Source organism: Arthrobacter sp. ISL-5 (genome assembly GCF_018613835.1).
Lineage (GTDB): Bacteria > Actinomycetota > Actinomycetes > Actinomycetales > Micrococcaceae > Arthrobacter.
The window spans coordinates 230,687-277,737 of record NZ_JAGGPM010000035.1; the positions used below are offsets into that span (position 1 = coordinate 230,687).

The 47,051-nt window shown below is 67.9% G+C and carries 37 protein-coding genes, 1 pseudogene and 1 riboswitch (1 of these 39 cut by a window edge); of the genes and pseudogenes, 31 read left to right on the forward strand and 7 right to left on the reverse strand.

The window, feature by feature from the left end; genetic code table 11:
- From J7I89_RS19820 to J7I89_RS19875, 12 genes are all read left to right on the forward strand, one after another.
- Positions 1–673 carry the 3' portion of a MoxR family ATPase gene (locus J7I89_RS19820; protein ID WP_214973744.1) on the forward strand. 299 nt of this gene lie to the left of the window's left edge, so the window shows 673 of its 972 coding nt (coding positions 300–972); its start codon lies off the left edge, out of view; the stop codon is at positions 671–673.
- 67 nt (positions 674–740) lie between these two features.
- Positions 741–2,084 (forward strand): DUF58 domain-containing protein, encoded by a 1,344-nt coding sequence (locus tag J7I89_RS19825; RefSeq protein ID WP_214973746.1) that lies wholly within the window; start codon positions 741–743, stop codon positions 2,082–2,084.
- A complete protein-coding gene (locus J7I89_RS19830) occupies positions 2,081–4,570 on the forward strand; it encodes a transglutaminase domain-containing protein (RefSeq protein ID WP_214973748.1) in 2,490 nt (829 codons plus the stop codon). The genes J7I89_RS19825 and J7I89_RS19830 overlap by 4 nt, the downstream gene beginning before the upstream one ends.
- Positions 4,563–5,924 (forward strand): RDD family protein, encoded by a 1,362-nt coding sequence (locus J7I89_RS19835; protein WP_214973750.1) that lies wholly within the window; start codon positions 4,563–4,565, stop codon positions 5,922–5,924. The genes J7I89_RS19830 and J7I89_RS19835 overlap by 8 nt, the downstream gene beginning before the upstream one ends.
- Positions 5,921–6,796, forward strand: coding sequence for a PP2C family serine/threonine-protein phosphatase (locus tag J7I89_RS19840; protein ID WP_214973752.1), 876 nt, complete (start codon positions 5,921–5,923; stop codon positions 6,794–6,796). The genes J7I89_RS19835 and J7I89_RS19840 overlap by 4 nt, the downstream gene beginning before the upstream one ends.
- Positions 6,789–8,453: a hypothetical protein gene (locus J7I89_RS19845; protein WP_214973754.1), complete on the forward strand. Its 1,665-nt coding sequence runs from the start codon at positions 6,789–6,791 to the stop codon at positions 8,451–8,453. The genes J7I89_RS19840 and J7I89_RS19845 overlap by 8 nt, the downstream gene beginning before the upstream one ends.
- Positions 8,450–10,141, forward strand: a complete 1,692-nt coding sequence (locus J7I89_RS19850; RefSeq protein ID WP_214973756.1) for a serine/threonine-protein kinase — start codon at positions 8,450–8,452, stop codon at positions 10,139–10,141. The genes J7I89_RS19845 and J7I89_RS19850 overlap by 4 nt, the downstream gene beginning before the upstream one ends.
- A gap of 29 nt (positions 10,142–10,170) precedes the next feature.
- On the forward strand, positions 10,171–10,875 hold the full coding sequence (locus tag J7I89_RS19855) for a hypothetical protein (protein ID WP_056629415.1): 705 nt from the start codon (positions 10,171–10,173) through the stop codon (positions 10,873–10,875).
- Positions 10,872–15,335 (forward strand): FtsK/SpoIIIE domain-containing protein, encoded by a 4,464-nt coding sequence (locus J7I89_RS19860; protein ID WP_214973758.1) that lies wholly within the window; start codon positions 10,872–10,874, stop codon positions 15,333–15,335. The genes J7I89_RS19855 and J7I89_RS19860 overlap by 4 nt, the downstream gene beginning before the upstream one ends.
- Positions 15,336–15,423: 88 nt before the next feature.
- A complete protein-coding gene (locus tag J7I89_RS19865) occupies positions 15,424–15,984 on the forward strand; it encodes a hypothetical protein (protein ID WP_214973843.1) in 561 nt (186 codons plus the stop codon).
- A gap of 14 nt (positions 15,985–15,998) precedes the next feature.
- On the forward strand, positions 15,999–18,269 hold the full coding sequence (ligA, locus tag J7I89_RS19870) for an NAD-dependent DNA ligase LigA (RefSeq protein ID WP_214973760.1): 2,271 nt from the start codon (positions 15,999–16,001) through the stop codon (positions 18,267–18,269).
- Complete coding sequence (locus tag J7I89_RS19875; protein ID WP_214973762.1) at positions 18,266–19,087, forward strand: inositol monophosphatase family protein; 822 nt, start codon at positions 18,266–18,268, stop codon at positions 19,085–19,087. Before ligA ends, J7I89_RS19875 begins: the two co-directional genes overlap by 4 nt.
- 40 nt (positions 19,088–19,127) lie before the next feature.
- Here J7I89_RS19875 and J7I89_RS19880 read toward each other — a convergent pair whose 3' ends face one another.
- Positions 19,128–19,640, reverse strand: a complete 513-nt coding sequence (locus tag J7I89_RS19880; protein WP_214973764.1) for a cupin domain-containing protein — start codon at positions 19,638–19,640, stop codon at positions 19,128–19,130.
- A 159-nt stretch (positions 19,641–19,799) separates the two neighbouring features.
- Between J7I89_RS19880 and J7I89_RS19885 the strand changes: the two genes are divergently transcribed.
- Complete coding sequence (locus J7I89_RS19885; protein ID WP_214973766.1) at positions 19,800–20,303, forward strand: GNAT family N-acetyltransferase; 504 nt, start codon at positions 19,800–19,802, stop codon at positions 20,301–20,303.
- A gap of 92 nt (positions 20,304–20,395) precedes the next feature.
- Positions 20,396–20,779 (forward strand): RidA family protein, encoded by a 384-nt coding sequence (locus J7I89_RS19890; protein ID WP_214973768.1) that lies wholly within the window; start codon positions 20,396–20,398, stop codon positions 20,777–20,779.
- 71 nt (positions 20,780–20,850) lie between these two features.
- Here the strand turns inward: J7I89_RS19890 and J7I89_RS19895 are convergent, their stop codons facing one another.
- Both J7I89_RS19895 and J7I89_RS19900 read right to left on the reverse strand, forming a co-directional pair.
- Positions 20,851–21,513 carry a response regulator gene (locus tag J7I89_RS19895; RefSeq protein ID WP_214973770.1) on the reverse strand — a complete coding sequence of 221 codons (663 nt, stop codon included), beginning with the start codon at positions 21,511–21,513 and terminating at the stop codon, positions 20,851–20,853.
- A 24-nt stretch (positions 21,514–21,537) separates the two neighbouring features.
- Entirely contained in the window at positions 21,538–23,259 is a 1,722-nt protein-coding gene (locus J7I89_RS19900; RefSeq protein WP_214973772.1) for a sensor histidine kinase, read from the reverse strand.
- A gap of 194 nt (positions 23,260–23,453) precedes the next feature.
- On the opposite strand from J7I89_RS19900, the gene J7I89_RS19905 reads away from it, so the two are divergent.
- The 5 genes from J7I89_RS19905 (at position 23,454) to J7I89_RS19925 (ending at position 29,473) form a co-directional block, all read left to right on the forward strand.
- Positions 23,454–24,941 carry a CitMHS family transporter gene (locus J7I89_RS19905; protein WP_214973774.1) on the forward strand — a complete coding sequence of 496 codons (1,488 nt, stop codon included), beginning with the start codon at positions 23,454–23,456 and terminating at the stop codon, positions 24,939–24,941.
- Positions 24,942–25,237: 296 nt separating this feature from the next.
- Positions 25,238–25,534 (forward strand): Asp-tRNA(Asn)/Glu-tRNA(Gln) amidotransferase subunit GatC, encoded by a 297-nt coding sequence (gatC, locus tag J7I89_RS19910; protein WP_056629433.1) that lies wholly within the window; start codon positions 25,238–25,240, stop codon positions 25,532–25,534.
- A 3-nt stretch (positions 25,535–25,537) separates the two neighbouring features.
- Positions 25,538–27,127, forward strand: coding sequence for an Asp-tRNA(Asn)/Glu-tRNA(Gln) amidotransferase subunit GatA (gene gatA, locus J7I89_RS19915; RefSeq protein WP_214973776.1), 1,590 nt, complete (start codon positions 25,538–25,540; stop codon positions 27,125–27,127).
- Positions 27,127–28,635 (forward strand): Asp-tRNA(Asn)/Glu-tRNA(Gln) amidotransferase subunit GatB, encoded by a 1,509-nt coding sequence (gene gatB, locus J7I89_RS19920; protein WP_214973778.1) that lies wholly within the window; start codon positions 27,127–27,129, stop codon positions 28,633–28,635. The genes gatA and gatB overlap by 1 nt, the downstream gene beginning before the upstream one ends.
- Before the next feature lie 178 nt (positions 28,636–28,813).
- Positions 28,814–29,473 carry a DUF5666 domain-containing protein gene (locus tag J7I89_RS19925; RefSeq protein ID WP_214973780.1) on the forward strand — a complete coding sequence of 220 codons (660 nt, stop codon included), beginning with the start codon at positions 28,814–28,816 and terminating at the stop codon, positions 29,471–29,473.
- Here the strand turns inward: J7I89_RS19925 and J7I89_RS19930 are convergent.
- A complete protein-coding gene (locus J7I89_RS19930; RefSeq protein ID WP_214973781.1) occupies positions 29,470–30,378 on the reverse strand; it encodes a LysR family transcriptional regulator in 909 nt (302 codons plus the stop codon). The genes J7I89_RS19925 and J7I89_RS19930 overlap by 4 nt on opposite strands.
- Positions 30,379–30,516: 138 nt before the next feature.
- Between J7I89_RS19930 and tdh the strand changes: the two genes are divergently transcribed.
- From tdh to J7I89_RS19955, 5 genes are all read left to right on the forward strand, one after another.
- Complete coding sequence (gene tdh, locus J7I89_RS19935; protein WP_214973783.1) at positions 30,517–31,563, forward strand: L-threonine 3-dehydrogenase; 1,047 nt, start codon at positions 30,517–30,519, stop codon at positions 31,561–31,563.
- Between the two features lie 74 nt (positions 31,564–31,637).
- On the forward strand, positions 31,638–32,834 hold the full coding sequence (locus tag J7I89_RS19940; RefSeq protein ID WP_214973785.1) for a glycine C-acetyltransferase: 1,197 nt from the start codon (positions 31,638–31,640) through the stop codon (positions 32,832–32,834).
- 40 nt (positions 32,835–32,874) lie between these two features.
- Positions 32,875–33,987 carry an FAD-binding oxidoreductase gene (locus tag J7I89_RS19945; protein ID WP_214973787.1) on the forward strand — a complete coding sequence of 371 codons (1,113 nt, stop codon included), beginning with the start codon at positions 32,875–32,877 and terminating at the stop codon, positions 33,985–33,987.
- A gap of 11 nt (positions 33,988–33,998) precedes the next feature.
- Entirely contained in the window at positions 33,999–35,210 is a 1,212-nt protein-coding gene (gene hutI / locus J7I89_RS19950) for an imidazolonepropionase (protein WP_214973789.1), read from the forward strand.
- A gap of 113 nt (positions 35,211–35,323) precedes the next feature.
- The gene (locus J7I89_RS19955; RefSeq protein ID WP_104137186.1) at positions 35,324–36,133 is read left to right on the forward strand and encodes a DeoR/GlpR family DNA-binding transcription regulator; all 810 of its coding nucleotides are present in this window, start codon (positions 35,324–35,326) and stop codon (positions 36,131–36,133) included.
- 26 nt (positions 36,134–36,159) lie between these two features.
- Here J7I89_RS19955 and J7I89_RS19960 read toward each other — a convergent pair whose 3' ends face one another.
- Entirely contained in the window at positions 36,160–36,840 is a 681-nt protein-coding gene (locus tag J7I89_RS19960; RefSeq protein ID WP_251045571.1) for a histidine phosphatase family protein, read from the reverse strand.
- 89 nt (positions 36,841–36,929) lie between these two features.
- Between J7I89_RS19960 and J7I89_RS19965 the strand changes: the two genes are divergently transcribed.
- Positions 36,930–37,709: a CPBP family intramembrane glutamic endopeptidase gene (locus tag J7I89_RS19965; RefSeq protein ID WP_214973791.1), complete on the forward strand. Its 780-nt coding sequence runs from the start codon at positions 36,930–36,932 to the stop codon at positions 37,707–37,709.
- A gap of 127 nt (positions 37,710–37,836) precedes the next feature.
- Here J7I89_RS19965 and J7I89_RS19970 read toward each other — a convergent pair whose 3' ends face one another.
- Positions 37,837–38,475 carry a VOC family protein gene (locus tag J7I89_RS19970; protein WP_056629455.1) on the reverse strand — a complete coding sequence of 213 codons (639 nt, stop codon included), beginning with the start codon at positions 38,473–38,475 and terminating at the stop codon, positions 37,837–37,839.
- A 154-nt stretch (positions 38,476–38,629) separates the two neighbouring features.
- Positions 38,630–38,745, forward strand: a riboswitch (SAM riboswitch).
- A 12-nt stretch (positions 38,746–38,757) separates the two neighbouring features.
- On the opposite strand from J7I89_RS19970, the gene J7I89_RS19975 reads away from it, so the two are divergent.
- The 3 genes from J7I89_RS19975 to J7I89_RS19985 all read left to right on the forward strand — a co-directional run bounded on the left by J7I89_RS19975 (position 38,758) and on the right by J7I89_RS19985 (position 42,684).
- Positions 38,758–39,870 (forward strand): homoserine O-acetyltransferase, encoded by a 1,113-nt coding sequence (locus J7I89_RS19975; RefSeq protein ID WP_214973794.1) that lies wholly within the window; start codon positions 38,758–38,760, stop codon positions 39,868–39,870.
- 208 nt (positions 39,871–40,078) lie between these two features.
- Complete coding sequence (locus J7I89_RS19980) at positions 40,079–41,461, forward strand: MFS transporter (protein ID WP_214973796.1); 1,383 nt, start codon at positions 40,079–40,081, stop codon at positions 41,459–41,461.
- Between the two features lie 104 nt (positions 41,462–41,565).
- The gene (locus tag J7I89_RS19985; RefSeq protein ID WP_214973798.1) at positions 41,566–42,684 is read left to right on the forward strand and encodes a zinc-dependent alcohol dehydrogenase family protein; all 1,119 of its coding nucleotides are present in this window, start codon (positions 41,566–41,568) and stop codon (positions 42,682–42,684) included.
- A gap of 49 nt (positions 42,685–42,733) precedes the next feature.
- Here J7I89_RS19985 and J7I89_RS19990 read toward each other — a convergent pair whose 3' ends face one another.
- Positions 42,734–43,642, reverse strand: a complete 909-nt coding sequence (locus J7I89_RS19990) for a LysR family transcriptional regulator (protein WP_374102030.1) — start codon at positions 43,640–43,642, stop codon at positions 42,734–42,736.
- Between the two features lie 142 nt (positions 43,643–43,784).
- Here J7I89_RS19990 and mmsB point away from each other — a divergent pair, with 142 nt between their 5' ends.
- The 3 genes and pseudogenes from mmsB to J7I89_RS20005 form a co-directional block, all read left to right on the forward strand.
- A complete protein-coding gene (gene mmsB / locus J7I89_RS19995) occupies positions 43,785–44,690 on the forward strand; it encodes a 3-hydroxyisobutyrate dehydrogenase (protein WP_214973805.1) in 906 nt (301 codons plus the stop codon).
- Between the two features lie 101 nt (positions 44,691–44,791).
- On the forward strand, positions 44,792–46,276 hold the full coding sequence (locus tag J7I89_RS20000) for a CoA-acylating methylmalonate-semialdehyde dehydrogenase (RefSeq protein ID WP_214973807.1): 1,485 nt from the start codon (positions 44,792–44,794) through the stop codon (positions 46,274–46,276).
- Positions 46,277–46,460: 184 nt separating this feature from the next.
- Positions 46,461–47,051, forward strand: a pseudogene (locus J7I89_RS20005) (HNH endonuclease); the annotation flags it as partial.

Here is a 47,051-nt window from a genome sequence, read left to right on the forward strand (position 1 = left end):
CCACAAGGGCCCGATCTTCAACAACATCGTTCTCGCCGACGAAATCAACCGCGCCTCGCCCAAGACGCAGTCGGCGCTCTTGGAGGTCATGGAGGAATCCCGCGTCACAGTGGACGGCACCACCTACGAGGCGGGGCGCCCCTTCATGGTGATGGCCACCCAGAACCCGATCGAACAGGCCGGTACGTACCGGCTGCCCGAAGCGCAGCTGGACCGGTTCCTGATCAAGACGTCCATCGGTTACCCGGACCACGCCTCCACCGTCCAGTTGCTCGGCGGCACAAACCTGAAGGACCGGTCCCAGGGCCTGCAGCCTGTCATCACCACGCAGGCCGTAGCGGACATGGCCGACCTCGCGGCCACCACGCACGTGGACACCGCGGTGCTCGAGTACATCTCCCGGCTCTGCGAGGAGACGCGAAACGCCCCGGAGACGCGGCTGGGCGTGTCCGTCCGCGGCGCCCTCGCCATGGTCCGGGCGGCCAAGGTCTGGGCAGCCAGCCAGGGGCGCAATTTCGTCCTGCCGGATGACATCAAGGACCTCGCGGGGGTTGTCTGGACCCACCGCTTCGTGATGGATCCCGAAGCCGAGTTCTCCGGTGCCACGGCTGAGGCCGTGCTTTCCCGGGTGCTGGCGGACGTCGCCGCCCCGCAGCAGCGCGCGGCCGTCTGATACACGGGTTCCGGCCCGCCCCTACCGATCCCATACCCACCGAAGCATCGCTAACAAAGGTTCCAACATGTCCACCGGCACTCCGCTCACCAGGCTTGCGGGCCGCTTCCGGCCGCCCTTCCGCAGGGACGGCATGGCCTCACCCAAAAGCAGCCGTCTCCGCCGCCCGGCCGTGTGGCGCGAGGCCGGCAGGACCGCCGGCCAGGCGCTGGCACCGGCCTGGGAGTCCGTCCGCGGCGTGTGGGTCCGCCGCGTCCGGCCTGTGCTGTCCGTGGTGAGCGTCCTGGGCTGGTCCGTGCTGGGGGCGTCGGCCTTCCTCTGGATTGCGGGACAGGCCTACGGCTGGCAGGAAGCCAAAGCCGCGGCGGTCGCAGCGCTGGTGCTCTTCCTCATCGCGGTCGGGTTCATCCTCGGGCGGTCCTCGTACGGCGTCCTGCTGGACCTGGCCCGGACCAGGGTGGCGGTGGGCGACAGCGCCGTGGGAAGCATCGCCGTCTCCAACACCTCCGCACGGCCGCTGCTGCCCGCCGACCTGGAGCTGCCTGTGGGCGGAGCGACGGCCATCTTCCATCTGCCGCGCATGAAGCCGCAACAGGTGCACGAGGACCTTTTCACGATTCCCACTGCGCGCCGAGCCGTCATTACGGTGGGACCTGTGCGTTCCGTCCGGGCCGATCCGCTGCACCTCCTGCGCCGCCAGGTGCTCTGGACCGAGCCGGAGGACCTCTACGTCCACCCCCGGACGGTGGCCCTGGCAGGTTCCGCCGCCGGATTCATCCGCGATCTGGAGGGCATGCCCACCACCGATCTTTCCAGTGCGGACGTGTCCTTCCACGCCCTGCGCGACTACGTGCCGGGTGATGACCGCCGGCACATCCACTGGAAAACCACGGCCCGGACCAACAAGCTCATGGTGCGCCAGTTCGAAGAAACACGCCGGGCCCACCTGGCCATTTCGCTGTCCATCAACACCGACGAATACGCCTCGGAGCACGAGTTCGAGCTGGCCATCTCCGCCGCCGCCTCCATCGGCCGCCAGGCGATCCGCGAGCAGCGCGAACTGGACGTCCTGACCCAGGCGGGTCCGCTCCGCTGCGAAACCGGCCGCAACATGCTCGATGGCATGACCCGGATCGTGGGCGCCCCGCTGCGGAAGACCGCCGTCGACCTTGCCCGGACGCTTGCCGACACCGTCCCCAACGCCTCCGTCGTCTTTTTCGTGGTGGGCAGCCACGTGACGCCCGCCCAGCTCCGTTCGGCCGCGGCCTCGGTGCCGCCCGGCGTGCGCAGCATCGCCGTGCGGCTCGACGCCGGCGCGGCGCCGGCGCGCGCCAACATCGCCGACCTCACGGTACTGACCCTCGGCGAGCTCTCCGACCTTCCCGCCGTCCTCCGAAAGGCTGCCGCATGAGCCAGGCACCCGGCCTCCGCCCGCGGCGGCAGGCTCCGTCCGCGCCGCCGTCCGCCTTCGCCACCGGCCAGCCGCGGTGGCATTTCCTGCTCGACGGCGGCGCACTCACCGTCCTGCTGGGGCTGGGCGTCCTCGGGTTCAGCCTCAGCTTCGGCGGCGACCCGTACTACCTGGTGGCGGGGCTCGGCGGGATCATCCTCGGCCTGGCCATCGCCGCCTGCAACGCGCATTTCCGGCTTGGCCTCCTGATCACCACGGCCGTGGCCCTCGGTGCCTACCTGGTCCTGGGCACCGCCCTGGCCGTGCCCGGCGCCGCCATCGCGGGCGTCATCCCGAGCCTGGAATCCCTGCGCACACTCCTCCTCGGCGTGGTGTTCTCCTGGAAGGACATGCTCACCGTCGGGGTCCCCGTGGGAACAGCCGGCGGGGTGCTGATCGTCCCCTTCCTGAGTTCGCTCATCGCCGCGGTGGTTGCCGGCGTGCTGACCTGGCGGTTCAGGAGCCCCTACTGGCCCCTCCTTCCGGTGCTGGCCCTGTTCGTCACCGGCATCGCCTTTAGCACCAACGCGGGGTTCCTCACCGTGGAACGTGGCATCGCCCTCACGGTCGTGGGCATTGCGTGGGCCACGTTCCGCCGGGACTGCCTGCGCCGCACGGACACGCGCAAGGTTTCAGTCAACCGTCCCCAGCACGACGCCGATACGGCCAGCCGGGCGCGAATGCGGCGCCTGACGGCGGGGGCCGCCGTGATTGCCGCGACAGTGGGCATCACGGCGGTCGTGTCGCCACTGTTCGCCGCCGGCGACGAACGCAAGGTCCTGCGGAACGTCGTCGTGCCGCCGTTTGATCCCAAGGATTACGTCACGCCGCTGGCGAGCTTCCGCAACTTCGTCAAGGACAAGAAGGACGACACCCTGTTCGCCGTCAAGGGGCTCCCCAAGGACGCCCGGGTGAGGCTGGGCGCGCTGGACGCCTTCAACGGCACCAACTACACCATGGACCCCAACGGCTCCGGCAATTTCAGCAAAGTGGGCGACGCGAAGTCGATCAATACCCTCGCCGATTCCGCGGCATCAGTGCCCACAAATGACTACACGCTGGACATCACGGTCGAGGACTACCAGGGGTACTTCGTCCCGGGCGGCCGGAAAACCACCGGCCTCAGCTTCGCCCAGGGCTCGTCCAACGCGGCCTCGGGACTGTACTTCAATTCCGGCACCGACACAGCCGTCACCACCAAGGGCCTGGCGCAGGGGGATTCGTACAGCGTCCAGGTCTCGGACCCGGTGAAACTGGAGCACGGCCAGCTGACGCAGTACGACTTTGCCAAGCTCACGCTCCCGGACACGGCCGAGGTCCCGCCGGTGGTGGGCGCCCAGGCCAACGACCTCTCGGCCGACGCACCCACCGCCATTGACCGGGTCCGGCAGATCGAAGCCCATTTCCAGAAGAAGGGCGCGTTCAGCAACGGGCTCATCGCCGACGGTCAGCTCCCCAGCGTGTCCGGGCACGGCGCGGCGCGCATCCGGGACCTGCTGACCGCCAAGCAGATGCTCGGCGACGACGAACAGTATGCCGTGGCCATGTCCCTGATGCTGCGCCACCTGGGCATCCCCTCCCGCGTGGTGATGGGCTTCTACCCGGACCCGAAGAGCCCGGAGAACGGCGCAGGAGAAATCAAGATCCTGGGCAAGGACGTCCACGCGTGGGTCGAGGTGGCCTTCGACCGGGTCGGCTGGGTCACGTTCGATCCCACGCCGCCCAAGGACAACATCCCCATTCCGCCGGACCCCGAAAGCAAGTCCAAGCCCAAGCCCCAGGTCCTGCAGCCGCCGCCTCCGCCGCAGGAACCGGCCGACCTCCCGCCGGACTCCTCTCCCGACGCGCTCGATGCGGACGAGAAGAAGAACAATCCCTGGCTCTTCTGGGGTCCCATCCTCAGCGCCATCGGCATCGCCATGATTCCAATCGGAATTCTTGCCCTGCCGCTGCTGCTCATAGCCCTGCTCAAATCACGGCGGAGGAAGTCACGGTTCGCTGACGGGCATCCGGCCCAGCGGGTCGGCGGTGGATGGAATGAAGTCCTCAGCCTGGCCACCGACATGGGCGCCGCTGTTGACGGCCGCGCCACACGGCGGGAGACCGCCGCCGTGGTGGCCGAGGCGTTTCCGGCCACCGGTGCCACAACCACGCTGCTGGCACACCGGGCGGACGCCTCGATCTTCGGGGCGGGCCAGCCAAGCGAGGACGACGTCCGGGAGTACTGGGAGATCGTGGACGGGTCGCTCAAGGAAATGACCGGCACGGTCGGGTTCTGTCGGCGTCAGCAGGCACGGTTCTCGCCGCGGTCGTTGCTGGCCGATGCCCGGGCGGCGCTGACTTCCCGCGGCGCCCTGAATGCACGGAGTGCCCTGAACGCACGGGCCGCGCTACGGGAACGCTTCCAAGGCCGGAACGCTCCCAAGGACGGAACCGGCCATGAGTGACAGGGCGGAGCGGTGCGTGCACTGCCGCCAGCCCGTCCGTCCCGGGGCAACCTTCTGCGGTGCATGCGGGGCGCCCTTGGCCAACCGGGCGGCCCGGTCCAACCGCTCGGGCCGGTCCAGCCTGGCGGGCGGTGTCGCAGGGAGCAGAGGCTCGGCGAGCGGAGGCGCCGAAACGCGGGGCGCGCCGCACGCGGGCCCGATCCCCGGTAGCATCCCTGTAGGGCCGGGGGAAGGAACAGGAATGGGAGGCACTCTCGCGCTGGTGCCGGCTGCGCCGGGCAAGCGTCTCGGCGCCGCCGTCCTTGACTGGCTGGCGCCGGCAGTGGTCCTGGTGGTCCTTCTCTCCCTCGGATTTGCGAGCGTCACCAGCACCCGCAGCTCGGGCTTCATCGTGTACGACACCGGTATGCTGGTCCTCCTTGGGAGCATTGCTGTCGGACTGACCCTCATCTACGCGCTGGTCATCGCCGGAATCGAGGGCCGCTCCGGCAGCACCATCGGCAACCGCCTGATGGGCATCCGCAGTGCAGACAATGACGGCTACGCACCCGGCACCGGTGCCGTGTTCCTGCGCGGAATCGTCACCGGAGCCGGAATGCTCCTGGCAGTTCTCGCCACCGCACTCGTGGCCATCATCAAGTGGTTCGACGCTGCGCTGTGGATCCTCGCGCCCGTCGTGATCCTCGGGATTGCATGGGCCTTCGTTGTGGTTCTGTCCAGTACCTGGGACAGGAACGGCGGCCTCCGGGGATGGAATGACTTGGCCGCCAAGACCCTCGTGTTCGATGTCAGCGCCGGCCGCAATCCGGTGACCACCGGCGGCATCCAGGGTCCGTACAGCTTCGCTCCGCTGGACCTTCCGCCGGTCCAGCCGGTGGCCTCGCCGGTCGCCTCGCCTGTCGGTCCGCCGGCTGTCCCGCCGGTTGTCTCGCCGGCGACCGCGGCCAGCAGCGCCGGCAGCCACCCCGACGACGGCCTGGACCGCACCCAGTTGCGCGGCGACGCCGGCCAGGACGCCCCGGTGGCGGTACTGCGGATACAGCTCGACGACGGCCGCGACTTCCGGCTGGACCGGAACGTGCTCATCGGGCGGAATCCCGCCGCCAACGCGGGCGAGTCGCAGGCCCAGCTGCTGGCGGTCCCGGACCCCGCGCGGACCATTTCCAAGACCCACCTTCACCTGCTCACGGACGGTGCGGGCGTGTGGGTGACGGACCGCAACTCCACGAACGGCAGCGCCGTCACCACACCGGACGGCGTCCGCACGGCGCTGCAGCCCGGCGTGCCATCATTTGTCAGCCCCGGAACCACGGTTCATTTCGGGGACCGCACTTTTACCGTAGGACAGGCATGAACTCACAGCAGGCGGCCCGCACTCCCAAGGCCGGCCGCAAGCCGGGCCTCAGCCTGAGCTACGGCTACGGCACAGACCGCGGCCTCCGCCGCGAGCTCAACGAGGACTCGTTCATTGCCTCCGATCCCGTCTTCGCCGTTGCGGACGGCATGGGCGGCCACGAAGCCGGCGAAGTTGCGAGCGGCATGTGCGTCCGTGCGCTGGCGGGAATGCCGCAGCTGGCCACGGGGGAGCGGACAGCCACGGCTTCCGTGGTGCAGCATTTCCTGGCCTCCGCGGATGATTCCATCCGCGCCGCCACCGGATCCCGTGCGGGCACCACGCTGAGCGGCGTGGTGGTGGTCGAGCAAATGGGTGTTCCCTACTGGCTGGTGATGAACATCGGCGACTCCCGGACGTACCGGCTCAGCCAGGGCCAGTTCGCGCAGGTCAGCGTGGACCACTCCGAAGTCCAGGAGCTTGTGGACACCGGAGAAATCACGGCCGAGCAGGCTACGGTCCACCCCCGCCGGCACGTCGTAACCCGTGCACTGGGCACGGGCGACGACACGGAAGCCGACTACTGGCTGCTCCCGATCGAGGAGGGCGACCGCGTCATGGTCTGCTCGGACGGGCTCAACGGGGAGTTGACAGACGACCGGATGCTCAGCATCCTGAGCGCGGTGGAAGACCCGCAGGAGGCTGTGGATGCGCTCATCCAGGCAGCACTGAGAAGCGGCGGCAGGGACAACATCACGGTGATCGTCGTCGACGCCAGGAACGTCCTGAATGATGCGGGCATGGCCACCACTGCACCGAGGACTGCCTCCGCCGCCGAGGATGAAGACACCCTGCCGCGTGCAGCCGCGAGCGAGGAAACCGCCCATGACTGAAGCTAGCTACGTTCCGGGCGGCTGGGTGGGGATGGTCCGGTCCGGAACAGCGGTCATCCTTGGCCCCGATACGCCGGCGCCGCTGGTCAACACCGTGTGGCGCCTGTTGGGCGACGGGCCCGAAGTCCATGACGTCCTCCACGCCGTGACGAGCGGGTTCGGTGTGCCACTGTCCCGTGCACCCTGGTTTGGCATCATTGGTTTCCGGGAGTCGCTGAGGGTGTTCCTCCGCGGAGACCTCGACCTGACCGTTCAGCTACCGGGCGGCCCGGTGGAGCTCGACGGCCGGAATGTCACCACCTGGACCGAGCGGTGGCTGGACGCGCCGGAGTGGTTCAGCCTGACGGTTCCGGGCCAGTCCTCGGCCTTGGAGCTGCCGGTGACGGAAGGCGCCGTACTCCTAAAAACCCTCCGCGTGGATGTCACGGGAGCCGGCAGTCCGGCAGTGAAAGGCCAAGACGCCGACTTCGCGATGCAGGCGTCCGCCGCGGCCGCGCCGGAAGCCGCCGTAGAACCCTCGGCGGAAGCCTCGGCCGAGACCGTGGCGGGGATGCCTGAGGAAGCTCCGGATGAAGGCGGGCTTGAAGAGACGCGCCTGCCCGAGCCGGGCCCAACCGTCACCGCAGCCGCTGACCCGGCGGACCGGCACGACAACGGGCAGCAGGTGCCCGCGCCGGCGACCGAACTCACCGGATCGTACGACCACCTCTGGGACAAGACCGTGATGCGCAGCATCGAGGACGCGGCCGTCCGTGACGACCACGACGACGACGGCGCCCCGCCCGCCGCCAGCCAGGAGCCCGGCGCAAGCCTGGCCACGGCCGGCCCTGAGGCTGGAGACCAGGAATCAGCTGGCCGCGCCACACCCGGCCCGGACGCTCACGGCCCCGCCACGCCGAGCTTTGAGGATGAGCCTGCCGAGCCCGGGTCCGGCGGACTGATTGATTCGGTGCCGTGGGCCACCGGCGGTGACCGTGCCCCGCGCCCCCAGGCCCCGCCGTCATTCATTTCCCTGCCGGACGCCTGCCCGGTCGCGGAGCAGTTGCCGGAACAGGAGCAGCTTCCGGAACAGGAGCTGCCCGAACCGGAACCGCTCGCGGACGGCGACCACGACGGGCAGACCATTCTCAAGAGCGACCTGTCGGCGGCACCGGCCCAGCCTGCCTCAGCCCCTGCCTCCGGCCCGGTGCCGGGCGCCGGTCCGCTGGTCCTGGCCCGCGTGTGCGCACGGGGCCACGCCAACCCGCCCACCAGCGCGCTGTGCCCCGCCTGCGGATCCCCGCTCCCGGACGTCGCCGTGCAGGTGCCGCGCCCCCGGCTCGGCCGGCTGCGGCTGTCCACGGGAGAGCTGATCGACCTCGATGAGTCGCTGGTCATCGGACGGCAGCCGTCGGTGTCGCGCGTCCAGGGCGGCGTCATGCCGCGGCTGGTGCAGGTGGCGAGCCCCGGAGGCGACATTTCGCGGTCCCACGTCGAGGTCCGGCTCGAGGGCTGGCATGTGATGCTGTGCGACCTAAAGGCCACCAACGGCACCGTGCTGGTTCGTGAGGGCCAGCCGCCGCGGCGGCTGGCCCAGAACGAGATGGCCATTGTCCTCGACGGCGACATCGCCGAACTTGGCGACGACGTTTCCTTGCGCTTTGAGGAGATCCTGTGAGTTCCAAGCGGCCAGTAGCTCCGCCGCCACGCATTCCCGGCTTCACGTACGTCAGCCTGCTCGGATCGGGCGGATTCTCCGACGTCTACCTCTATGAGCAGGACCGCCCGCGCCGCAAGGTGGCCGTGAAGGTGCTCCTCTCGGGGCTGAAAACGGAGGGCGCGCGGCGCCGGTTTGAGTCAGAGGCCAACCTCATGGCCCAGCTGTCGTCGCATCCGTTCATCGTCACCATCTTCGAGGCGGAGGTCACGGAGGACGGGCACTCCTACCTGGCCATGGAATACTGCTCCCGGCCCAGCCTGGACGTCCGGTACCGGCGGCAGCGCTTCAGCGTGGACGAGGTCCTGGCCGTGGGCATCCAGGTGGCCTCCGCCGTCGAAACTGCCCACCGGGCCGGCATCGCGCACCGTGACATCAAACCGGCCAACATCCTGGTCACGGACTACAACCGGCCGGCGCTGACCGACTTCGGCATCTCCGGCACGCTCGGCGGCGATGCCGATGAAGACGCCGGAATGTCCATCCCGTGGTCCCCGCCGGAACAGTTCCGGGAAGGAAAGGTCGACGGCGTCATGGTGGACGTGTGGGCACTCGGCGCCACGCTGTACACCCTGCTCGCCGGACGCTCGCCATTCGTCCTGCCGGGGGCGGACAACTCCCAGCGGGAACTGATCTCCCGCATCACCGGCGCGCCCGTCCCGCGGCTCGGCAGGGCCGACGTCCCCGAATCGCTGGAACTGGCGCTGGCAACGGCCATGGCCAAGTCCCCGTCCTCCCGCTATTCATCGGCTCACGCCTTCGCGCTGGCACTTCAGCGCATCCAGGCCGAGCTCAACCTGTCGGTCACGCCCTTCGAGGTCCTGGAGGAGCGCCACCAGGAGGACGTCAACCCGGACGACGGGTTCGAGGAAACCCGCGTACGCAACATCGCAATCGTCGACCCCGACAGAACGGGCAGCGCACCGACCTTCCCTGCGCGTACCTGGCCGCTGGACCGCGGACCGTATTCTCCTTCGCCGGCTCCTACGTCAGGGGCGCACGCTGCGCCGCAGCCGCCCGCGTCTGCAACAGCGTCTGCAACAGCGTCTGCAACAGCTCCCGCAGCAGTTCCCGCCGCCGGCCCGGCGGCGGCGCCCGGACCGCCGTCGGGAGTACCGGCCGCCGGCGGCGAAGCCGCCGCTGATGACTGGGCCCAGGCAACGGTTCTCCGGAGCAGTCAGCCCAAGGCCCCGGACCAGCCCGCATCCGACGCGCTGCCCGCGGACCACGGGAAGCGCAACCTCTGGCTGGCCATCTCCGGCGGAACGCTCCTGGCTCTCGCCGTCACCGTGGGGATCGTGGTGGCGTCATCGGCGCCGCAGCCCCGGGTGCAGGCCAGCGAACAGGTCAGCAAGCCGCCGGCAGATGCCCTGGACGACGGATCCGTGCCGGACGTCGCGAAGCTGGCGGGCACGGCGGGAGCCGCCGGGAAGGTCCGGTTCACGTGGACCAATCCGCAGCCGAAGCCGGGAGACACCTACAAGTGGCGGATCAAGACCGTCAAGGGCGGCGGGGGCTACCTCTCAACGTCCGCGGCGCGCGTGGATGTGACCGCCAACCCCACCGAATCCACCTGCGTGCAGGTGATCATCGTCCGCAGCGACGGCTCCGCGTCCCCGGCGGGCGAGGACTCCATCGCGTGCGTCTGACAAAACGGCCCAACGAGGAGACACTGAAAATGGGAGACCTGGCCATAGATTTCTGCGGCGAATGGTATGAGCCGACGGACGAGGACATCTTCAGCATCGGCCGCGAGGGCGACCTGGAGGTGGATGACAACCCGTACCTGCACCGGCGCTTCCTGCAGATTGCCAGGTACGACGGCATCTGGTGGCTCAGCAACGTGGGCAGCATGCTCTCGGCAACCGTGGCCGACGGCTCCGGCGGAATGCAGGCCTGGCTGTCCCCGGGCGCCCGCCTGCCGCTGGTCTTCAGCCACACCACCATCATCTTCACGGCCGGGCCCACCACCTACGAATTCGCCGTCCACCTGAAGACGCCGTCGTTCCGGCAGGAGGCTCCCGGCGATTCGAGTGCCGGAGACACCACCATCGGGCCCGTGGTCTTCACGGACTCCCAAAAGGCACTGATCGTGGCGCTGGCCGAGCCAATGCTCCGGCGGGAGGGAACAGGATTCAGTGCGATTCCGTCCTCCGCGGCCGCCGCCAAGACCCTCGGCTGGGCGCTCACCCGGTTCAACCGGAAGCTGGACAACGTGTGCGACAAGCTGGACCGGGTCGGCGTGGCCGGCCTCCGGGGAGGCGGGGGAAAGCTTGCCACCAACCGGCGCGCCCGGCTCGTGGAGCATGCCGTCACGTCCCACCTCGTGACCGCCGATGACCTGTACCTGATTGAAAAAATGAGAGGGACCGACGAAGGATGAGAATCCGACTGACGCTTCGCCGGGACCCCGCGGACGCCAAAGACCTCGCAGTCACCGTGGACGGGCTCGCCACCGTGGCGGACATCGCCACGGAACTCTGGACCGCAGACCCCGGCCGGCGGGATGAGCCCGCCCCGCCGAACCTCTCGCTCCGGATCGACGAGGCGTTCGTGGCCGGCGGGATGCGCGGCATCGTCCTCGACCGCGCCGACAACCTCCTGGAATCGGGCCTGCGGCCGGGATCGGTTGTTTCGCTGACCCAGGTCAGCGAGCAGTTCGGAGTTCCCGGAGCAGGCGGCGGTCCGGCCCCCGGACGCGGACCCGCAGCCGCCACCCTCCGTATACTTTCCGGGCCCGACGTCGGCCGGGAGTTTTCGCTGCCGTCCGGCACCAGCTACATCGGCCGGGACCGGGACGTCGACGTCAGGCTCACCGACCCCCTGACGTCAAAGCGGCACGCACGCATCACCGTGGGGGAGAGCGTCGAGATCGTCGACACCAACTCGGCCAACGGCCTCCAGATGGACGGGCTGCCCGTCACCCGGGCCACGCTGAATTCTTCGGACACCGTGACGTTGGGCGACACAGAGCTCACCGTGGTGCCGCTGGCCCGCAGCGGCGCGGCCGCTCCGACGTCGCCCCTTGTTGACTTCAACCGTTCCCCGCGCGTGGTTCCCCGGTTCAACCCGTCAAAGCGGGTGCCGCCCGCGGGGCCAAAACGGCAGGACCACCACCCCTTCCCGTACATCATGCTGGTAGCCCCGCTGATGATGGGGGCCGTCCTCTTCGCCGTCACGCAAAGCCTGATTTCCATGCTTTTCATGCTGATGATGCCGCTGTTCATCGTGGGGCACTACGTGGACCAGAAACTGCAGGCCAAACGGGAACGCAAGGAACAGCTCAAGCAGTTCCGGGAATCGATGGCCGCGTTCCGGCTGGACGTCACCGAGCTGCAGCGGGTGGAACGGGCCGTCCGGTTGCAGGAGGCGCCGTCGGTCAGCGACACCGTCGATTCGATCTACAAGCTTGGCCCCCTGCTCTGGACCCACCGGCCCGAGCACCAGGGGTTCCTGGGGCTCCGGTTCGGACTCGGCACGGTGCCGTCGCGGGTGCCGCTCGAGGAGCCGAACTTCAGCGAAACCGAAACGGAGTACCGGCGCGAAATCGAGGACTGCCTGGACCAGTTCCGCGAGATTGAAGGCGTACCGGTGGTCTCCCAGCTGCGGTCATCCGGCTCGTTCGGCCTCGCGGGCTCCCGCGGGCTCGTCGACGACGTGGCCAGGGGCATGGTGCTGCAGCTCGTCGGCCTGCACTCGCCGGCCGAGGTCGCGGTGGCGGCCATCACCTCCGCCCGGTCGAGGGAACGCTGGAACTGGCTGCAGTGGCTGCCGCACGTCGGGTCGAGCCACAGCCCGCTGACCGGCGACCACCTCGCGGCCGGCTCTGCCAGCGGTGCCAGCCTCCTGGCCCGGCTGGAGGACCTCCTGGAACTCCGCGAAGCCGCCCTGCAGTCGGCCGGCCCCGTCCACCGGCCCGGCATCCATGAGGAAACCGGGGATGTCCCCGCCCCGGTGCTGCCCTCGGTGCTGGTCATCATTGAGGACGACGCCCCGGTGGACCGGGGGAGGCTCACCCGCCTCGTGGAGCGCGGGCCCGACTCCGGGGTGCACGTTCTGTGGGTGGCCACCGGAGTGGAGGCCCTCCCGGCCGCGTGCCGCGACTTCATGGCGGTCGACGGCGAACACGGCACCACCACCGGGCAGGTGAGGCTGGGGCGCCACACCTACCCCGTGAGCTGCGAAAGCCTCGACGCCGGACTCGCCGGCCAGCTGGCGCGCATGCTGTCGCCGGTGGTGGACGCCGGAAAGCCCCTGGAAGACGACTCGAACCTGCCCCGCGCCGTCTCCTACGCGGCGCTCATCGGCAAGGACTTCCTGGACAATCCGCAGGCCGTCGCGGAACGGTGGCAGGAAAACAACTCGGTCCGCACCATCGCCGTAGCGAACCGCAAGGACAACGGGTCCCTGCGGGCGCTGGTGGGGTCCAAGGGCGTCGAGCCGCTGTACCTGGACCTCAAGAATGAGGGCCCCCACGCGCTCGTGGGCGGCACCACAGGCGCCGGCAAGTCCGAGTTCCTGCAGTCCTGGGTCATGGGCATGGCCACCGCCTACAGCCCGGACCGGGTCAGCTTCCTCTTCGTCGACTACAAGGGCGGCGCCGCGTTTGCCGACTGCCTGCACCTGCCGCACACCGTGGGGCTCGTCACGGACCTCTCGCCGCACCTCGTGCGCCGCGCGCTGACCTCGCTGCGCGCCGAACTCCACTACCGGGAGCGGCTGCTGAACCGGAAGAAGGCCAAGGACCTGCTGGCCCTGCAGCGTGAGGCGGACCCCGACGCGCCCCCGTACCTGGTGATCGTGGTGGACGAGTTCGCCGCCCTCGCCACCGAGGTGCCCGAATTCGTGGACGGCGTGGTTGACGTCGCCGCCCGCGGCCGGTCCCTCGGGCTCCACCTGATCCTCGCCACCCAGCGCCCCGCCGGCGTCATCAAGGAGAGCCTGCGCGCCAACACCAACCTCCGCGTGGCGCTGCGCATGGCCGACGAGGACGACGCGACCGACATCCTCGGCGTGCCGGATGCCGCCTACTTCGACCCCTCCATTCCGGGCCGGGGCGCCGCAAAAACCGGGCCGGGCCGCATTCAGGGCTTCCAGACCGGGTACGCCGGCGGCTGGACCACCGAACGGCCGCAGCGCCCGCAGATCGACATTGTGGAAATGGCGTTCGGTTCCGGCCCCGCCTGGGCGACGCCGGCTCCGGAGTCCCCGGTCAAGGAGGAGCCGTCCGGTCCGAACGACATCGCCCGGATGACGGCCAACGTCATCCGTGCGGCGGACCTGCTGGCCATCCGGCCGCCCCGCAAGCCGTGGCTGAACGAACTGGCCATGACCTACGATTTCTCCCTGCTGCCCAACCCGCGCACGGACGAGCGGCTTCTGCTCGGCGTTGCCGACGATCCCGCCCGCCAGGACCAGCCCACGGTCTTCTACGAGCCGGACAAGGACGGCAACATGGCCATCTACGGCACGGGAGGCTCGGGCAAGTCCGCCGCGCTCCGCGGGATCGCCATTGCTGCCGCTGTCACCCCGCGCGGCGGCCCGGTGCACGTCTACGGGATCGACTGCGGTTCCGCCGGGCTGAAAATGCTCGAAGAGCTGCCGCATGTCGGCGAGATCATCGACGGCGACGACGTCGAGCGGGTAGGCCGGCTCCTGCGCTGGCTTCGCGACCTGGCGGAGGACCGGTCAGCCCGCTTCGCCGAGGTCCGGGCGTCCACCATCGTGGAGTACCGGAAACTCGCCGGCATGCCCGACGAGAAACGCATCTTCGTGCTCGTGGACGGCATGTCAGCCTTCCGCGAGACGTACGAATACAGCCGCCTGTCTGCCTTGTGGGACCTCTTCCTGCAGCTGGCAACCGACGGCCGTCCCCTTGGGATCCACCTCGTCGTCACCGGTGACCGCCCCAACTCCGTGCCGCCGTCGTTGCTTGCGTCCATCCAGCGCCGGCTGGTGCTGCGCCTGTCGTCCGAGGACGACTACATGACGATGGACGTCCCGAAGGACGTCCTGGGCAAGGCCTCGCCTCCCGGGCGCGGCCTGCTGGGTAGCCATGAGGTGCAGCTCGCCGTCCTGGGCGGCAACTCCAACTTGGCGCTGCAGGCGCGGGAGGTCCACAAGCTCAGCGAGGCCATGCTGCGCCAGGGCGTCGAGAAGGCCCCGCAGATCGAGCGGCTGCCGGAGCAGGTGGACCTGGACATCCTTCCGGCCGGCCGGCCGGACCTGCCCGTGATCGGCGTCGACGACGAAACGCTCCAGCCTGCCGCGATCATGGCCAAGGGCCCGCTCCTGCTGGCCGGTCCGCCGGGCGCGGGCCGGACCGTGGCCCTGGTGACCCTCGCCTACGCGCTGCGCCGGTCCAACCCCGGGACGGAGCTCGTCTACATCGCGTCGCGGAAGTCGGCTGTGGCCTCGCTGCCGGTCTGGGACCGTTCGCTCGTGGGTCCGGACGACGTCGAGGAAGCGGTCGAGGCACTGACCGACCATTCCTCGGCCAACCCCGGGAAACTTGCCATCTTCATCGAGGGCCTCACTGAATTCACGGGGACCCTTGCGGAGTCGGGCGTGGAGCGGCTGGTGGCGGCCTCCATCAAGGCCGACCAGTGGGTGGTCGGGGAGTCCGAGACGTCCACGTGGTCCTCGGCCTGGTCGCTGGCCCAGCCCTTCAAGTCCGGCAGGCGGGGCCTGCTGATCAATCCGGGCGATATCGAGGGAGACAGCCTGCTCAATACCTCGCTTGGACGGGTCAGCACCGACTTCATTCCGGGCCGGGGCTACATCGTGGGGAGGGGCAAAGTGCGCAAACTCCAGATTGCTCTGCCTCCGGAGAGCCGGACGTAAGGGATTTGCTACCCCCGCCGCCCTGTAGGAAGATACCCGAGACAAGACTCGGTGCGTGGACTGTCCTGCGCAGCTGCAAAGGAAACCAATGATCCGACTCCATTTCCTGCGGACAACGCTGGCGCCCGGACTCGCTGCCACGGCGCTGGCCTTCGCCGCGGCGGCCGGCGCGGCGGGGCCCGCGCACGCCGATCCGTTGTGCCTGCCCACACAGGACTGCTCAACCGGTTCGCCGACACCGACGCCTGAGCCGTCGAAGGCGCAGCCTGCAAAGAAGGCGCCGGCCCCCGCGCCGGCACCGACGGTCGCTCCGGCTCCTCCCGTGGCCCCCGCACCGGCTGCACCCGCTCCGGCCACGGGGCAAACGACGGTGACACCGTCCGCGACCGCCACCCGCACGACGTCGGCCCGCGCCACTGCCAGTGCCTCGCCGAGCCGATCGGAATCCAGCCCGACGGCCGAATCCAACTGGAACAAGCCGATTGAAAAACCGGCGAAGGCGAGCCACGCAGCGGCCGTCAGCACCGGCGACGAGGGCCCCGGCGGATCCCTGGGTGTCTTCGCCATCATGGGAGGCGTCCTGCTGGTGGGCTTCGCCGGACTCGTGTTCGCCCTGTGGAGCCGGAACCGCCTCTCGGGCCACTGGTGAGGCAAGATAGGTCTGTGAGCACAGCATCAGGCCCCGCAGACAAGGCAGCTACCGGAACTGACCAGCTCGAGCCGGAAATGATTCCGCCGGAGTCGGTCCGTGAGGAATACGAGAACCTGGCGGACCTCGTCCGGAAATACCGGTTTGCGTACTACCAGGAGGATGAGCCGCTCGTCTCGGATGCCGAGTTCGACACCCTCTTCCGCCGGCTGGAGGAACTCGAGGCGCTGCACCCCGAGCTGGTGTCCAACGATTCACCCACCCAGGAGGTGGGCGGGGAAGTGTCGGCGGCGTTTGCCGCCGTCGAACATCTCCAGCGCATGTACAGCCTCGAGGACGTGTTCTCCCTCGAGGAACTCGAGGCCTGGATCGCCAAGGCCGAGGCCGGCATTGCCAAAGTCGGCGACCACCAGGTTTCTTGGCTCACCGAACTCAAGATCGACGGCCTGGCCGTCAACCTGCTCTACCGCGACGGCAAACTGGTCCGCGCAGCCACCCGCGGGGACGGCTACACCGGTGAGGACATCACCCACAACGTCCTGACCATCAAGGAAATCCCGCAGCAGCTGACGGGCGGAAATTTCCCGGCCGAGATGGAGGTCCGCGGCGAGGTCTTCATTCCGTCCCAGGCTTTCGCCGACTTCAACGAGGCACTGATTGCGGCCGGCAAGGCGCCACTGGCCAATCCCCGCAACGCGGCGGCCGGCTCGCTGCGCCAGAAGGACCCGGCGGAAACCGCCAAGCGTCCGCTGCGTATGTACGTCCACGGCATCGGCGTCCGCGAAGGGCTGGAAACGGTCAGCCAGTCGGACACGTACCGCCAGCTCGCCGAATGGGGCCTGCCCACGAGTCCCTACTTCGAGCTTCTTGGCAGCCTCAAAGAGGTCCTCGATTTCATCAAACGCTACGGCGACAAGCGGCACAGCCTCACGCACGAAATTGACGGCATTGTGGTCAAGGTGGACGATTTCGCCACCCAACGGGCCCTCGGGTACACGTCCCGTGTGCCGCGCTGGGCCGTCGCCTACAAGTATCCGCCGGAGGAAGTCCACACCAAGCTGCTGGATATCGCAGTGAATGTGGGGCGCACCGGAAGGGTCACACCCTTTGGCGTGATGGAGCCCGTCAAGGTGGCCGGCTCCACCGTGGGAATGGCCACCCTGCACAACCAAGACGTCGTCAAGGCCAAGGGCGTGAAGATCGGCGACATCGTGGTGCTCCGGAAAGCCGGGGACGTCATCCCGGAGATCGTGGGCCCGGTGCTGGCGCTCCGGGACCAGCAGGACCCGCCGGTGCGGGATTTTGTAATGCCCACGGAATGCCCGTCCTGCGGAACACCGCTTGCTCCCGGGAAGGAAGGGGACGTGGACATCCGCTGCCCCAACGCACGCTCCTGCCCGGCGCAGCTGCGCGAACGCATCTTCCATGTGGCCAGCCGCGGTGCCTTCGACATTGAGGCCCTCGGCTGGGAGGCAGCCATCGCCCTGACCCAGCCGGCCGAACCGGAAACTCCGCCGCTCACCAGCGAGGCCACACTGTTCCGGCTCACCCGCGAGGACCTCGCCGGAGTCCGCATCCGGCGTGAGAAACGGTCCAAGGGTGTGGGCACGGGCGAATTCGAACTCGTGCCGTACTTCTACAGCAAGGGCACGGCCAAGTCACCGTCGAAGCCGACCGCCACCACCGAAAAGCTCTTCAACGAACTGGAAAAGGCAAAAACCCAGCCGCTGTGGCGCGTTCTGGTGGCGTTGTCCATCCGCCACGTCGGGCCCCGGGCCTCGCGGGCCCTTGCCACGGCATTCGGATCCATGGCCGCCATCCGGCAGGCTTCCGAGGACGAACTCGCGCACGTCGACGGTGTGGGCCCGGTGATCGCCGCGGCCCTGAAGGAATGGTTTGCTGAAGACTGGCACCGCGAAATCGTGGACACCTGGGCCGCTGACGGCGTGCGGATGGCGGACGAACGGGACGAATCCACCCCGCGCACACTCGAAGGGCTGACCATCGTGGTCACCGGAACCCTGCCGGGCTTCAGCCGGGACGAGGCCAAGGAAGCGATCCTGATCCGCGGCGGCAAGGCTGCCGGTTCGGTGTCGAAGAACACCAGTTACCTGGTGGCCGGCGAAAATGCCGGCACCAAGCTGGACAAAGCGGAGCAGCTGGGCGTTCCCGTCCTCGATGAGGACGGGTTCCGGGAACTGCTGGCCAACGGACCGGCTGCCGGGGCTGCCGAGCCGGAGGGTGCTCCGCAGGATCCGGACGACGACGGGAACGGTACCGAATGAGCACGGATCCTTCTGAACTGCTCGGCGTGGCCAAGGCAGCCGCCGCGGCCGGCGCCGCCGTGCTGTCCGCCCGGAGCAGCGGTTCGCTGGCGGACGGCACCGTCAGCAACAAGGGCGAGGCGGGCGACTGGGTCACTGCATTTGACGTAGCGGCCGAGAACGCGGTCCGCAGCGCCATCCGCGGCGCCCGCCCGCAGGACACCATCACCGGCGAGGAGCACGGGACCACCCGCCCCGAGAATCCCAGCGGGCTCCGGTGGTCCATTGACCCGCTGGACGGCACCACCAACTTCATCCGCAACATCGTCTATTACGCCACCTCCGTCGCAGTTGCCGACGCCGACGGCGTGTGGCTGGCCGGCGTCGTCAACGCCCCGGCACTGGGGCGCGTGTACTACGCCTCCAGGGGCCACGGTGCCTGGCTCGAACAGGACGGCCACCGCGTCCAGCTCACCGGTCCCGTGTCCGGCCGGGCCGGCCAGATCCTGGCCACCGGGTTCAGCTACGATCCGGCGGTCCGGGCGGAGCAGGCGGGGGCGCTGGGCGGCTTCATGGAGGGGTTCGCGGACATGCGGCGGCTCGGTTCGGCGGCCCTGGACCTTTGCCTGGTGGCCGATGGCACGCACGATGCGTTCGGCGAGCGGGGACTCAACGAACATGACTTTGCCGCCGGAGCCCTGATCGCCGAGGAAGCCGGCTGCTGGGTGCGGCGCCCCCGGCTCACCAGCCCGCTGAACGGCGGGCCGTCTGATGAGGAACGCCTCACCGCGTGGACGTGCGCGGGAACGCTGGAGATGTCCGGCAAGTTTCCGCTCTGAGACACTGCTCACCCGGCCTGCCAGGCCGGGCCTGACAACGTCAGCCCGGGGGCGGGGTCAGGTTGTAGCGCGAAATGATGTCCGGCAGCCAGGGTGCTTCGGCGAAGTGCAGCCCGTAGTCGGACGCCAGTTTTTCGATGACCGCGGGGTCCGGCAGGCCTGCCTCAATTTGGTCCGCGACGCCCCAGAAGAAGTGCTCAAACCCGGCGGGGCTGATCACTTCGATCATGCGCGCAGGAACTTTGCCTGCGTTCCACATGGTGTGCAGCTCATTTCGGGGCTTGGTTATGTATCCGCCCGCACCGAGCACAGCCTCGCGGTCACCGGAGCGGAAGCCTATTTCTCCCTCGAGGACGATTGAGTACTCGTCTTCACGCGTGTGGATGTGTGGCGGTACGAGCGCCCCGACCGGAAATGGGTGCTCCACGATCGAGAGCTGCTGGTTTGTGTCTTCCCCCAAAAGTTTGAAGACGACGCCAATGCTGCCCAGCGTCCCTTCGCGTCCCTCACCAGGCTGCACGACGGTAAGCCGCGGAGCCTCCTCATGTCCCATGATCCTTCCCTTCGTTTCGCTCTGCCGGTGTTCATCGAATTATCTTGCTGCCACAAGGCGGTGTACATAGCTTTTGGCTTCCGGCCAACGAGTGATAGATCAGTCACGGAAACAGCTGTTTCGCGCTGCGCACCCGGCCGCTGGAACTAGCATTGACGGGTGCAGCCGCAGATCATTGTCCGTCCAACCGTCCCCGCCGATTACGAGGCGATAGCCCGGATCACCCGCGATTCCTATCTGGCGGCGGGATACTTCGACAGCGCCGACCACCCCTACATGAAGCAAATCCAGGACGTGGCCAGGCGGGCGGCGCAGGCCACCATCTGGGTGGCAGAACGGGATGGCCGGATTGTGGGGTCCGTGACGCTGGCCGTTGCCGGCGAGCCGTATGCGGACATCGCCCTCGACGACGAACTCGAATTCCGGATGCTGGTGGTGGACCCGGCCGTGCAGCGCAGCGGTGCCGGACAGGCACTGGTGGAGGCGATCATCGCGCACGCCAGGTCGCTGGACGGAATCCGCGCCGTGGCCCTGACCACCGGCGGGACGTGGGAGAGCGCCCACGGCCTGTACCGGAAGACCGGTTTCCGGCGGGTCCCTGAGCGTGACTGGTTCGTGCCGGACACCGACATAAAGCTGCTGGTTTTCCGGCTGGACGTCTAGCCGCCCTAGAGTGGTGCCGACTCATTTCCCCCGCCCCATTCCCCGGCTGCCAAACGCGTCGGCTGGCATGCGGCCCCAGTGAAAGGCGCACCATGCGCAAGACATTCGGCACCGGTTCCGTCTGGGAACAGACCCTTGGCTATTCCCGCGCAGTCCAGGTGGACAACACGCTGTACATTTCCGCCACCGCCGCCAGCGGTGAGGACGGCATCGTCGGCAGCGACTTCTACGAGCAGACCAAGTACATCCTCCAGAAGTTGGAAGCGGTCCTGTCCGACGCCGGCTTCGGGTTCGCCGACGTCGTGCAGTCCAAGCTGTACCTGACGGACATCACCAAGTGGGAAGACGCCGGCCGCGCCCACGGCGAGGTGTTCGGCGAGATCCGCCCCACGCTGTCCCTCGTGCACGTGCTGCCGTTCCTTGACCCGAAGATGCTCGTGGAGATCGAACTCGTCGCCCAGAAGAGCACCAGCTAGATAAGCGCGAACGTACACTTGAGGCCGCTTTCCAGTCGCGATTCAGGGGCCTCAAGTGTTCGTTCGCGCCCTTAGGAAGCCGGGAGGCCGTAGCGGTGTTCGGGGCGGCCCGTGGTGCCGTAGCGGAGCTGGATCTCGACGGCGCCGTCGTCCGCCAGCGAGGACAGGTACCGCTGGGCGGTGGCGCGGGAAACGCCCACCCGCCCGGCCACCTCGGCGGCGGAATACTGTTCGCCCGGCTCCAGGGATTCCAGCACTGCCGCCTCCGTGGCGGACCGCGGCCTGGCCGACGGCGACACGTCGCCGGGGATGAGCGCACGCTTTGCCCGCTCCACGGTGTCCTGGTCCAGCGACCCCGGCTGGGCCAGGATCCGCCGGTACCGGGCATAGGACCGCAGCTGCTGGGACAGGGACTCGGCAGTGAACGGCTTCAGCAGATAGCCGAGGGCGCCGCGCCGGAACGCCGTCCGCAGCGAGGCGGCATCAGAGGCCGCGCTCAGGATCATGGTGTCCACGTCCAGCTGATGCAGCAGGTCCAGGCCCGAGGCGTCGGGCAGGTACACGTCCAGCAGTACCAGGTCCGGCCGAAGGCTGTGGATGGACTGCAGCGCCAGCGACGCCGAACCCGCCGGCGGCAGGGCAAGGAACCCCGCCACCGAGTCCACGTAGGCCGCATGGAGTTTGGCCACGTGGAAATCGTCGTCCACAATCAGCACCCTGTAATCCTCAGACATCATCGTCCCATCCTCGCCTTTTCCTCAGTCTTTGCGCGCCGTGGTGGTGCCCGGCAGCATGGCCATGAAAACGGCGCCCGGCCCGCCCGGGCCGCCGGGCTCCAGCACCCTGACGTCGCCACCGCGGCGCCGCGCCAGCTGCCGCGCGAGAGCCAGCCCCAGGCCGTGGCCCCCGGCCGAGCGGGCGGGGCCACCCGCAGAACTGACCTGGCCACCCGCCGTCGTGAATCCTTCGGCGAACACGGCCTCCGGGTCGGCGGAGTCCGGCAGCCCGTCGCCGGAATCGGCGACGACGATGTGCAGGGTCCCGCCGTCGTCGGTCGGTTCGTCGAGCAGCTCCAGCTCCACCCAGCGCTCGCCGGCAGAGCCGGCCACCGCCGCGTTGACGGCGTTGTCGATCAGGTTTCCGAGGACCGTGGTGACATCCTGCGGATCCGTCACCTGGCCGCGCACGAGAGTCTCGGGCCCGATCCGCAGCGTGACGCCGCGTTCGTCGGCCTCCACGCCCTTGGCCCCGATGAAGGCCTGGAGGTAGGGATCCTGAAGCAGTTCGGCCTGGTCCACCGGGAACTTCAGGGGCCCGGTGGCTGCGAGCCGCTCGAGGTACTCCCGCGCCTGCTGGTGCTGGCCGATGCTCATGAAACCCGCGATCGTGTGCAGCTGGTTGGCGAACTCGTGCCGCTGCGCCCGCAGGGCCGAGGACATGGTTCCGACGGCGTCGAGCTGGCGTGTCAGCTGCTGCAGCTCGGTGCGGTCGCGCAGCATGACCACCCAGCCAAGGTCCTCCTTGCGGTGCAGGGCCTTGCGGGCACTCGCCACCAGGACCTGACCGCCGGCGATGAGCTCCACGGCCTCGCCTTCCCTGGCGTCAGCCTGCGTGAGAGCCTTGAGCTGGGGAGGGACCGGTGCCGCCTTCCAGAGGCTTCCGGACAGGTCCGGCTGGCCGAGGAACCGCTGGGCCGCGGCGTTGAAGACGCTGATGCGGCCTTCCGCGGAGATGCCGACCACGCCCTCATCCACGCCCTCCAGCACGGCCACCTGGTCGTGGACCAGGGTGCTGATTTCCTCGGGTTCGAGGCCCAGGGTGAGCCGCTGCAGCCTGCGCCGGAGCAGGAACGAGGCCAGGACGCCCGCCAGCAGTGAGCCGGCTGCCGTCAGGACGATGGGCCCGATGTCCCGGCGCAGGCTCTGCCCGATGGTCTCCGTGGAATAGCCGACGCTCACCTCGCCCACGACGCTTGGAGACGCACCGCCGGAGCCGGAACCGGGCGCAAACACCGGCACTTTCGCCCCGGCCGACGGCCCCAGCGTTCCCGTGTTGCGGGTGGTGACTTCGCGGCCGGCGAGCGCCTCGGACGGGTCCGTGCTGACCCGCTCGCCCAGCCGTTCGGCTTCGGGGTGGGCAAGCCGGAGTCCCGTCTCGTCCGTGACCACCACGAAGAGGGCGCCGGTGCGCGTGCGCGCCCCCTCGGCCGCCGCCATGAGCGGACCGGCCAGCAGTTCGGCCGGCGGGGGAGTGCCGGCCTGCCGGCTGATGGCCTGCACCTCGGCCCTGACGGACGGGTCCGAAGCCACTGTCCGGGCGAGCGTCAGCGCCTGGTTTTCCGCCTCGCGGCCCAGGCGTTCATACGTGAGCCATGCATGCACCGCGCCGCTCAGGAGCACCACGAGCAGCACCACGCCGAGCTGCAGGAGCAGCGTCTGCGTGGAAAACCTGAGTGGCAGCCTGCGGGCGGGGCTCGTCATTGGACTCCTTGGACGGGATGTGGGCGGGGCTTGTGCGCACGCCGCCGGGGTGCGTGAGCAGAATGCGCAAAATGCTCCCAATAAGCAGTATGCCAATCAATTGAGCCAAAGGCACTGCCGTGACCCGCGCCACTCTAACGTCTGTAGTGCGCATCACACCGGAGTGGTGCCATTGACTGACAAAGGAGCCGGCCGTGCTGGTATTACTTGGATTCGCCATGATCGCGGTATTCATGGTGCTGATCATGACGAAGAAGTTGACGCCAGTGCTGGCGCTGATCATCGTCCCCACCGTCTTCGGGCTGTTCGCCGGGGCGGGACTGGGCATCGGGGACATGGTCATGGACTCGATGAAGTCCATGACCTCCACCGCAGCCCTGCTGATGTTCGCCATCATCTATTTCGGCCTGATGATCGACGTCGGGCTCTTCGACCCGCTGGTGCGGTTCATTCTGCGCAAGCTCGGCAATGATCCCGCCAAGGTGGTCCTCGGCACCGCGATCCTGGCGGCCGCCGTGTCCCTCGACGGCGACGGCTCCACCACCTTCATTCTCACCACGGCCGCCATGCTGCCCATCTACCTCCGGCTGAAGATGAGCCCCGTGGTCCTCACCTGCGTTGCCGGCCTGGCCAACGGCACCATGAACATCCTGCCGTGGGGCGGGCCCACCGCCCGCGCCGCCACCGCGCTCAAGCTCGACGTCAACGACGTCTTCGTTCCCATGATCCCCTCGCTCATCGCCGGCCTGGTTGTCGTCTTCGCCTTCGCCTGGCTGCTCGGCCTGCAGGAACGCAACCGCCTCCGCGCCACGTCGCCGGAGATCTGGAGCGTACCGGATACTGCTGAAGCGTTCGACGGCGGAGCTTCCGACGGGGGCAGCCGCACCTCCCGCAGTGGTTCGGGCACCGGCGGTTCCGGCACCGGCACCGCACCTGTTCCGGCAACGGGAGGCCCTGCCGTCGGCGGCTCCTCCGTGGCAGTCCTGGAGCGCACCGAGACGCTCGCGGACGACAGCGACACCGGTCTTACGGACACCGCCCTGGACCCCAACCGCAAGACCCTCCGGCCCAAGCTGCAGTGGTTCAACCTGGGCCTCACGGTCGCCGTGATGGTCATGCTGGTGGCCGACCTCGTGCCGCTGCCGTTCGTCTTCATGGTGGGCTCCGCCATCGCCCTGCTGGTGAACTTCCCCAAGGTCAAGGACCAGGGCGCCCAGCTCGTGGCCAACGCCCCGTCCATCGTTGCCGTGGTCAGCATGGTCATGGCCGCCGCCGTCCTGACCGGCGTGCTCAAGGGCACCGGCATGGTCGAGGCCATGTCTGCCTGGCTCGTGGCCATCATCCCCTCGGACATGGGCCCGTTCATGGCTGTCATCACCGGCATCCTCAGCATCCCCATGACGTTCTTCATGAGCAACGACGCCTTCTACTTCGGAGTGCTGCCCGTCCTGAGCGAGACCGCAGCGCACTACGGCGTGAGCGCAGCGGAAATGGCCCGGGCCTCCATCACGGGCCAGCCCTTCCACCTGCAGAGCCCGCTGGTTCCGGCCATCCTGCTCCTGGTTTCCCTCGCCAAGGTTGACCTCGGCGACCACCACAAGAAGGTGCTGTGGCGGACCGCCGTGATCTCCCTCGTAATGCTCGGCGTAGGAATGCTGACCGGAGCCATCGGCATCGGGTAACTAGCCAAGGAGCACCACAGGAAATAGCAAGAGAGAGCAGAGTGCGGAAAATTTTCCGCACTCTGCTCTCTTGTGTCTGGCGGTGGAGTCACCGAGCGCCGGAGGTGAGCGGGGCACATCGGCGACGGGACGGGCATCCGGAAGCGTGCGTCTAAGCGAGGAACGAGCGAGCACGCGGAGGATCGTCCGGCCTGGCGCCGGAAGGCGAGGCACCGGAAGGCCAAGACAGTGCGGAGAGACAACACCAACCCACGTAGACTGGTTCGGAAAACAATCCGAACTTGCAGGGGAGATCCATGGCTGCGATCAACCGTGACGACGTCGCGCATCTCGCGCGTCTCGCTCACATTGAGATGAGTGCTGAAGAGCTGGACAGGATGGCGGGCGAACTTGCCGTCATCGTGGATGCGGTGAAATCGGTAAGTGAAGCCGCCGGCGACGACGTTCCGGCCACCTCGCACCCGATTCCGCTGAGCAACGTGTTCCGCGAAGACGTGGTGGGCCACACCTTCACCGCCGAGCAGGCACTGTCCGGCGCTCCGGATTCCGATGAGAACCGATTCAAGGTCCCGGCCATCCTGGATGAGGCGTAGAACATGACTGACACCAACAGCAACCAGCTCATCCGCCTCTCTGCAGCCCAGCTGGCCGAGAAGCTCGCCGCCCGCGAAATCACCTCCGTCGAGGTTGTGCAGGCCCACCTGGACCGCATCGCCGCCGTGGACGGCGGGGACCGTGGCGTGCACGCGTTCCTGCACGTCAATGCAGAAGAAGCGCTCGCCGTCGCCGCCGAGGTGGACGCCATCCGCGCCGCCGGTGGAGCTGCCGCCGCGGAGCTGCACGAGCTCGCCGGCGTTCCGATCGCCGTCAAGGACCTCATCGTCACGGTCGGCCAGCCCACCACCGCCGGGTCGAAGATCCTCGAAGGCTGGCACAGCCCGTACGACGCCACTGTGGTGCAGAGGCTGCGCGCCGCGAAGATGCCCATCCTGGGCAAGACCAACCTGGACGAATTCGCCATGGGCTCCTCCACGGAGCACTCCGCCTACGGCCCCACCCGCAACCCGTGGGACCTGGACCGCATCCCCGGCGGCTCTGGCGGCGGATCGGCTGCCGCCGTCGCTGCCTTCGAGGCGCCGCTGGCCCTTGGCACGGACACCGGCGGATCCATCCGCCAGCCGGGCGCCGTCACCGGCACCGTGGGCGTCAAGCCCACCTACGGCAGCGTGTCCCGCTACGGTGCCATTGCCATGGCCTCCTCCCTCGACCAGATCGGGCCGGTGTCCCGCACCGTCCTGGACTCGGCACTCCTGCACCAGGTGATCGGCGGCCACGATCCGTTCGATTCCACCTCCCTGCCGGACCCGCTCGGCGACCTCGTGGCCGCTGCACGGCTGGGCAACGTGGACGGCATGAAGATCGGCATCGTCAAGGAACTCCACGGCGAGGGCTACCAAGCCGGTGTGGAGAACCGCTTCAACGAGGCCCTCGAGCTGCTCAAGCAGGCAGGCGCGGAAATCGTTGAGGTGTCCTGCCCCAACTTCCAGTACGCCCTGGGCGCCTACTACCTGATCATGCCGTCCGAGGCCTCCTCCAACCTGGCCAAGTTCGACGGCGTCCGGTACGGCCTGCGCGTACTCCCCGAGGAGCCGCCGCTGACCATCGAGCGTGTCATGGGAGCCACCCGCGCCGCCGGCTTCGGCGACGAAGTCAAGCGCCGCATCATCCTCGGCACCTATGCGCTGTCCGCAGGCTATTACGACGCCTACTACGGCTCCGCGCAGAAGGTCCGCACGCTGATCCAGCGTGACTTCGAGGCCGCGTTCGCGAAGGCCGACGTTCTCATTTCCCCGACGGCACCCACCACGGCCTTCAAGCTCGGCGAGAAGCTGAACGACCCCCTGGCCATGTACCTCAACGACGTCGCCACCATCCCGGCCAACATGGCCGGCGTTCCGGGCCTGTCCCTGCCGGGCGGCCTGGCCGACGAGGACGGACTGCCCGTGGGCATCCAGCTCCTGGCGCCGGCCCGCGAGGACGCCCGCCTGTACCGGGTGGGCGCTGTCCTGGAATCGCTGCTCGAGGCGAAGTGGGGCGGACCGCTCCTGGACCGTGCCCCGGAATTGGCCGCCTCACCGGTGGTTGAGCCTGTCGAGACCCTTGTCGACGCCCAGGAGGCAAAATAATGAGCACTGACGCAACCCTGAGCTTCGAAGAAGCCATGGAGAAGTACGATCCCGTCCTGGGGTTCGAGGTCCACGTTGAGCTGAACACCCAGACCAAGATGTTCTCCTCCGCGCCGAACGTTTTCGGCGACGAGCCGAACACCAACGTCAACGAGGTGGACCTCGGCATGCCCGGTGTCCTGCCGGTGCTGAACAAGACGGCCGTGGAATCCTCCATCAAGATCGGCCTCGCGCTGAACTGCAAGATCGCCGAGTCGTGCCGCTTCGCCCGGAAGAACTACTTCTACCCGGACACCCCGAAGAACTTCCAGACGTCCCAGTACGACGAACCGATCGCCTATGACGGCTACCTGGACATCGAGCTCTCCGACGGCACCGTGTTCCGCGTCGAGATCGAACGCGCGCACATGGAAGAGGACGCCGGCAAGCTGACCCACCTCGGTGGTTCGGCCGGCCGCATCCAGGGCGCCGACTACTCCCTGGTGGACTACAACCGCGCCGGCGTCCCGCTCGTGGAGATCGTCACCAAGCCGATCGAGGGTGCGGGTTCCCGGGCTCCCGAACTCGCGAAGGCGTACGTCGCCGCAGTCCGTGAAATCGTCAAGAACCTCGGCGTGTCCGACGCCAAGATGGAACGCGGCAACGTCCGCTGCGACGCCAACGTCTCGCTGCGCCCGCACGGCCGCGAACGCTTCGGCATCCGCTCCGAGACGAAGAACGTCAACTCGCTGCGCGCCGTCGAGCATGCCGTCCGTTACGAGATCCAGCGGCACGCCGCCGTCCTGGACTCCGGCGAGCCGGTCATCCAGGAAACGCGCCACTGGCACGAGGACACGCGCACGACGACGTCGGGCCGGGCAAAGTCCGACGCCGACGACTACCGCTACTTCCCGGAGCCCGACCTCGTTCCCGTGGTCGCCTCCCGCGAATGGGTGGAGGAGCTGCGCGCCACGCTGCCCGAACCGCCGGCCGCCCGCCGGAAGCGGCTCCAGGCCGACTGGGGCTACTCGGACCTTGAATTCCGCGACGTGGTCAACGCCGGCGTCATGGACGAGATCGAGGAGACCATTGCCGCCGGTGCCACTGCCTCCGTGGCCCGCAAATGGTGGATGGGCGAGATCGTCGGCCGCGCCAAGAACGCCGACGTCGATCCCGGCCAGCTGGGCGTCGAACCGGCCACCATCGTTGAGCTCAACAAGATGGTGGAAGACGGCAAGATCAACAACAAGATGGCCTCCGAGGTGCTGGACGGCGTGCTCGCCGGCGAAGGCACCCCGGCCGAGATCGTCGAGAAGCGCGGCCTCGCCGTGGTGTCCGACGACGGCCCCCTCCTGGAAGCCATCGACGCAGCGCTGGCCGCGCAGCCCGACGTCGCGGACAAGATCCGCGCCGGCAAGCTCCAGGCCATCGGCGCCATCGTCGGCGGCGTCATGAAGGCCACCCGCGGCCAGGCCGACGCCGGCCGCGTCAAGGAGCTGATCCTGGAGAAGCTGGGCGTCAACGCCTGACGCTCTCCGCCTCCCAACTGGGTCGCAGTTAACGCCGTTCTGAGCGCTCAGAACGGCGCGAGCTGCGACCCAAATGGGTTAACCGGCAGGGCGCCGTTCCATGCTCTCCATAGGGTCCGGGCCATAAACTGCGGGCTCAGGGCGCCGGAGTCCCGCCGGTGCGGCGGAAGGAAATGCCATGCCGGTCAAGGACCCGACCAAACGACGCAGCATCGCGCTGGCGGTCGCCATCGTCTTCGTGCTCAGCGGAACAGGCGTGGCTGTCGCGTGGGCAGCCAGCGAACCCACACAGGCCGGGGACGCGGGCCCGCAGGTGGCCGCGGTGTCGCCGTCGCCGTCGGCGTCAGACAAGCCCGACAAAGCCCAGGGCAAAGCGCGTGAACTTCACAGCGAAAGCGTGGTGAAGAACGCTGACGGCAGCTTTGAAAAGCGGGTGACCCAAATCGGCACCGTGGAGTCGGTCAGCGACAAATCCATCACGGTCAAGAGCGAGGACGGCTTCAGCCAGGAGTACGTCATCAACGCCGAGACGCGGATCAGGAAGGTGGGCAAGCCCTCAGCCGACAGCACCGCACCAAAGGACAGTCCCGCTCCAAAGGACGACGCCGGCAGGCGGCTTAAGCCCTCCGCGGCCACTGCGGCGGACCTCAAGCAGGGGGACACCGTGCGCATCAGGGGCGTCCGGGACGGCTCCGCGGTCACGGCGATGCAGATCGTTGAAGGCGCCGGTGCCAACGGAAAAGGACTCGGAAAAGGACCCAGCCAGGGCAACGGTCCGGGCAAAGGCCCAGGCCGGGGCAAGGGTCTCGGACAGGGGCAGGGCCAAGGCCAGGGTTAGTCGTGGGCGAGGCGGGCCATGATGTCCTGCAGCGCCTCGCAGACCACCCGGACAGACGCACGTTTGAGGTTTTCCGGGCGCGCCAGGATGTCGATCCGGCGGCGCGTGCTGATGCCCTTCAGCGGGCGCAGCACAATGTCCGGGTTCAGCACGGGCCGCGCCGTGTGCCGGGGCAGCAGCCCGATCACGCCTCCCGCCGCCACGAGGGCGGCCACCGTGGAATAGTCGTTGATCCGGTGGACAATGTTCAGTTCGCGGCTGGAGACGGCGGCGACGGCGGACAGCACATCGGCGGGGGAGTAGCCGGCGCGGCTGGTCACCCACGGTTCGCCGACGACGTCGGCCGCTTCCAGCGTTGCCTGGGCTGCCAGCCGGTGCCCGGCAGGAAGTGCCACGTCCAGGGGCTCATGAGCGAGCGGGATCACCGCCACCCGTTCCTCCGGCCAGCGCGGGCTGTGGTCCATCCGGTGCGCAATCACCAGGTCATAGCGCGCCGTCAGCGCGGGGAAGTCCTGCTGCGCCACGTCCTCGTCGGAGAGCAACACCTTCGGCTTGTCCGGCCCATCCAGAAGCCGCGCCAGCGGCGCGAAGAGCGCCTGCCCGGCACTGTGGAACCCGCTCACGGTCACGGGCGCCACGGTTGAGCCGTGATAGGCGCCGATCGCCATGCGGGCATCGGCCATGGCGCTGACGACGGCGGCGCCGGCGTCCGCGAGCACCTGGCCGGCCTCCGTGAGGACCAGGTTCCGGCCCTCCTTGCGCGTCAGCGGAACCTCGACGCTTTTTTGCAGCTGGGCCAGCTGCTGTGACACGGCCGACGGTGTGACGAGCAGGGTGTCGGCCACGGCCTTGACGCTTCCGAGCGCGCCGAGTTCGCGCAGCATCTCGAGCTGGTGGATTTCCATGGCCACCATCCTATGCCTTAGCAATTGCTAAATCGTCGATGGAGAAAATTCCCCTTGTGCTAATGCGTTGGAGTGGCTCTAATGAAGGGAGATTCCCCCGCATGACGCTGCCGCTCATGCCAAAAAGTTAGGAAGCCAATGAAGGCGCTCTACAAGGCCGGCGCGCATGCCGGGTTCGAGCTGGTTGACCGTCCGGAGCCCGAGGCGGGCCCCGATGACGTCAAGATCCGCGTGATGACCACGGGCATCTGCGGCACGGACCTGCACATCCAGTCGTGGGACGCCTGGGCGCAGGGCATCATCCAGGCACCGCTGATCGCCGGCCACGAGTTCTACGGCGAGGTTGTTGAGACCGGCGCCGACGTGCGGGACGTCAAGGTCGGGGACCGGGTCTCCGGCGAGGGCCACATCGTGTGCGGCATCTGCCGCAACTGCCGCGCGGGCCGCCGCCAGATGTGCATCCACACCGTGAGCGTTGGCGTGCAGCGGGACGGGGCGTTCGCCGAATACGTGGTCATCCCGGAAACCAACGTTTGGGTCCACCAGGATCCCTCCGTCACCCCGGAGCTCGGCGCCATCTTCGATCCGTTCGGCAACGCCGTGCACACCGCGCTGAGCTTTCCGCTGGTGGGCGAGGACGTGCTGATCACCGGGGCCGGGCCGATCGGGCTCATGGCCATTGCCGTGGTCCGCCACGCCGGCGCACGCAAGATCGCCATCACCGACGTCTCGGCCCCCCGGCTGGAGCTCGCCCGCCAGCTCGGCGTGGACCTTGCGATCGACGTCTCCAAGACGCGGGTCCGGGAAGCGCAGCGGGAACTGGGCATGCGCGAAGGCTTCGACATCGGCCTGGAGATGTCCGGCCACCCCACGGCGCTGCCGGAAATGATCGACAACATGAACCACGGCGGCCGCATCGCCATGCTGGGCCTTCCCAGCCAGTCCATCGAGATCGACTGGGGCAAGGTGGTCACGCATATGCTGACCCTGAAGGGCATCTACGGCCGCGAAATGTTCGAGACCTGGTATGCCATGAGCGCCATGCTGTCCTCCAACCCGGGCCTGCACGCCAGCATCTCAGCCGTGGTGACGGACGTGCTGCCGGCCGCACAGTGGGAAAAGGGCTTCGAAATCGCCCGCGCGGGCGTCGGCGGCAAGGTTGTGCTCGACTGGGCTGAAATCTAAACAGCCCAAACATTCAAGCCCCGCCTGACCCCAAGCACCAAGCACCCAAGACTTTCCTAGCCGAGGAGCACCCCATGTATTCAGCCATCAAGGACCAGCTGCGCAGCGAACTGGACGAGATCCGCGCCGCCGGCCTCTACAAGACCGAGCGCCACATCGACTCACCCCAGGCCAGCCACATCACCGCCGGCCAGATCGGGCAGTCCGGCCAAGCCGTCCTGAACTTCTGCGCCAACAACTACCTGGGCCTCGCCGACCACCCGGACATCATCGCCGCGGCCAAGTCCGCCATGGATGAACGCGGCTTCGGCATGGCCAGCGTCCGGTTCATCTGCGGCACGCAGGACCTGCACCTCGAGCTCGAAGCCCGCGTGTCGAAGTTCCTCGGCACGGAGGACACCATCCTGTTCTCCAGCTGCTTCGATGCTAACGGCGGGGTGTTCGAGTCCCTGTTCGGCCCGGAGGACGCCGTGATCTCCGATGCTCTCAACCACGCCTCCATCATCGACGGCATCCGGCTCTGCAAGGCCCAGCGGTTCCGCTACGCCAACCAGGACATGGCCGACCTCGAGGCGAAACTCCTCGAGGCAAAGGATGCCCGGCGCAAGATCATCGTCACGGACGGCGTCTTCTCCATGGACGGCTACCTCGCGCCGCTGGAGGCCATCTGCGACCTCGCCGAAAAGCATGACGCCCTGGTGATGGTGGATGACTCCCACGCCGTGGGCTTCATGGGCGCCACCGGCGCTGGAACGCCGGAACACGCCGGCGTGTCCCACCGCGTGGACATCTTCACAGGAACGTTCGGCAAGGCCCTCGGCGGGGCTTCAGGCGGCTACGTTTCGGGCCGCAACGAGGTGGTGGCCATGCTCCGGCAGAAGGCCCGCCCCTACCTCTTCTCCAACTCCCTCGCCCCGGCCATCGTGGCGGCAACCATCAAAGCGCTGGACCTCGTGGAGACGTCCGGAGAGCTGCGGACGCGGCTGTTCGAGAATGCGGAACTGTTCCGCCGCCGGATGACCGAGGAAGGGTTCGAACTGCTCGACGGCGAACACGCGATCGTTCCGGTGATGTTCGGTGACGCCGTGCTGGCCGCCAAGATCGCCGACCAGATGCTCCAGCATGGAGTCTTCGTCACGGCCTTCAGCTTCCCGGTGGTGCCGCGGGGCGCCGCCCGCATCCGCGTGCAGCTGTCCGCAGCGCACAGCGCCGACGACGTCGAAACGTGCGTCCAGGCGTTCGTCAAGAGCCGGAACGCGGTGGCCGGCTAGCCGTTGCTCGCAGCCACAGTACATCTGCAAGGATGGAGCCATGGCAGCAACTTATGACGTGGTGATTGTCGGCGGGGGGATCGCGGGCCTGTCCCTGGCGTCCGCGCTGGCCGGCCGGTGCAGCGTGGCGCTCGTCGAGGCGGAACAGCAGCTGGCGTACCACACGTCCGGACGCTCAGCCCGGCAGCTCATCCCCAGCTACGGCCCGCCGGTGGTCCAGGAGCTCACCGTCCGCACGCTTGAGCTGATGGCGGCGAGGGATGCCGAGCTGCCTGAACCCGTGCTGACCCCGCGGAGCTTCATGCTGATCGGCGACGAGGAAACCGTCCGGGCGGAAGCCAGCGGCCACATGCGGACCATCAGCCACGCGGAGGCCCTCGCGCTGTGCCCCGTCCTGGAACCGGGATCCTTCTCCGCTGCCGGCCTGGACACGGGTTCCTTCGGCTGCAACGCGCCCGTCCTGCTAGAAGACCACCGGGTGCGAGCCGAGGCCGCCGGCGTGGACATCATCACCGGCGCCCGGGTCCATTCGGCGCAGCGGCTCGGGACGGGCTGGCAGGTGGGCGCGGGACAGGAAGCTTTCCAGGCCGGCGTCGTAGTGAACGCCGCCGGCGCCTGGGCGGATGAACTGGCAGTCATCAGCGGCGTCGAGAAGCTCGGGCTGCAGCCGTACCGGCGGACGGCGGCGATTGTCGCCGTCGAACATTCCCTTCCTGACGCATGCCCCATGGTGGCTGCCGCTGATGACTCCTTCTACTTCCGCGGGGACGGGGCCGACGTCCTGATTTCTCCGTCGGAACACGTCGCCAGCGGAGCGGAAGATGCGCGCCCGTTCCCCGGCGACGTGGAGCGTCTGATCGCGAGGCTCAACACCGTGACGTCGCTCGGCATCGGCGCGGTACGCTCGGCCTGGACAGGCCTGCGCACCGAAGCGCACGACGGAGTCCCCGTTGTAGGGTTTGACGCCGAGGCCCCCGGATTCTTCTGGCTCGCCGGCCAGGGCGGTTACGGTTTCCAGACGTCATCGGGGATCGCCGAGCTCGCTGCCGCCCAAATCCTCGCCGGGCCCCAAAATCCTCCTGCGGAGGGTACCAGTCCGGTATCCCGGACGGCGGATGCGCTTGCCGCCACGCGCTGGTCCATCCGACGCTGAAGAATGGGTTCATGACTACCCTCATCACCAACCTCGGCGAGCTCATGACACAGGACCAGAAGCACCGGGTCTTACGGGACGCCGCGGTGGTGGTCGACGGCGAGCGGATCGCATGGATCGGCGCGGCGTCCGATGCCCCCGCAGCGGACGAGTCGGTGGACGCCGGCGGCCGGGCACTGCTGCCCGGCTGGGTTGATTCGCACACTCACCTGATTTTTGCCGGTGACCGGACTGCGGAGTTTGAAGCCCGGATGGCGGGGGAGGACTACAGCGCCGGCGGCATTGCCGTCACCACCGGCGCCACCCGGAGCACCGGGGACTACGACCTCACCCGGCTCGCGATGGGCCGCGTGACGGAGGCGGTTTCGCAGGGCACCACGTACGTGGAGACCAAGACGGGGTACGGCCTGGATGTGGAGCAGGAGGCGAGGAGCGCGCGGATCGCCGCCGGCGTTGCCGATGAAGTCACCTACCTGGGCGCGCACCTGGTGCCTGCGGGAATGGACGCCGACGACTACACCGCCCTCGTGTGCGGCCCGATGCTGGATGCCGTGCGCCCCTATGTGAAGTGGGCCGACGTGTTCTGTGAGCGCGGCGCCTTTTCCGAGGAGCAGTCCCGCCGGGTGCTGCAGGCGTGCCGCGATGCCGGGCTGGGCCTGCGCGTCCACGGAAACCAGCTGGGCCACGGATCCGGCGTGCAGCTCGCGGTGGAGTTCGGCGCCGCGAGCGTGGACCACGTGAACTACCTGGCCGGGCAGGACGTCGACGCGCTGGCCGCCAGCTGGTCCGCTTGGGATCCCGCCGCGGGGACGGGCCGGCGGGGAACGGTGGCCACCTGTCTCCCCGCATGCGATCTCTCCACCCGCCAGCCGCTGGCTCCGGCGCGCCAACTCCTGGATGCCGGCGTGCCCGTTGCGCTCGCCTCCAACTGCAACCCCGGAACGTCCTACACCAGCTCCATGGCGTACTGCGTCACCACCGCCGTGCTGCAGATGCACCTGAGCGTCCACGAGGCCGTCCGCGCGGCGACGTACGGCGGCGCCCTGGCGCTCGGGCGTGAGTCCGGGAACGACGTCGACGGCGAACGCGCGGTGGGGTCGATCGCCGTCGGGCACCGCGCGGACCTGCACCTGCTGAATGCGCCCTCGGCCACGCACCTGGCCTACCGCCCGGGGATGCCGCTGACGCATGCCGTATGGCGTGCCGGTGTGCGGGTGCGGTAGCAGCCCGTCTGAACTAAAGGCCGCTGAACAGATGACGGAAGATGATCATTTGGCATCTGTTAGAATCAAGAAACGTCACTTTCCGGTGACGCTTGGTTCCCTGAGAGGCTAGCATGACCCGCACCGACCGACTGACGGCGATCCTGGATCTCCTTGCCAAAACCGGGCAGGTGGAGGTGGACGAAATCGTCACGCGGCTGGGCGTCTCGCCGGCCACGGCACGGCGCGACCTCGACAGCCTTGCGAAGCGGAGGCTGCTGAGCCGGACCCGCGGCGGGGCCACCACGGGCGCCCTCGCCTACGATCTCCCCGGCCGGTACAACCGGGACGACCACGCCGCAGCCAAGCAGCAGATTGCCCTGGCGGCCTCGGCCCTTATCGCTCCCGGCATGGTGATAGGACTCTGCGGGGGCACCACCAGCACCGCGCTGGCCCAGATCCTGGCCACCCGGGAGGACCTTAACTCGCCGTCCAACCAGCCGACGCTGACGGTGGTCACCAACGCTATCAACATCGCCTCGCAGCTGGCCGTGCGGCCCAACATCAAGGTCATGGTGACCGGCGGCATCCTCAACCCGCGGTCCTACGAGCTGGTGGGGCCGTACACGGACATCATCATGCAGAAGGTGGTGCTGGACATCGCGTTTATCGGCGTCAACGGCATCGATGCCGAGGTGGGCCCCACCAACACCGGCGAAGGCGAGGCCTCCGTCAACGCGCTGCTGGCCAGCCGCGCCAGCGAGTCCTACGTCATCGCGGATTCCTCCAAGGTGGGCCGCCGGGCCTTCGCCACCATGGACGGCTATGAGTTCACCCGGCTGATCACTGACTCCGGCATTTCCGCGGCGGACAAGGCGGCCTTCGAGGCCAGGGGCACCGAAGTGATCGTGGCGCCGGAGACGCCCAGGACCCGGGCGCTCTGACGGCGGGCCGGCGCTAACAGCCGGCGCTAGAAGACCACGGGCGGGGCGTCGAGCACCGTCTCGTCCACGCGGCGCTCCACCCATTGGGTGAAGGGCTTGTCCAATTCGTACTTGCCGAGCTCGGTGCGGACCAGCATGCGGACCTCCGCGTTCTCCGGGTTGTTCAGCGACTCGAAGTACTCCACGGACCAGTGGAACCATCGCATGCAGAACAGGCGCATGGTCAGGCCGTGGGTGACCAGGAGCGTGTTGGGGGAGTAGTTCGGCTTGGACCAGTGGCGGTAGAGGGTCTCCATGAACGACGAAATTCGGTCATAGACGTCCGAGCCGGATTCGCCCTCCCGGAAACGGTAGAAGAAGTGTCCGTAGGCGTTGCGCAGCTCCTTCTGGTCTTCAATTTCGCCGGAGATCTGGAAGTTGGCCCAGTCCTGCTCGCGGAGGCGGGGCTCTTCGATAACGCGCTCCGTGAGGGAGCCCAGGTTCAGCGCCTCAAGGGTCTGGTACGCACGCAGGTACGGCGAGACGTAGACGGACACCTGGCGGCCGTCCAGTTCGCGCCGGATCCGCTCGCCTGCCGCTTTGGCCTGTTCGAAGCCCAGGTCCGTCAGCGGAATCCGGTAGTCGGGCACCCTGTTGTAAATGGAGGTGTCGGCGTTGGCGGCGGACTGGCCGTGCCGGATCATGATGATTTTCCCGGGCGCACTCATAGTCTCCCAGCATAGGGCCAGTCTCCCGGCGCAGGGCACGGGCCGCGGGCAAACAGGAAAGAGCCAGCAACTGCAGGCAAGATAGGAACATGTTGGTTCCTTCCCGCCGTCGCCTGCGGATCGAAGTCTGGATAGTCCTGGGGCTGTCGCTGGGGCAGTCCGCCGTGTATTCGGTGGTCCAGTTGCTGGACAAGATGACGCGTGCGCCGCTTGCCCAGGGCACGTCCACCCTGAACCGTTCGCAAAGTACGCGCGAATATTTCGACCTGACGTACCAGTTGCTGGACATCATCTTTGCCCTCGTGCCGGTCCTGCTGGTCATCTACTTCATGAGCGAACAGCGCCTGACGAAGGCCGGCGCGGGGTACGACACCGGCTCGGCCTTCCGGAAGCTGGGCTTCAACTTTGCCCGCCCGGGAAGGGACCTGCTGCAGGGCCTCGGCCTGGCCGCCATGATCGGCGTTCCCTCGCTGGGACTCTACGCCGCGGGCCGGGCACTGGGCATCACGACGGCGATCATCCCCAGCGCCCTGGACGCCTACTGGTGGACCGTCCCCGTATTGATCCTCTCAGCCATGCGCCACGCCATCGTGGAGGAAGTGATTGTGGTGGGCTACCTTCTTGACCGCTTCGGCAAGTTCGGCTGGTCCACGCCGCTGGCCATCTTCGCGAGCTCCATGCTCCGCGGCAGCTACCACCTGTACCAGGGGTTCGGGCCGTTCATCGGAAACGCCGTCATGGGCGTGGTGTTTGCCTGGATCTACACCAAAACCCGCCGGGTGATGCCGCTCGTCATCGCCCACGCGCTGCTGGACATCGTGGCGTTCGTCGGATTCAGCCTCTTCGGCAAGGCCGTGGGCCTGGGATAAAAAGAATTCGGCCGCCATCGGTGGGTGACGTCGTTGGCACCCGCTGATGGCGGCCGAAGCTTGGTGGCAGCGAGCTGCCGGACCCGGCTTCGCTGCCAGGCCGGCTTGCTGCCGGATGTGACGGGCGTCAGATGGTGACGGCGCCCGCTGCAGTTTCGAATGTGACGGACAGGATGCCCGGGGTTCCGTGCGGAGCCACCCAATTGACGGCGACATCCTCCAGGGGCTTTTCGACAGGCTCGCCGAGCCATTCGGTGACCCGTTCGGCGGATCCCGCGATGGTCAGGCTGGACATCTTGACGTTGCTGTCATAGGCATTGGACGGGTGAAGGGAAGGATCGCCCTCCCACTTCAGCATGTACGGAACCTGCGGATCGGCGATGAGTCCGAGGATGCCGATCTGCTTCCACACCAGCTCGCGGCCGTCCGGGAACTTGCGGTTGCCGTTGACGGCGGCCCGGCCCAGGCGTTCCTCGAACGGGGCGAGGTCGTCCACTTCGACGCACCAGCCCATCCAGCCTCCGCCGGCCGCGGACCGGGCGCGGACAGCCTGCCCGAACGGGGCCTTGTCCGACGCCGGGTGGTCCAGCACTTCCACAACTTCCAAATACTTGTGCCCCGCGAGCGGGATAATCATGTTCCGGGTTCCAAACCGGGGGTGCACCCCGCCCTTTACGGCTTCGACGCCGAGGGCAGAGGAAATACGTTCGGTGGTGGCAGCCAGGCCATCGTGTTCACAGGCGTAAGAGACGTGATCCATGCGCATGCCATCATCTTGGCATTTTGTGACGGGGCTCTCAGCTAAGGCCACCCTAACCGTCATGGGATGTCCCGAATCCGTACGAGGCTGGTCATACCTCGAGTCACACAACCGTCACAATCTTCGCGCATCCGGCGCCGTGTTTCGTAAACTTGGCGCAGGTCATGAGTGCCAGCGACAGCCCCGGCTTGCTGGCCGGCAACCCTCCTTCCGCGGCGGGGTGCCCCGGGTGAAGACCTGGCCTGCCGGTCAGTTGTCGGCGGGCAAGCGCGTAGAAGAGGTTTACCTATGACGATCTCCGTCACCCGTACCGAAGTCCCGGACGGAACTGTCCAGTACGTCAAGATCGGCGGCCTTGAGCTCGAGGCCGGCGGGTTCCTTCCGGACGTGACCCTTGCCTATGAAACCTGGGGGACCCTCAATGAGGACGGCTCCAATGCCATCCTGGTCCAGCATGCCCTCACGGGGAGCACCCACGTCACACGGGGCAGCGGCAATGAAGAAGGCTGGTGGGAGCAGCTGGCCGGACCGGGGGCCCCGGCTGACACGGACCGGTTCTTCGTGGTCTCCATCAATATTGTCGGGGGCTGTTACGGATCCACGGGACCGTCGTCGGCGGCGCCCGACGGCAGGCCGTGGGGGTCACGCTTCCCGCTCGTGACACTGCGGGACACCACCGCTGCCGAAGCACGCCTCGCTGACCAGCTGGGCATCAGCAGCTGGTACGCGGTGCTGGGCGGCTCCATGGGCGGGGCCCGGGCGCTCGAGTGGGCCGTCACCTACCCGGAGCGCGTGCGCCGCTGCGGCGTCATCTCGGTCGGCGCCAGCAGCACCGCCGAACAGATCGCCTTCGCCCAGGCGCAGACGCTCGCCATCAGGCAGGACCCCAACTTCAACGGCGGGGACTACTACGGCGGCCCGCTGCCCGAGGAGGGCCTGGCGCTGGCCCGGCGGATTGCACACATCACCTACCGTTCCGCCTACGAACTCGATTTCAGGTTCGGCCGGAACGCCCAGGCCTCCGAAGCGCCGTTCGAGGTGGAATCCCTCGGGGTCCGCGGCCGGTACCAGGTGGAAAGCTACCTGGACCACCAGGGGAACAAGCTCGTGCGGCGTTTTGACGCCAACAGCTACATCGCCATCACGGAAGCACTGATGAGCCACGACATCTGCCGCGGGCGGGGGACCCTGAAAGAAACGCTTTCCAGGACGTCGGCTGATTTCTTCGTTGCCGCCGTCGACACGGACCGGCTGTACTTCCCGGCACAGACCCGCGAGCTCGCCGAGGCGTTGCCCGGCGACGTCGACGTGCATGTGATCGAGGCGCCCATCGGCCATGACGGCTTCCTCACCGAGATCGGGCAGCTCAACACCCAGCTCCGGGACCACTTCCTGGCCTAGCCTTCCTGGCCCAGCCGCCGCTGCATACGGCACCGCCCACGCCTTCGGAATGTGCATTTATGCAGATGCGTTCTGCACTATTTGGCGTTGAGGTTGCAGCAATGGCAGACCATACTCGTTGGAACCGGCGATTCGTGGTGCACATCACACACGTCCGCCACTGTCCTGGTCCCATGGGCGTCGAAGAAGACCCCGAAGGAGTTCACTAATGAGTACGGATAACTCCGCCGCAAGGCGCGTAGAGGAAACCGATGTCAAGGCATCTGGCCTGAAAAAAGTCGTCACGGCCTCCATGGCCGGCACCGTGGTTGAGTGGTACGAGTTCTTCCTCTATGCCTCGGCAGCCACCCTGGTGTTTGGCAAGATGTTCTTCCCCAATTCCGGCACGGAGCTGGACGGCATCATTGCCGCGTTCGTCACCTACGCCGTCGGCTTCGTGGCGCGCCCGATCGGCGGCATCGTCTTTGGCCACTTCGGTGACAAGTTCGGCCGCAAGCAGCTCCTGCAGCTGAGCATCATCCTGGTGGGTGTCTCCACCTTCCTGATGGGCTGCCTGCCCACCTTCGCGCAGATCGGCTACTGGGCACCGGCCCTGCTGGTCTTCCTGCGCTTCGTGCAGGGCTTCGCCGTCGGCGGTGAATGGGGCGGCGCCGTCCTGCTCGTGGCCGAACACAGCCCCAGCAAGTCGCGCGGATTCTGGTCCAGCTGGCCACAGTCCGCCGTCCCGATGGGTAACCTGCTCGCCACCGGTGTGCTGTTCACCCTGTCGTCCACGCTGTCGCAGGCCGACTTCCTCGGCTGGGGCTGGCGCGTCGCCTTCTGGCTGTCGGCCGTGATCGTCATCGTCGGCTACTACATCCGCACCAAGGTCCAGGATGCCCCGATCTTCCTCGAGGCACGCAAGGAAGTCACGGTCGAAAAGAAGGGCTACGGCGTCGGCGAAGTCTTCCGCCGGTACCCCCGCGGCGTCTTCACCGCCATGGGCCTGCGCTTTGCGGAGAACATCCTCTACTACCTCGTGGTGACCTTCTCCATCACCTACCTGAAGGTTGTGGTCCAGACCGACACATCCCGGATCCTGCTGCTCCTGCTGGTGGCGCACTTCATCCACTTCTGCGCCGTGCCGATGGTCGGCAAGCTCTCCGACTCCTTCGGCCGCAAGCCGGTCTACATGGCAGGCGCCATCCTCGGCGGAACCTGGGGCTTCTTCGCCTTCCCGATGATGGACACCAAGAACGACATGGTCATCCTCGCCGCGATCACCATCGGACTGCTGTTCCACGCCCTGATGTACGCGGGGCAGCCGTCGATCATGGCGGAAATGTTCCCCACCCGGATGCGCTACTCCGGCGTTTCCCTCGGCTACCAGGTGACGTCCATTGTTGCCGGTTCGCTGGCGCCGATCATCGCCACGGCGCTGCTGGGCAGCTTCAAGTCCTCCGTTCCGGTGGCCCTGTACCTGCTGGCGGCCTGCATCGTGACCGCTGTCTCGGTGTACTTCCTCAAGGAAACCCGCGGCATCTCGCTCCACGACGTTGACGCCGCCGACGCCCAGGGCACCGCCGATCTCCTGGCGGCCGGCAAGAAGTAAGCGGCCGGAAGCAGCAAACATCAGCCAGGCAGCTGCCCGGACCCGCGGCCGACGCGGGCCCGGGCAGCTGTGTGTCAGCAATTAACGCAAAGGCAGGATTCCCCATGCGAGCAGCAGTCCTCTATTCCACCGTCCCGCCCGGAACCAGCTACGCCGAAGCGCAGCCGCTGGTGGTGCAGGACCTGGACCGGCCGGAGCCCCGCGCCGGTGAGCTGGGCATCGACATCACATACTCCAGCCTGTGCCACTCGGACCTCTCCGTGGTGGACGGCTCCCGGGTCCGGCCCCTCCCCATGGCGCTGGGGCATGAGGCCGTGGGCCGCGTCGCGGCCGTAGGGGAGGGCGTTGCGGACATTTCCGTCGGGGATCACGTGGTGCTGGTCTTCGTGCCAAGCTGCGGTGACTGCCGGGCCTGCAAGGCCGGCCGCCCCGCGCTCTGCCACCGGGCCGCGGAAGTCAACGGTTCCGGGGACCTGCTGCACGGTGAGGCGCTGCTGCGGACGCCGTCCGGCGAGCGGATCAACCACCACCTGGGCGTCTCGGCGTTTGCCGACTACGCCGTCGTGGCGCGCGAGTCCGTGGTGGCCATTGACGATGACGTCCCGGACACCGTGGCGGCGATGTTCGGCTGCGCGGTGCTCACCGGCATGGGGGCCGTCCTCAATACTGCAGCGGTCGACGCCAGCCAGTCGGTTGCCGTCTTCGGGCTGGGGGCCGTGGGGCTCTCCGCCGTCATGGCGGCGTCGCTCGCCGGGGCTTCGGCCGTGATCGCCATCGACCCCAACACCGGCAAGCACCAGCTGGCCCTCGACTGCGGCGCGACGGCGGTGGGCACCCCGGATGATGCTGCCAGGCTGATAGCGGAGGCCACCGGCGACGGCGTGGACGTGGCCATCGAAGCCGTGGGTTCGGCCGGTGTGATCGCATCGTGCCTGGAGCGGGTGACGAGGGGCGGTGCTGTGGTCTCGGTGGGCCTGCCGCACCTGTCCGCCGAGCTGACCGTCCCGGCGCTGCAGTTCGCGGGCGCGGGCAAGCGGCTGCTGGGCTCCTACATGGGCGACGCCGTTCCCGGGCGCGACATTCCGCTCTATCTGGGCTACTGGCGCGACGGCCGGCTGCCGGTCGAGCTCCTGCACACCGACACCAGGCCGCTGGCCGAAATCAACGAGGGGCTGGACGCGCTTGCCTCCGGGGAAGTGGTCCGGCGGCTGTTCCGGGCGTGACGCCGTCCCGCCGTCGTTCCTGTCATGCTGTTCAGCTAGGCAGGCAGTTTCAGCCGGCCAGCAGCTCCTGGCGCGAGTGCACTTCCTCCTTGAGCCATGCGATCACGGCCTGCACCGGGGCCGACCGCAGCGACTCGGGGCGGGCCACCGCCCAGATGGGCAGCTGGCGCTGGAAGTCATCGGGGAGGACGGGAACGAATTCCGGGTTGCCCGCCACCATGAAGTTCGGCAGCAGGCCGATTCCGGCACCCCGGCGCACCGCCTCCACCTGCGCGAATACGCTGGTGGCCTGGAAGCTGGATTTCGGCATCGGGAGCTGCGCGGACCACCGGTGGCCCAGCTCGGCCACCTGCAGGGCCGATTCGACGTAGGACACAAAGCAGTGCTGCCCCACGCCGTCGAGCGTTTCCGGGAGCCCGAACTCATCGGCGTACGCCGGGCTGGCGTAAAGCCGGAGGTAATAGTTGCTCAGGAAGATGGTCTGGGCGTTGCTGACGTCGGTCCTGCCCACCACGATTTCGAGGTCCACGCCGGACCGGTTCTGGCTGACCTTCCGCGTGGCGCTGAGCATCTCCACATTCAGCAGAGGGTGCTGCCGCTGGAGGCGGACCAGGGCGGGCGTAACGAATTCGGACCCGAAGCCATCCGACGTGCTGATCCGCACCAGGCCGGAGAGGACATGCTGATCCTGCCTGATGAGGCCGGACAGCGATCCCAGGGTCTCCTCGATGGTTTCGGCGGCTGTCACGGCCGACGCCCCGAGCTGGGTCAGCTCCCAGCCGTGCGGGCTGCGTTCGAGGGTCCTGCCGCCGAGCTGCTTGTCGAGGGCGAGAATCCTGCGGGAGATGGTGGTGTGGGTGGTGCCCAGCGTCTCCGCCACCGCGTTGAACCGGCCCAGGCGGGCCACGGTCAGCAGGATCAGCAGGTCGTCCGGGCTCGGAAGCCGCCGCAGGTCCACTCGTGTGCCTTTCGCTCGTATGTGCATCAATGCACATACCGTCTGTGTTTTTTCCCCTTGATTGCACTGTAGCAGGGTGTGATGGTTGACACAGAACCTTCGGCTCCCAGCGGCCGGACACCAAAGCAAAGGAGCTTGCGCCATGGCAGTAATCGGTTGGATCGGTCTGGGGAACATGGGTGGTTCCATGTCGGCAAACCTGGCGAAGGCCGGACACGACGTGCGGGGCTTTGACCTCAACCCGGCGGCCGTCGCAGCCGCCGAAGCCGGCGGCGTGAAGCCGGTGGCGAGCGTTGCGGACGCCGTGGACGGCGCCGACGTCGTGTTCACCATGCTGCCCAAGGGCGAACACGCCAAGGCTGTTTACCTGGGCGAGGACGGCGTCCTCGCCCAGGCCAACACCCGCACGCTGCTGGTGGACTCCTCCACGATCGACATCGCATCCGCGCAGGAACTGCACGACGCCGCCGCTGCCGCCGGCTTCCGCTTCGTCGACGCCCCCGTCTCGGGCGGCATGAGCGGTGCCAAGGCCGGGACGCTGACCTTCATGGTGGGCGGCGAGGCGGAGGCCGTGGCCGACGCCACCGGCTACATCGAACCCATGGCCGCCAACATCATCCCCACCGGCGGGGCAACCACCGGGCAGGCCGCCAAGATCTGCAACAACCTGATGCTCTTCATCAACCTGGCGTCCACGGCGGAGGGAGCGGTGCTGGCCGACCGCCTCGGCCTGGACAAGCAGGTCTTCTGGGACATCGCGTCAGTCTCCTCGGGCGACAGCTGGGCGCTGCGCACCTGGTACCCCGTTCCGGGCGTGGTTTCCACCGCCGCCTCGAACAACGATTTTGCTCCGACGTTCACCACCGAACTGGCCAACAAGGACATCGGCCTGGCCATCAGCGCCGCGGAGGACACCGGAACGCCCCTGGAAATCGGCAAGCACGTCCAGCAGCTGTTCCAGCAGCTCATCGACGCCGGTGAGTCGGGCAAGGACTGCTCCATGATCATCAAGCTCGTCGACGGCTCGCTGGACACCGCCAAGCAGTAGCCGCCCGCACCCCTTCCTCCCGCTCCCATTCACCACGCGGTCAACGCCGCCCGCCCGCGTCCGGAACAGCCTGTTGCCGGACCCGCAAGAAAGAGACATCCATGGAAACCATCCCGCACTTCATCAACGGCAGCCGCGTCAGCGACGCCGACCGTTTCGGCCCCGTCTTCAACCCCGCCACAGGCGAGCAGGAGAAGCAGGTTGCGCTCGCCTCAGCCGCCAGGGTCGAGGAGGCCATCTCAGCGGCCCGCGCGGCCCTGCCGGCCTGGCGGGCAACGAGCCTTGCCAAGCGCACAAACATCTTCTTCCGCGTCCGTGAAATCCTGACGCAGCGCAAATCCGAGCTCGCGGCCATCCTCACCAGCGAGCACGGCAAGGTCCTCTCCGACGCCGAAGGAGAAATCTCCCGCGGCCTCGAGAACATCGAGTTCGCCACCGGCCTTTCCCACATGCTCAAGGGCGAGCGGTCGGAACAGGTTTCCAGTGGCGTCGACGTGCACTCCGTCCGGCAGCCCGTGGGCGTGGTGGCGTGCATTACGCCGTTCAACTTCCCGGCCATGGTGCCGCTCTGGATGATCGGCAGCGCGCTGGCCTGCGGCAACACTGTGCTGCTGAAGCCGAGCGAGAAGGACCCGTCCTCGGCGGTGTTCATCGCCGAGGTCTTCGCCGAGGCGGGATTGCCGGCGGGCGTGCTGAACGTGGTCCAGGGCGACAAGGAGGCTGTGGACGTCCTGCTGGAACACCCTGACGTGAAGGCTGTCAGCTTCGTCGGGTCCACGCCGATCGCCCAGTCCATCTACAAGCGGGCAGCGGATCACGGCACGCGCGTCCAGGCCCTCGGCGGCGCCAAGAACCACATGGTGGTCCTGCCCGACGCCGATCTGGACATGGCTGCCGATGCCGCCGTCTCCGCCGCCTACGGATCGGCCGGTGAACGCTGCATGGCGGTCAGCGTGCTCGTCGCCGTCGGCAACATCGCCGACGACCTTGTGTCGGCAATCAGCAGCCGCATGGCGACACTGAAGATCGGCCCCGGCACCGACCCGTCCTCGCAGATGGGGCCGCTGATCACCGCTGAACACCGCGACAAGGTTGCCTCCTACGTGGCCGGCGCCGAAAACGAAGGCGCCACCGTCGTCGTCGACGGCCGGTCACAGCAGTTCGACTCGAACGGCTTCTTCATCGGCGTCAGCCTGGTGGACCACGTCAAGCCCGGCATGAAGGTCTATGACGACGAAATCTTCGGCCCCGTCCTGTCCGTGGTGCGCGTTGACACCTACAACGACGCCGTCCGGCTGGTCAACGACAACGAGTTCGGCAACGGTGTTGCCATCTTCACCCGCGACGGCGGCGCCGCGCGGCAGTTCGAGTTCGACGTTGAGGTCGGGATGGTGGGCGTCAACGTGCCGATCCCGGTGCCGGTGGGCACTTTCTCCTTCGGCGGTTGGAAGAACTCCCTGTTCGGCGACACGCACATGTACGGGCCGGACAGCATCCGTTTCTACACGCGGGGCAAAGTCGTAACCACCCGCTGGCCGGATCCGTCCACGTCCGTCATCGACCTCGGGTTCCCACAGGTCGACTAAGTGGTCGACTAAGCCTCAGGCCGACCAAGCACCTGGCCTGCAGTACGACAGCCCGTGGCCCCGCCGCCAAAAGCGGTAGGGCCACGGGCTGTTGCAGTTCTTGCCGCGGATTCATCATTCAGGGTTCGGGTTCATAGTTCCCGGGGCCGCCGTTTTTGTCAGTGGTCGCTGGCAGACTTCAGGTATGGAAGGCATGGGGGAGCCGGGACAGGCTCGAGAAGCGGCGGCGGGAGCCGGCACGACGGTGCGGGACCTGATCGGGTCCCTGGCCGCCATTCGCCCCTGTAATGGTGACGGCGGCGGTGCCGGGATGATTGATCAGTTGCGGGACCTGGAGGATCTGAAGTCCGCCGCGGCCGCGCTGCAGGCCCGGATCGCCGTGGCGTTCGACGCCGACCAGCGCCGCGCCCAGGCCGCGGCCGGGGTCCCGGCGGATGAACGCGGCAAGGGCGTGGGGGCGCAGATCGCGCTGGCCCGGCGCGAATCCCCGGCCCGCGGGTCCCGGCTGCTGGGCCTGGCGAAGGCCCTCGTGACGGAAATGCCCCGCACCCTGGCCGCCCTGAACGCCGGGGAACTGAACGAATGGCGCGCCACGCTGCTGGTGAAGGAAACAGCCTGCCTGTCCGCGGCTGACCGGTCCGCCGTCGATGAACAGCTCGCCGCGGACACCGGGGCGCTCGCCGGCGCCGGCGACCGGACAATCATTGCCGCAGCCCGGGCCGCCGCCTACCGGCTGGATCCGCGCTCCGTCGTCAACCGTGCCCGGAACGCCGTG

Coding starts and splice junctions, on each gene's coding strand:
- J7I89_RS19875 (WP_214973762.1), top strand. CDS start 18,266: ATGAGCACGGATCCTTCTGAACTGCTCGGCGTGGCCAAGGCAGCCGCC.
- J7I89_RS19960 (WP_251045571.1), bottom strand. CDS start 36,840: ATGAGTGCGCCCGGGAAAATCATCATGATCCGGCACGGCCAGTCCGCC.
- J7I89_RS19865 (WP_214973843.1), top strand. CDS start 15,424: ATGATCCGACTCCATTTCCTGCGGACAACGCTGGCGCCCGGACTCGCT.
- gatC (WP_056629433.1), top strand. CDS start 25,238: ATGGCTGCGATCAACCGTGACGACGTCGCGCATCTCGCGCGTCTCGCT.
- J7I89_RS19900 (WP_214973772.1), bottom strand. CDS start 23,259: ATGACGAGCCCCGCCCGCAGGCTGCCACTCAGGTTTTCCACGCAGACG.
- J7I89_RS19965 (WP_214973791.1), top strand. CDS start 36,930: ATGTTGGTTCCTTCCCGCCGTCGCCTGCGGATCGAAGTCTGGATAGTC.
- J7I89_RS19860 (WP_214973758.1), top strand. CDS start 10,872: ATGAGAATCCGACTGACGCTTCGCCGGGACCCCGCGGACGCCAAAGAC.
- J7I89_RS19930 (WP_214973781.1), bottom strand. CDS start 30,378: ATGGAAATCCACCAGCTCGAGATGCTGCGCGAACTCGGCGCGCTCGGA.
- J7I89_RS19985 (WP_214973798.1), top strand. CDS start 41,566: ATGCGAGCAGCAGTCCTCTATTCCACCGTCCCGCCCGGAACCAGCTAC.
- tdh (WP_214973783.1), top strand. CDS start 30,517: ATGAAGGCGCTCTACAAGGCCGGCGCGCATGCCGGGTTCGAGCTGGTT.
- J7I89_RS19835 (WP_214973750.1), top strand. CDS start 4,563: ATGAGTGACAGGGCGGAGCGGTGCGTGCACTGCCGCCAGCCCGTCCGT.
- J7I89_RS19940 (WP_214973785.1), top strand. CDS start 31,638: ATGTATTCAGCCATCAAGGACCAGCTGCGCAGCGAACTGGACGAGATC.
- mmsB (WP_214973805.1), top strand. CDS start 43,785: ATGGCAGTAATCGGTTGGATCGGTCTGGGGAACATGGGTGGTTCCATG.
- J7I89_RS19945 (WP_214973787.1), top strand. CDS start 32,875: ATGGCAGCAACTTATGACGTGGTGATTGTCGGCGGGGGGATCGCGGGC.
- gatA (WP_214973776.1), top strand. CDS start 25,538: ATGACTGACACCAACAGCAACCAGCTCATCCGCCTCTCTGCAGCCCAG.
- J7I89_RS19880 (WP_214973764.1), bottom strand. CDS start 19,640: ATGGGACATGAGGAGGCTCCGCGGCTTACCGTCGTGCAGCCTGGTGAG.
- J7I89_RS19890 (WP_214973768.1), top strand. CDS start 20,396: ATGCGCAAGACATTCGGCACCGGTTCCGTCTGGGAACAGACCCTTGGC.
- J7I89_RS19955 (WP_104137186.1), top strand. CDS start 35,324: ATGACCCGCACCGACCGACTGACGGCGATCCTGGATCTCCTTGCCAAA.
- J7I89_RS19855 (WP_056629415.1), top strand. CDS start 10,171: ATGGGAGACCTGGCCATAGATTTCTGCGGCGAATGGTATGAGCCGACG.
- J7I89_RS19845 (WP_214973754.1), top strand. CDS start 6,789: ATGACTGAAGCTAGCTACGTTCCGGGCGGCTGGGTGGGGATGGTCCGG.
- J7I89_RS19975 (WP_214973794.1), top strand. CDS start 38,758: ATGACGATCTCCGTCACCCGTACCGAAGTCCCGGACGGAACTGTCCAG.
- J7I89_RS20000 (WP_214973807.1), top strand. CDS start 44,792: ATGGAAACCATCCCGCACTTCATCAACGGCAGCCGCGTCAGCGACGCC.
- J7I89_RS19825 (WP_214973746.1), top strand. CDS start 741: ATGTCCACCGGCACTCCGCTCACCAGGCTTGCGGGCCGCTTCCGGCCG.
- J7I89_RS19895 (WP_214973770.1), bottom strand. CDS start 21,513: ATGTCTGAGGATTACAGGGTGCTGATTGTGGACGACGATTTCCACGTG.
- gatB (WP_214973778.1), top strand. CDS start 27,127: ATGAGCACTGACGCAACCCTGAGCTTCGAAGAAGCCATGGAGAAGTAC.
- hutI (WP_214973789.1), top strand. CDS start 33,999: ATGACTACCCTCATCACCAACCTCGGCGAGCTCATGACACAGGACCAG.
- J7I89_RS19830 (WP_214973748.1), top strand. CDS start 2,081: ATGAGCCAGGCACCCGGCCTCCGCCCGCGGCGGCAGGCTCCGTCCGCG.
- J7I89_RS19980 (WP_214973796.1), top strand. CDS start 40,079: ATGAGTACGGATAACTCCGCCGCAAGGCGCGTAGAGGAAACCGATGTC.
- J7I89_RS19925 (WP_214973780.1), top strand. CDS start 28,814: ATGCCGGTCAAGGACCCGACCAAACGACGCAGCATCGCGCTGGCGGTC.
- J7I89_RS19970 (WP_056629455.1), bottom strand. CDS start 38,475: ATGCGCATGGATCACGTCTCTTACGCCTGTGAACACGATGGCCTGGCT.
- J7I89_RS19840 (WP_214973752.1), top strand. CDS start 5,921: ATGAACTCACAGCAGGCGGCCCGCACTCCCAAGGCCGGCCGCAAGCCG.